The organism is Halomonas sp. GXIMD04776 (assembly GCF_049808615.1).
Lineage (GTDB): Bacteria > Pseudomonadota > Gammaproteobacteria > Pseudomonadales > Halomonadaceae > Modicisalibacter.
Map to the genome: position 1 here is coordinate 1 of NZ_JBNCAN010000029.1, position 49,825 is coordinate 49,825.

Consider the following 49,825-nt stretch of genomic DNA (forward strand, 5'->3'; position numbering starts at 1 on the left):
GACTATATTGAGGGCTTTTATAACAGCCAACGGCTGCACAGTGGCCTGGGCTATCGGACTCCGTTAGAGTTCGAAGAGATTAGCTGATGGAGCGTGTCCATTTTATTGGGGGAACTCCATGGTGGCAAGATAGAAATTGGCCGTGTTGATACGGCTTTGGGTCACCCAAACCAACAGCAGGCCCCCCACCCCCATCAATTCAAGCAACCCTAGCACGATGGAAGCTTCCGACAGACCATCGGTCGGGATCATGGAATCCAACAAGATGCCTACGACAGCGCTGAACAGAAAGGTCATGACATAGAACGGTATGCCGAAGGTGATGCGGGCATGAAAGGTGGCATCCCTTTCACGGCCAAACCGGGCGTAGTCGAAGGTAAACATCATCAATACCCAAACCCCCATATAGTAGGCAAAGGTATGTAACCAGCCCCAGGGTGACGCACCACCTTCAGGCACACGCGTCAACCAGCCCGAAGGGTAGCCAAACTCGGCAACCGCCATCCCCACCGCGATCAGCATCCCGATCACATACACCGGCAGAAGCACGCCGTTAAACTTGTCCAGCCAATGCTGCACACTGCCAAAGATCAATGCGACGCCAAAGATCACCACTATGGCCGTAGCCATCGCCATGGACAGGTTGCCACTCCACTCCGATAGGACCAGAGCCATTACATAGCCTTCAAAAACGGCATAATAAAGTGCGGTCGCGAAGAATATCAGCGTGGCGACAATGGCGCCGACATGGCCAAACAGCACCTTGGAGAAAAGTGCAACGGTCAATCCCGTTTTCATGGAGTAGCGACTGACAATACCGTTAATAATGCCATAGGCAACAACAGTTAAGGCAATGCCTACCAAGGCATTGACAGTGCCGTAGGCACGCGCCATGGCGGCGGCAACCACCATATAGAATATCGCGCTACAGACGGCCCACCAGGCCATCATCAGGTTAACTCGTGGCATTCGCCCTTCTGCTGGCACAGGGCGTTCGGAAAAATCGAGGTCTGACACCTCATTTTGATTATTGTCTTTCATTTTGTGCTCCGTTGTTATTGTTCAACTTTCATATAGTCACATAGAAAAACTCACTAAACATTGCTTGATAAATGCGCTCTCATGAGGAACTACCATTAATTTTTATTTTTCATCCGACCAGAGAAAGCGCCGGCACATACAAACAATAGGCAGTATGTGCGATAAGTGTTTGGCATAGGGTGCACTGTCAATTTGCATTACGTGCACTGCTTGCCTCTTAAATGCGAACGGTTCAGGGCATGCGGTAGCCTCGTGCTCATCCGCCAGTCGGATGCACTTACTCATGTTTTCTGTTATCGTGCATCGCGCGGCTCTTTCGTCCCTTCGCCGCGCGATCATCCTGCTTTACTTACCTTTTACGCATTGGCCCGGGACGCACGCCTTTTGACTGGTGAGCGGCAGGTGCGTTTGACCCGGAGATTATATGAGCTTTTCCGAACTCGGCCTGCGCGCCGAACTGTTACGTGCGGTCGAAGAACAAGGCTATACCACCCCTACCCCGATCCAGCTCAAGGCCATTCCCGCCGTACTCAAGGGCGGTGATTTGCTGGCCAGTGCCCAGACCGGCACCGGCAAGACCGCCGGTTTCACCCTGCCGCTGCTTCAGCGCCTGGCGGACGGGCCTCGCCCGCAGCCGCGTCAGATTCGCGCCCTGGTATTGACCCCCACCCGAGAACTGGCCGCCCAGGTCGGCGAGAACGTCGCCGATTACGGCCGTCACTTGAAGCTACGCTCCCATGTGATCTTTGGCGGTGTGGGTCAGCAGCCCCAGGTGGATGCCATTCGCCCCGGGCTCGATATCCTCGTCGCCACTCCCGGGCGACTGCTCGATCTGCATCAGCAGCGCCATGTGGATCTCTCCAAGATCGAGACCCTGGTGCTTGACGAAGCCGATCGCATGCTCGACATGGGCTTCATCCACGACATCAAGAAGCTGCTGCGTCTGCTGCCCGCCAAACGCCAGAATCTGCTGTTCTCGGCGACCTTTTCCGATGAGATCCAGCAGTTGGCCAACGGCCTGCTGGACAGCCCTACCTTCATCGAGGTTGCCCGGCGCAACACTGCCGCCGAAAGCATCGATCAAGCCATCTATCGTGTCGACCGCGAGAAGAAGCGTGATCTGTTGGCGCATCTGATCAAGCAGCATCAGTGGTACCAGGTACTGGTGTTCACCCGCACCAAGCACGGCGCCAACCGTCTCGCGGAACAGCTCGGCAAGCAGGACATTCCCTCCATGGCGATCCACGGCAACAAGAGTCAGTCGGCTCGCACTCGCGCCTTGGCAGCCTTCAAGGAGGGCAGCCTGCAGGTGCTGGTCGCGACGGATATCGCCGCCCGGGGTCTGGATATCAGCGAATTGCCGCATGTAGTGAATTTCGAACTGCCCAACGTGGCGGAAGACTATGTCCACCGCATCGGTCGCACCGGCCGTGCCGGCAGCGAAGGCCAGGCGGTCTCGCTGGTCTGCGTCGATGAGCACGGACTCTTGAAAGGTATCGAACGCCTGCTCAAGCGGGATCTGCCCAAGCATGTCGAGCCCGGCTTCGAACCCGACCCCAACGCCAAGCCCGAACTCATCGAGAATGGTCGTCGCGGCGGGCGCAACAATAATCGCGGCAACGGTGGAAATAACGGCGCGAAGACTCGCAACGCTAACAATCCAAGTCGCGGTGAAAACCGCAATAGCGAGAACAAGTCGGCACGACGTCGGCGTCCGCAGCGCAGCCGTCAGGCCTGATTGTCATCGCGGTAGCGATCGGCCGATATGAAATGGAAAGCGTGACCCTTGGGGTCGCGCTTTTTCATACGGATGTTGTTTAGACTTCTCCTGGCAGTGGAGCCTATCAACCAGGCAAATCGGCTCGACGTCAGGCGAAGAAATTACGGTCTTTTTTCTTGTTGGGAAATGCAGAAAGCACTCGACCGATATTACTGACGCGGTCGTCCTGAATATGCTGTTCCCGATATGTAGTGGCACAGTGAATTTGGCCACCTAACGCTCGGCTTTGCGGCGTGCCGGAGCGCAGCGCAGGCGCGTCCGACAACAGCCGCTTGTTAACCCCGGAGTTCGAGGTCTTCCCGGATGACCTCGGGATGGCGGGAAGCAATCTCGATGAGCGCTTTTGCTGGCCCAGAGGGTTTACGTCGACCTTGCTCCCATTCCTGCAAAGTACGCGCAGAAATATGCAATACCTCAGCAAACTCGATCTGGGTCAGACCAGTTTTACCCCGTGCTTCCGCCACCTCATTAGGTTCTACACGACTGGTTCGTGCGGCTTTACCCGCTTTCATTTCTTTGACGGACTGGAGTAGCTTGTTGCCAAGCTCCTCAGCACTCAGAATCTCGTTACTCATTTTCCAATACCTCACGAATCGACTTCAGGATATGCGCGGGTATGTTGCCCCTGACGGCCTTTTTGTAGATCACCAACAACCAGATCTCACCATTTGCCAGCTTGGTGAAGTAAATAACTCGCACCCCACCACGCTTCCCTGAACCCGCTACCGACCAACGAACCTTTCTACACCCTCCGCTACCTGAGATGGGGTCGCCAATTTCTGGACTGGCTGCCAGCCAAGCAAAGAAAGCGCTTCGCTCTTCCTCAGTCCAGATTTTTCTGGCGTCCGCTTCAAATGTAGGGGTTTCGATAATGGTAAGCATGACAACCAATATACGTCATTGACGGAGTTTTGCAAGATTGGTGTCGAAAAGGGTTACGCTCGAAATCAGCGGCGCGGGTACCGCGTCCGCTGGATTGACTTGTTCGGCTGCATCTGCCTATTCCTCCTGGCGATTGGTTGCGTCGCGATCTCGTTCGTATCGTCTCGTGAGCGCGAATGAGGGCAACCAAGACTCGCGACGGACCGTCCAAAGTTCGTAGGTTGGCTGCATTTGGTTGGGCGCATCCAGAGAACCTAGATTCACTTCAATTTCGTCGCCAGAGCGTCCGAATACCGACGAGCCACAGTGGGGACAGAAGTACCTACCAGCATAGTCACGTGTTTCGCCCCCGATCGTCACGGCGTTTAATGGGAATATCGCCGAAGCGTGAAAAAGGGCACCATGGTGCTTGCGACAGTCTAGACAGTGACACAGGCCGACTCGGTATGGGTGCCCCAACGCCACGATACGAACGTTGCCGCAAAGGCACCCGCCTGTATATCGATCCATACTAACTCTCCTGCAAGACATGTGCGGCCGAACGCTGAAGGTAACCGGCACCGGAGCGCAGCGAAGGGAACCAAAAGCAGTAAGCTTTTGGTGTCCGGTTGACCGCCTTGTTAAATGATGCGGCCACTACGCTGGCACCTTGTTTATTAATATTGATTTTTTACCCTTATAATACTCTGTGTCGAATACCGTTTTATTGTTTTCATAAGCAGCAGCTTGGATCCAATCTCTTGCTTCACCGAGGGATACCTCTTTGTAGTCTGGGAGCAGAAGATAACCACCGGGATTTCTCTCTATAAGGTCGTCAAGAACATCCCAGCCTTGCAGCCATGTTTCTTCTTGCTCTATGTTGCTGAGCACCATTCCCAGTCCTTGATGACATTTAACGCAAAGCTAAGCGGCGGCCCGTCAGGGACGTCCGGTGGACGGCCGTCAGGCCGGGAACGAACTTGAGCGATTGGTTATGCATTTACGACAACTTCTTCCAGCTCACGGTAGTGCCAAAAGGCGGATAGATTGACATCGATTCCGATACTTCATACTTGCCGACCACGTTACCGTCAGCATCTACCTCATCATAGAAGTAGTAATCGGTATCCCTCCCCTTGCGCTGCTCCCATTTGGTATCTGTTTGAACAAGGTCGTGTGCGTCTGGGATACCTATTTTCTTTTTGTGTTCGTCGCTCATGAACAGATCCTCTTACTTTTTGACGTCTTCGATTCGGCGGGTTGAGAACGTAGCGGAGGTCATTTCAGTTCTTACAGTCGTACCGCAATATGGACAGATAACTGGCTCTCTCTCCTTGCCACCAGGAACACCGCCCCCAATCTTAGAGACGTAGAAATCCTTCTTGCAGCTTTCGTTTGTACACTTTTCCATGCTTGCCTCCCATAGGTGCATAACAGCAATTAGGCAGACAGCTTCGATATTGCGGAAATCTGACCGCTTCATGATTACGGTTTCTGATTCCCAAGAACGCCTACCTAAGATATTATAAAACAATAGCTTAGCCGACCACTCTGCTGGCTGCCGCGTAATCATTTGACTTCTGTGATTTGCTTACATAATAATACTGTATAAAAATATAGTTTTATGGGGTCTAGTCCATGCATGGGAAGCCGCTTCGGTTACGCGATCAGGTTCGTGCTGTCATTCGCGTCAATCATTACAGCATCCGCACGGAAAAAACCTACTGGTACTGGATTCGCTATTTTATCCGCTTCCAGCAAATGAAACACCCACGCTATATGGGACCACGAGAGGTTAACGAGTTTCTGACGTGGCTAGCTGTTCACCGGAATGTCGCGGCGGCTACTCAGGCCCAGGCGCTGAATGCGCTAGTGTTTTTGTACAACAAGGTACTCGACATACCTCTCGGGGAAATCGGCGAAGTTGTCCGCTCAAAAAAGCCACGGAGACTACCGGTGGTGCTCACTCACGACGAGGCTATGCGCATCATCAGTGAGCTACGCCACCCCGATCACTTGATCGCTTCACTCATGTACGGTTCGGGGCTTCGGGTGACAGAGGCGTGCAGGCTTCGCATTAAAGACTTGGATTTTAGCCAGCAAATAGTGACCGTTCGCGATGGCAAAGGCGCCAAAGACCGCACAACGCTGATGCCGGGAACACTCATTAGTGCATTACAGGATCATACCGATAGCATCTACAACGCTTGGAAACAAGAAGATCCCGAGTATCAACACCCTGTCAGTCTGCCCCATGCGCTATCGCGAAAATACCCCAACGCTGGCCACTCCCTGGAATGGCAATGGCTCTTCTCCTCACCTTCGTTGAGTACCGATAATCTCGGTAATGTCGCCCGCCATCACCGCCATATTACGTCGGTGCAGCGAGCTGTGCGTAATGCTGTAAAAGCAACGAGTATCGGCAAGCCCGCAGGCTGTCACACCTTCCGGCACTCTTTCGCCACGGAACTGCTAAAACACGGTAACGATATCCGCACGGTCCAGGATCTGCTCGGCCACGCAGACCTGCGAACCACCCAAATCTATACCCACGTCCTAGGGCAAGGCTTCGCTGGGGTTCGCAGTCCGCTGGGCTGAGAGTCGGTCAGTTAGCAACGATCTCTCGGGTTCCACGTAATTAATTACGCGCTTCCAAAATAGTTCAGGGCGTTCTTGCTGCCACTGCTTCATAGCCTCGATCGGTGTCCGATGATGCAAGGCCTTCTGGTGGATATGGTGATTGTACAGCCAGTTGTAACGTTTGAGTGTCATCTCCAAGTCGTCTCGCGAGTCGATCCGGTTACCGGACTGAACCATAGCATCACTGCCACCTCGGCCAACGTTACAGTTGTCACCATGACCGCCATCTTGTTCGGGACGAAGATAAGCGAGTATACGGCGATGCGGGGATACCCGGCATCTGGAAGCACCTTGACGAAGACAAGGATACCCCGGTCTCCCGGTGCTTTGTAGTTGCCAAATGCGGTACCTCCAAGAAAATGCAAGACAGCCCCAGGAAAACGCTGCTGCTGGCATTGAGAATGGCCAAGAACAGCATGCGCATCACAATCGAGCATTCGTTTCATGTCATCAAGAACCTCACTGCAGCGCGACAATGATACGGGCCCATGACGCCATTGATAATTGTTTGCATTGGTGGCATGGTGTGACCCGCTTCCTACCCACAACGCGACGGGAGATTCAGCGTGAAAACGACTCGCTTGCGAGGTCCGCTCGGTTTCGCGATCTGGTTGCTGTTGGCTGGCGTCACCCAGGCCCAGGAAGAATCACGCGATGCTTCCAATCAGACCCAACTTAGCCCGGCAGCGCAGCAGGCCAAGATCGATGCCGCAGACGACGAAACGCGCAAGCTGCTGACCGAGTTACGCCGCCTGGAAGGTAACACGCGCCGACTATCAGCCTACAACGACGAGCTCGAACAGATGGTGACCCATCAGGCTGACATCCTGGAGCAACGTTCTAAGGCTCTGGCATCAGCCAAGGTGATCGACGAATCGCTTCCCCCGCTGCTGCGCACGCTGGTGCAGCGTCTGGATAGCTGGGTCAACCACGACATGCCGTTCCTGCGCCAGGAACGCCAGGCACGGGTCGCCAACCTCGAGCAGATGCTGGTCAATCCCGAACTCGATGATGCCGAACGCCTGGACAGGGTGCTCTCCGCCTGGCGCACCGAACTGAGCTATGGCCGCGAGCTGGATGTTTGGCGAGGCATGCTCGATGAACAGCGCGAAGTCGACTTCCTGCGCCTGGGTCGGGTCGGGTTGTATTACCTGACCCCGGATGGTCGTACGGGAGGCGTATGGCGCTCCGGGAAAGGTGAATGGCAACCCTTGGGCGAGGATGCCCGCCGGGAAGTGCATAACGGCCTGCGCATCGCCCGGGACCAGCGCGCCCCGGAACTACTCGACCTGCCTGTTTCTCGCTCCGTGCGCAACGCCAGCGATCAAGAGGCAGACACATGATCCAACGAAGAAGCATGCTTCGCCGCTGCATCGTACTGTTACTGCTCGCGCCATCGTTCGCCGGGGCTCAACAAAACGCCCCCGAAACCTCCTTGAGCGCTCAGCGAGAAGCTACCGAGGCCCAGGATACGGCGCGCCTGGCCGCGCTGGTCGACGATCGCGAGGCCTTGCAAGAGGCATTGAAAACCGCTCGGGAACGTCAGACCACGGAGAATGAACGTCGCGACGCGCTGGAAGCCCGACAAACCGAACAGCGTAAGCGCCTGGATGAGCTTGCAGCAAAGCGCGATGCGCTCGGCGACAATGATCAGGATGGCGTTGATGTACAGGCCGTGGCAGCAGTTCTCGACCGCCATGTCGGCGAACTGCGGGATGAACTGGCGGACAGCTGGCTGACCCTGGGCGAGCTCGCACTTCCTGCCAGAGGCTCCCCAGAGGCGCCATTGACCCCGCAACGTCTCGAAAAGGTGGCCGATGCGCTCATGGCGCTGACCAGGGAATCCGGGCGCATTGAGCATCTCACGACTCCGGTGGCCGATGCCGAGGGCCAGGTGACAGATCAGGAAGTCGTGCGTCTGGGTGACATGGCTGCGTTCAGCAACAATCATTGGCTTCGCCAGGGAAAAGGCGATATGCCCCCGGCGGTTATCGAGCACACTCCAACCGCTGCGCAGGAGAATCTCAAGGCCTTCGCCAGCGAAGAGGGCGAGGGTCTGCTGCTCGATCCAACCCGCGGGAAGGTCCTCGACGCCCTGGCCCAGCATCCGTCCTTGCTCGAACGCTTTCATCAGGGCGGCGCGGTAGGCTATGTGGTGGTGGCGCTGGGTGCCCTCGGCCTGCTGGTGGCCCTGATCCAGTATGGCTATTTGCTGAGTGTCACCGCTCGCTTGCGGCGCCAGCTCAAGCACCTGGATCGGTTACGCCATGACAACCCCTTGGGTCGCATACTCGCCAAATTCCAGGCCGTGCGCCAGGGGCTTGCCTCGGAAGCCCTGGAGGCGCGTCTCGACGAAGCGCTGCTCGCCGAACAACCGCGACTCGAGCGGGGCCAGGCCCTGGTCAAGCTACTGGCCGCCATTGCGCCGCTACTCGGGCTTTTGGGCACCGTGACCGGCATGATCGTCACCTTTCAAGCCATCACCGTGTTCGGTACCGGCGATCCGCAACTGATGGCCGGCGGCATCAGCCAGGCGCTGGTGACGACGGTGCTGGGCCTGATTACTGCGGTACCGCTATTGTTCGCCCATACCGCTCTCACGAGTCGCAGCCGTCGACTCATTGGCGTGCTGGAAGGTCAGGCAAGTGCCGTGCTGGCAGAACATCTCGAAGCCCAGCCGATGGCCGTCGACAATCGTCATGGGGTTGAGCATGCCTCACCCTTGGCTTGAGGTTTTCACCGCGCCACTCGAATCCTTCACTCGACTGATCGAAGCGGGGGGTACGGTGCTGGTGGCCATTCTCGGCGTGGCAATCCTGCTGTTCTCCCTGGGCCTGGAGCGCTGGTGGTATTTTCGCTTCACTTGGCGTCGTGAACGGCGCGCCTTGGTGAATCGGTGGAGGGCCCGGCAGGATCATGTCAGTTGGAGTGCCTTGACCTTGCGCGAGATATGGACACGCGACCTGATTGCGCGGCTGCGTCGCCCCCTGCCCTGGCTCAAGCTGCTGGTCATGCTATGCCCACTTCTGGGCCTGCTGGGTACCGTGACCGGCATGATCGCCGTCTTCGATGGGCTGGCCGCCCAGGATACTAGCCAGGCGCGGGCGATGGCCGATGGCGTCGCTCGGGCAACGCTTCCGACGCTGGCCGGCATGGCCGTGGCGGTCATGGGGCTGCTTTTCACTACCCGACTGGAATTCATCATCCGGCGCGAAGACCAGCGGCTGCATGACCGCCTGGCCCGCGCCGCGGAGACCCCTCATGCGTAGACGCCGCCTGCAGGCCAATAACGGCGAGGCCAGCGAGATCAATCTGACCCCCATGCTGGATGTCGTCTTCATCATGCTCATCTTCTTCATCGTCACCACCAGCTTCATCAAGGAGAGTGGCGTGGAGATCGAACGCCCCGAATCGAGCGACGCCAGTCCGCAACCGGATGCCCAGGTGATGGTGGCGCTGACCTCCGAGGGTGCCGTCTGGGTCGACGGCCAGCCGGTGGATGCCCACCGGGTCGGCACCGAGGTGGCGGCACTGGTCAGCGACCAAGGCAGCGTGGTGATCCAGGCGGATCGGGCTTCGACCACGGGGCTGCTGGTGGAAGTGATGGACCGTTTACGCGAGGCAGGCGTCGAGGACGTGGCGGTGGCCGCGACGCGCAGAGGCTCATGATCAGGGCGCCCTTATCGGCCCTGGGCGGAGCAGCCCTGGCCCTGGTGCTGTTCTGGCTGCTGTCGCTGTTGGTGGCACCGCCAGAAGCGCCTATCGAAATGAAGCAGGAAACCATGCCTCTGAGCATGGTCGATGCTCCCCAGGCGCCCATGCCGGCATCGAATGCCAGTGCTGCAACAGAATCGTCGTCAGCGCCACTGCCAACCCCACCTGCCCAGATACCGCCGCAGCTTTCGAAGCCTGTATCGGCGCCCGAAGCCGCGCCTGTATCGGCACCGGAAGCCGATAGCAATATGGCAGTTCCTGAGCAGGAGTCATCAAAGCCTGAAACAGAACCTCAGCCAGCGCCGGAACCCGAGCCCCGGCCGGCTCCTGAACCTGAGCCTCAGTCAGCGCCTGAACCAGCGCCACAGCCGTCTCAGGACGCGAGCGCCGGGAGCTTCTCCGGCATGGCGCCGGACGCCAATCAGCCCCAGACATCTGGTGGCGGCAATGCGGATTCGGCGCCTAAGGACGTCGGTCAGGCGTCACCGATCAGTCAAGTGCCCCCGGAATACCCGGCCCGGGCTCAGCGGCGCAACCTGGAAGGCCATGTCGTGATGACCTTTCTGATCCGCCCGGATGGTAGCGTGGATCGCTCCTCGATCAAGGTGACAGACGCCCGGCCCCGCAACGTTTTCGAAAGGGCCGCTCGGCGAGCGGTAGCGCAATGGCGATTCGAATCGACCGGCGAGCTGCGGCGTGCCCAGCAGCGCCTGGAGTTCAGGCTACGATAATCTAGTTATTTTTGATAACAATTCGCATTTGATTTATCATCCCTTATTATCGAACCCATAGCCTGTACCCAGCAAAGAGTTCCACCCCATGTTCAAGGTCGATGCCGCCAGCGTCACGGTCGGCGACAAATGTCTACTGCAACCGACCGAGCTGGCTTTTGCCGAAGGCCAGGTATATGGCCTGATCGGTCACAATGGCTCCGGCAAATCGACACTCTTGAAGCTGCTTGCCCGGCAACAGCCAGCCAGTCGGGGCGAAATTCGTCTCGACGATCGCCCTTTGGCGGTCTGGGGCAGCCGCGAGTTTGCTCGCCAGGTAGCTTATCTGGCCCAGCACCTGCCCAGCGCCGACAACCTCACCGCCCGAGAGTTGATCGGCTTCGGCCGCTACCCCTGGCACGGTCTGTTGGGTCGGTTCGGTCGCGAGGATCATCGGCAGGTCGAACGCGCCATTGCCCTGACCCAGACCCAGGACTTTGCCGAGCGGCTGGTCGACACCCTCTCCGGCGGCGAGCGTCAGCGCGTGTGGCTGGCAATGCTGCTGGCCCAAGGCAGCCGCTACCTGTTGCTCGATGAGCCATTGTCGGCGTTGGATATCGCCCATCAGGTCGAAGTGCTGGCCCTGGTGCGTAAGCTGTGCCGCGAACTGAAGCTGGGCGTGGTCATCGTGCTGCATGACATCAACATGGCCGCACGCTATTGCGACCGGCTGATTGCCCTGCATAGCGGTCGCCTGTTGGCCCAGGGCACACCCGGCGAGATGATGTGCGACACCACCCTGGAAGCCATCTACGGCATTCCCATGCGCGTGATGCCCCACCCAGCCGGCGAGTCTCCCATTGCCGTGCTTCACTGATTTTCCATCCTGCGGATCGCTATCACCGATGCATTTCAGAACGTTTCCGGCGCGCCCCGCCTTTGTCCTCGCCCGGTACAGACCCTTCGCTGGGTTTCGGAGAGTGATCGGAACCACATTGTTATCTCTGGCGACCATTTTTCCCGCTCAGGCGGCGGATTCTCGTATCGTCACCCTCGACTGGACGGTTGCAGAGACCCTGCTGGCCCTGGACGTCGTGCCCCAGGGCGTGGCACAGATCGATGCCTATCGTGACTGGGTCGGCACCCCGGCTCTACCGCCATCGGTGATGGATCTCGGTCTGCGCGCTCAACCCAACCTGGAGCTGCTGGCCAGTCTCGATCCGGCACACATCCTGATCACGCCGCTATTTGCCGCACTCGAATCGCGACTGTCGCGTATCGCCCCGGTGACCACGCTTGGCATCTACGCCTCCGGCGACGATCCCTGGTCCGGCATGCTCGCTGCCACCCGCGAGTTGGGTGAATTGGTCGATCGCCCCGAGGCCGCCGAACGACTCATAAAGACGACCAATGCGCACCTGGCCAAGGCGAAGCGGCACTTACCCGAGAACCTGCCGCCACTTTTGCTGGTGCAGTTCATGGATGCCCGTCACGTTCGCGTCTTCGGTGACCGCAGTCTCTATCAAGGCGTACTCGCACATCTGGGACTCGACAATGCCTGGAAGAGACCCACCAACGCCTATGGATTTTCGTTGGTCGGACTCGAGGCTCTGGCGAATCTAGACGCCCATTTGGTGGTGGTCGAGCCACTGCCGGTAGGCGTCGAGACGCAATTGAACGAAAACGGCTTATGGCAAAACCTGAGCGCCGTTCGTGAGCAACGGGTGAGCACTCTGCCACCGGTATGGAGCTTCGGCGGCCTTCCCTCCGCGAGACGCTTCGCCACACTGTTGGTCGAGGCGCTGACACGGACCGAGCGCGCCGCCGATGCCTGATACCACCGCTCGGCTAACGCCCCCCCGCCTCTGTGGAGTGTTGGGCATCCTCATTCTGGGACTCGCCTGGCTGGCGCTTGAAGCCAAGCTTGATCCCACGAATGCATTGAGCGCCTTGTTCGCGCCGCAGCTCGACGATATCGATCAGATAGTCACGCATTACAGTTGGTGGCCACGCTTGAGCATTGCCCTGCTCGCCGGCGGTGGGCTGGGGCTGGCCGGGGTGTTGATGCAGCAGGTGCTGCGCAACCCGCTCGCGGCACCGACCACTCTGGGAGTGGCCAGCGGTGCCAATCTGGCCTTGCTGGTGACGACCTTGATCGCCCCGGGACTACTGGCCTTCGGCCGTGAGTGGGTGGCCCTGATCGGCGGCGGGCTGGCCATGGCGCTGGTGTTCCTGCTCGCCTGGCGTCGCGGGTTGGCGCCCATGGTCGTGGTGCTCGCGGGACTCGTGATCAATCTCTATTTCGGCGCGCTCGGCACGCTGCTACTGCTGTTTCATCAGGAAGAACTCAAGGGCTTGATGATCTGGGGCGCTGGCTCGCTGGCCCAGAACAATTGGGACGGCGTGATGTTCCTGGGGCCGCGACTAGCCCTAAGTCTCGGGCTCGCCCTGCTGCTGCTCAAACCCTTGGCGATACTCGAACTCGACGATGCCAATGCGCATAGCCTGGGCGTGTCGCTCAAATATCTGCGCCTGGCTAGTCTATCGCTGGCGGTATTCGCCACCGCCTGTGTGGTCAGCGTCGTGGGTGTGATCGGTTTCATCGGCCTCGCCGCCCCCGCCATCGTGCGCCTGGTGGGTGCCCGGCGTCTGGGTCAGCGCTTGATCTGGTCGACCCTCCTGGGCGCCCTGCTGCTGGCCGCCACGGACCTGCTATTGCAACGCCTCTCGGGAGCCTTGCCCACGCTGATTCCCACCGGCGCCACCACCGCGGCATTGGGCGCGCCACTCTTGCTCTGGTTGATTCCGCGCTTCAAATTGAAGACGGGCCAGCCGTCAGCACAGAGTACCGGCCTTGGGCAGCGTCGATCAGCCCCTGCCCCCTGGATCGCGGGGTTAGCGTTAGCACTCGTGAGTGCCGTAGTCATTGCCCTGGGTATCGGCCAAGGGGCCGACGGCTGGCACTGGCAGTTGCCCTTCATGGACGACGCGATGACCGAGTGGCGTCTACCGCGCATGCTGGCAGCGGGGGGCGCAGGGATCATGCTGGCCGTGGCCGGCACCCTGATTCAACGCATGACCGGCAACCCCATGGCCAGCCCAGAGGTGTTGGGCATCAGCGCCGGCACCGCGATCGCCCTGATCGGCGCGCTCCTGTTCATGCCGGGAGCCGGCCAGATGACCCTGATCGGTATCGGCACGCTGGGAGCGCTCGTCACGCTAGGGATACTGATCGCGCTCAATCAGCGCAGTGGGTTCCTGCCCGAACGGCTGTTGCTGAGCGGCGTGGCAATCACCTCACTGTTCGAGGCCGTGCGCAGCTTCGTGCTCGCGGGCGGCGATCCCCGCGGACAGCAGATCATCGCCTGGATGGCCGGCTCGACCTATTACGTCGATCTGCCTACGGCGCTGGTTGTCGCCAGCTTAGCTATTCTGCTGGCCGGGGTCGCGCGTCCATTTGCGCGCTGGCTTGATCTATTGCCGCTAGGCGCCTCTACCGCCAGCGCCCTGGGGGTTGCCGTGCTCCGTTCGCGCCTGACCCTGCTGGGGCTGGTGGCACTGCTCACGGCCAGCGCCACCCTGGTCGTCGGGCCATTGAGCTTCGTGGGTCTGTTGGCGCCTCACATGGCTCGCCTGGCCGGTCTCACTCGAGCCCGGGAGCATCTACTGGGTGCGGCGATGATGGGCGCCTTGCTGATGATTCTAGCCGACTGGTTGGGCCGCCAATGGTTGTTTCCTAACGAAATTCCCGCCGGGCTGGTGGCATCGCTATTGGGCGCCGCCTATTTCCTGTGGGGCTTGCGTCGGCTGTAATCGTACCGATGGGAATGCTCACCATCAGGCTAACTATTGAATACGAACAATTATCATTGATATTTTGTTTAGCCCTGATACTCTTTCGTTTCTCGAACGATTTTTCTCTTCTCTCGAACTCCGCTACAAGGAACAACCGCATGAAAACGCGCATGACCGTCGGCCTTGCCATGGTGGCAAGCTCCGCCTCGATGAACCTGTACGCTCAAGGCTCTCAAGGCGCTGAGGGCTATCAAGGCGCTGAGGGCTCTCAAGACACCCAGGACACCATGGTCGTCGTCGGTTCGCGCACTCCCAGTCAGATCAGCCAGATTCCTGGCGCGGTGTGGGTCATCGATGACGAGCAACTGAATCAGCAGCTCGATACCGGCGTCGATCTCAAGACCGCCCTGGGCCGGTTGGTGCCAGGGTTCGATCTGGCGCCCCAGGGACGCACCAACTTCGGTCAGAATCTGCGTGGGCGCAGCGCTCAGGTATTGATCGACGGTGTCTCGCTCAACAGCTCCCGGGGCCTGTCACGACAGTTCGATTCCATCGATCCGTTCAACATCGAACGCGTCGAGGTGCTTTCCGGCGCCAGCAGTCTTTATGGTGGTGGCGCCACCGGAGGCATCATCAACATCATTACTCGCAAAGGCGATCCGTCGGAAAAGCCTAATTGGCGCACACAAGCCCGGCTCAAATCCGGTTTTCAGGACAGCGACGATCTCGACAAGCGCATCGCCCAATCCGTCAGCGGCGGCAATGAGCGCGTTCAGGGCTATCTGGGCACGGCTTATGAAGACAATGGCCGCGCCTACGACGGTGATGGCAACGAGATATTTCCGGACATCACCCAGACCGACCTGCAGGACAATCGCGGCATCGACGTGCTGGGCAATCTGAACGTCAACCTGACCCAGGAGCAGAGTCTGCAGCTTACCGGCCAGATCTATCGCTCGGGCTACGAGGGCGACCGGGGACTCTATTTTCCCAACGTCGATGCGCTGCCGGCGGGCAATCTCGAAGACGCCGAGATTCGCGATGGCTATGAGTCGGATCGCGATCCGGCGACGGATCGCAAGTTGGTCAACGCCCAGTATCATCATGAGAACCTGCTCAACCAGAACTTCTATCTGCAGGCTTATCACCGCGAGGAGGAAGCAAGCTTCAATGCTTTCCCCTACCCTCGCCCCCTGCCCAGCGAGCGGCGCTTCGCGACCGAATTCGCCACCTCCAAACAGAATACCGATCTGAGCGGCATCAAGGCGTTGTTCGATGCGGATCTGAGCGACAGCATCGGCCTCACCTATGGCCTGGATTACAGCCGTGAATCCTTCGATGCCAGCCAGATGTTCTTCGATGTGGCCACTACCGACGCCACCGGCGGTCTGGTGCAGAATGAATCCCGCACCGAGGAACGCTACCCGAGCTACGACGTCGATACCCTGGCGGGCTTTCTGCAGGGTGACTGGCAGGCCACGCAGCGCCTGAAGCTCTCCGCCGGGGTACGCCAGCAGCATACCGACGTCGAGGTCGATGATTTCAACAAGCGCGACTATGACCCCACCACCGGCGTGCGCCAGGGCGTTGCGATTCCCGGCGGCGACAATGACTACGACGCAACGCTATTCAATGCCAGCGCGCTGTATGACTTCGGCGATCATCAGAGCTGGCTGCGTTACAGCCAGGGCTTCGAACTGCCCGATCCGGCCAAATATTATGGCAAGAGCCCTGACATCAGCGTCGGCGAAAACCCGCTGGACGCGGTGGAAACGGATCAGGTGGAGCTGGGCTGGCGCTATGCCGGCGCCAATTGGTCGACCCAAGCTGCCATTTACTATGCCTGGTCGGACAAGGCGGTGGAAAACAACGACGACCTGAGCGTCTCCGTCATCGACGAAAAGAAACGCGACTACGGTTTCGAAGGTGCTGCGACGCGCTATTTCGACAACGGTTTCGAAGCCGGTGGCACCCTGCACCTGGTGCGCTCTGAACAGAAGATCGACGGCGACTGGGACAAGCGCGATGTGCGTTATGCTTCCACCTCCACCGCTACCGCCTTCATCGGCTGGTCGGATTTCGAGCGTTCGGCGCGGCTACAGGCCAACCATGTTATTGATCTCGAAGATGATCAGGACCAGGAAATCGACGGCTATACCACCCTGGATCTGCTGCTGGGCCAGAATACCCGCTTCGGGAAATTCAGCCTGGGGGTCGAGAACCTGCTCGACAAGCGCTATTCCACCGTGTGGGGGCAACGCGCCGCGCTGTTCTACTCGCCGAATTTCGGTCCGGAATATCTGTTCGACTATCAGGGGCGCGGACGCGCTTACAGCCTGAACTGGTCCATGGCTTATTGAGGAATATTGCAAAGGATGGTGTCGAGGGGCTCGTATGACAGCCAATGAAGGCGAGCAACAGGGCGACACGGTAGAGGCGTCATTAGCCGCGCTGTATAGCGGGGTATTGGCTGAGGCCAAGCCGCCGCGTTTCTCGATATCGCCACCGCCGGACGCCCTGCCGGCGGTGGATCTGTTCATACCGGGCACATTAGAGGAAGTGCTCGCGCGTTTCGGTGACCGCTACACCGCTGGCGACATAAGAGGCGTGGCATCGCAATGGTCGAAGTGGTACTTCACGGCGATTCTGGTACCGGCACTCATCGCCATACTTGTCCTGCGGCGAGAACTCCCCTTGGCGCTGGATCGGCTGTACGTGCTGATGTCGCTCGACGATCGCGTCGATCGCTTGTACTTGCAAGACACCGGACGCCCCTTATCCCAGGGAAGCGACGAGAAAGTGTTCAGCAGATTACTCGATGATCATCTGAGACCGATAGTCGATACACTGGCCGGCGTCTCCGGTGCATCGCCTCGAGTATTCTGGAGCAATGCAGGCAATACCTTCGAGCAGTGCCTGAACCAGATTGAGCAGCATCCCACCGCCTGGCCCGACATGACCGACGACGCACGGCACTTTCTCACGCAGCCTCGGCTGAAAGACGAACGACGCAATCCTTTCTATCTACCAGTGCGCTACCGGGAACGCCCGGACGGGAGCACCAAGCGAGTGCGTCGTCTGTGCTGCATCCGCTATCTGGTTCCCGAGCTGAGTTATTGCGGCAACTGCCCGCTCAAGAAGTAATCGTTTCAGGCATCCGCCAGCTTGACTCGTAGCCGTGCGACGGCCTGGCTATGCAACTGACAGACCCGGGATTCGCTGACCCCCAGCACGGCGCCGATCTCCTTGAGGTTGAGCTCTTCCTGATAGTAAAGACCCAGCAGCAGTTTTTCCCGTTGGGGGAGCTGATCGATCGCCGCGACCAGGCGCTCTCTCTGCTCACCACTGACCAGTGCATCGAAAGGCGACTTGGGCCCGCCAATGCCTGCGTCGGGCTCATCGCCTTCGGCAAACACATCCTCGTAACCCAGCAATTGCCCATTGTTGGTATCCAGCAGACGCTGGCGATACTCCTCCATACTCAGCGACAGAGCGTCGGCGATCTCGCGCTCCTCTGCCGGCCGCCCTAGCTCCTGCTCCAGCCGACGCAGGGTTTCGTCCACTTCCCGAGCATTGCGCCGCACGCTGCGCGGCACCCAGTCACGGCTACGCAATTCGTCGATCATTGCCCCGCGGATACGCTGGCTGGCATAGGTGGTAAAGCTGGCACCCTGGGCCGAATCGTAACGGCTCAGGCAGTCCAGCAGTCCTACCATGCCTGCCTGAATCAGATCGTCGAGTTCGACGCTGGCCGGAAGCTTGACCTGCAGCGACAGCGCCTGGCGTCGCACGATAGGTAGGTACTGATCGAGTATTGCGCGTTGATCGATTTTGCCTTGTGCCGTATACATCCCACATGCCTCGTGCTGTCGAAGGACGACAGCACCATGACGTCATTGGGGTGCTGTCCATGATGGTAGTATTACGCTGTTTTCGTCTCCACCAAGCGACAAATACCCACGGAAGCTGCGAGCTATTCAGGCTTTAGGGAATCGACCGGTAGTCGACGATGACCCGCAGTCCCTGAACACGAAACGGCTTGGACGCACGAGCGTCCTCCGGAAGGCGAAAAACGAAAAACAACGCCTGGTTGGCGTCCAGCCCAGCCAATGCCTGACTGGTGCCACGGGCCATGGAGAGAGAAAAACAGCGCTTGTGCTGACACAGCCAGGCCTCAAGCCGGGGCTGATCGACAGGTGGTGCAAAGCGCCAGCTTATGCTGCGGATACGGGCATCGGAAGATAACGGGGAAGACGGCGTGATAGAGACGGACTGCACCGGGCGTCCGGGGGTGAACAAGCGCACGCTCGGCGCAGTGCCTACCCAACTGCCGGGTGTCGCCTGCGCGCTGGGCGTCACCATCAACAGCAAGTACAAAAGACCCGCTATCCAACCAACGCGGAGAACGTGTGGCCTCACGGTTAGATCTGCCGTAATCGCGGCGGCGTAATCACCAACAGCTGAATACCTAGAAACTGCGCGGCAACCTGCTGCAGGTTGTTGAGCAGGCCCGCCCGGGAAGGCAAAGGAGGGTGCACCAACAGCAAGCGCCGGGGCCCTCCTTGTTGCGCCAGACGCTTGAGCATCGCATAGGCACGCCGAAATCCATCCAGATCGTCGCCTACCCACAATGCCCAGCGTGATTGTTGCGTCACCAATGCCGAAAAATGCGGGCTGTTCATGGAGAGCGGCACGATACGCCAGGTGGCGGGATCGCCCACCCAGCGCTGCCCCTGAGCGTGCCAGCGTGTCAGGGCCTCGGCCACCGGGGTTACATCCGCCTCGGCCCCCTTGGGAAGTCCCAGGGTCACCAGCACTCGGGTTGGTGTGCTCGTCTCGGATTGCTGCTCTGCCAACGATGTTTGTGCCTCAGGTTGCGACTCTATCAAAGGCGTTTGTGTCTCGGCCCAGCGCCGCAGCCCAGCCGCTTGATCGATCTGGCTCACCGGGATACCTCAGCGTTCAATCCAGCGCCACCCACCATGACGAAGACATCCCGAGCGGTGAGCAGATGCAGCAGCGCATCCATCAACATCTGGGACGAACGCCCACGACGCCCGCCCAGCAAGCCCATCAACTGGGCTCTGACATCCATCGCCCAATCGCTACGCTCCTGATCGAGCCGACCGGCCACTGCCGCCAGCCCCGTTGCCACCAGCAAACGCAGTTCGGGGTCGGTCGTCTGATCGGTCTCTTCGAGACGCTGCCAGGCACGGCGGGTCAACAGCGGCAAATCGTCGTGCACCAACTGCGCGACCATCACCTCGGCAAAGGATTGATCCGGTGTTCCGTCCCGTGGCGCCAACCAATAGCGCTGCGCCAACTGTCGATGGTTTTCGGCCTCGCTCAAGGTGCCGAACCAGGCCGTCAGCGGTTCCCCGTCCGGCAGGGCAATGGCCAGGCGCGACAGGGTCAGATGCGCATCTCGGCCACGATAACGACAGGTGAGCTCGGTCCAGGCATCGGCGACAGATGCGAGCTGGCTCAATCGATGCCGCCCGCCATCGAAGGCGACCCGTGAACTGGCCTTGGCCGTGGCCAGCCAGGTCGAGCCGCTCTCGGCCAAACATTCGCGCGTCACAGCACCGGGACACCGGGATAACAGCTGCCAACGAATGCCAAGCTGCGTCCTGGCCCACTCGAAACGTGCCTCTTCGCCAGTCGGCAAGCGATGGATCAGCCAGGGCAATGCCTGTATCTGCCCTGCACCGTTCAAGGACAGCGCCGGCATCGTCCAATCGACACCGCTTGCGGATTTGGCTCCTGTCCAAAGCATGGCCTGAGCCGGCTCGACACTATCGAGATGACGCCGACGCATTACCACATCGAATAGATCGGCAAGATGGGCCTGTTGCTGCTCGAGCGGATAACCCAGCAGTGGCCAGGCGCGTTCGAGTAGCGCGAAGCCGGCAACCTCCTCCCTCAGCGTGGTCAGCGTCGATACCAGCGCCCTGCCCTGGCCCAATAATCCTCTGGATAACGCCTGCATGCGCTGTGAAGATGACGAGCGCGGCGCTTGCGGTGCTTCGGCGGCGAAGGAAGAGTCCCCCGCAACGCTCAACGCCTGATCCAGCAATGCGCTTCTCTCTGCCAGACTCAAGTCCTCGGGCACCTGCTGACCGTGGGAGACATAATGCAGTCGCAAGCCGTGGCGAATGGCGATATCCAGCACTGCCCCCAGGCGAGGCGCCTCGTCGACCTTGGTCAGAATTGCCCCGAACAGGGGCGCGCCCGCTGCCCGGGAGGCGCGCTGATACGTCTCGACCACTTCATCCAGGGTATCGCCATGACTGGCGGCGTTGAGCAACAGCAAACGCCGTATCGGACGCGATGATGCCTGTCCCGACGTCTGCCCCGAAGAATCGCCGAGCATCGCAATCTGGCCAGGCAGACGCTGATCACGCTGACTCATGCCTACGGTATCGATGATGACCAGGCGCTTATGGGTCAGTCGGGAGAGTAAATCACCCAAGGGCGCATCCGCTTCCAGGGCATGCACTTCCACTCCCAGCAGTCTGGCGTATATACGAAGTTGCTCATGAGCGCCGATGCGATAACTGTCCGTGGTCACCAGCGCCACTCCGGCGGCGCCGTGGCGCATCACATAGCGGGCAGCGAGTTTGGCGGTGGTCGTAGTCTTGCCGATGCCGGTCGGGCCGATCAGGGCAAAGACACCGCCGCGATCCAGCAAAGCCGCTTCGTCATCGAGTATGAGTAGGCGCGACGCCAGTTGACGCTTGGCCCAGGCCAGCGCCAGATCGTCCGACGCATGCACCAGTTCTACCGGCGGTGTCTCGAGGAGTTCCGCGACCAGCCGTGCGCCGAACCCGGCTCCCAGCAAGCGCCGCCTAAGGCGTGCCAGAGTGCCGTCCCCGGCGGCTTGCGACGCACTGGGCACGCTTTGCGCCTGACCCGTCAAGAGGGTGCGCAGATCCTGCATTTCACCCAGGACGCGTTCGCTGAAGGCAGCGAAATCAATCTCCGCCGCTGATCCTTGCTGAGCGCGCTCCGCGATCCTCGATGCCGTTGGAGCACTGGGTCTCATCGCACTGACGGTCGTCGCCAGTGCGGGAGCCCTCCGTGCAGGTGGTACAGGCGCTGGCGACGCAGGCTGAGCGATCATCTGGTCATGGGCGTCCTCCGCCAGGGCCAGTATCTCCACCCCCTCCGCCACATTGCGATTGGAGAGAATCAGCGCATCGTCGCCCAGGGCGGCGCGTACCTGGCGCATGGCGTCGCGGCTATTGGCCCCGACAAATCGTTTGACGCTCATTACTGACCTCCAATCAGAGTGGTAACACGCAGGGTCCGATCATCGGGAATCTCGGCCTGGGACAGCACCGCCAAATGCGGCATGCGGCGGCGCAGAAAGCGGGAAAGCAACGGACGCAAGCCATGCTGAACCACCAGCACCGCGGGTTCGCCACTGGTTTCCTGGCGCGCCACACCGGCTTCCGCTTCCCGCATCAGGGTATCCGCAAGCCCCGGCTCGAGCGCACCACCGCCGTTCATCGCCTGACTCAACACCTGCTCCAGATTGGCATCCAGACCAATCACATGCAGTTCCTCCTGGCCGGGGAAGCAGTGCTGGGTAATGGCTCTACCCAACGCCATCCGCACGACAGCGGTGAGCTCATGGGCATCGCTCTGGGGCGTGGCGTGCTCCGCCAGGGTATCCAGGATGGTGCGAAGATCGCGGATCGAAACATCCTCTTCGAGCAGGTTGTGCAGTAGCCGCTGTAGCGTGGTAAGCGACACCAGCTTGGGCACCACATCCTCGACCAGCGCCTTGTTCTCGTCGCCCAATTTGTCGAGCAGCTGCTGCACTTCGTGACGCCCGAGCATCTCGCCGGCGTGGTGATGCAGCAAATGATTGAGATGGGTAGCCACCACGGTGCCCGCATCCACCACGGTGTAGCCGTATACCTGAGCATGTTCGCGCTGAGAGGCGTCGATCCACACCGCCGGAAGCCCGAAGGCGGGATCCGTGGTGGTGGTGCCCTCGAGACGACCCGACACCTGACCCGGATCGATGGCCAGCCACTTGCCGGGATAGGCCTCGGCACGCCCCACCTCGACGCCCTTGAGGGTGATCACATAGGTATTGGGCCCCAGCTCCAGGTTGTCGCGGATGTGCACCACCGGCGGCAGGAAACCGACTTCCTGGGCGAATTTCTTGCGCACGCTCTTGATGCGCCCGAGCAGTTCGCCATCCTGGCGATGATCGACCAGCGGAATCAGCCGATGCCCCACTTCCAGACCGAGGGTGTCGACCAGTTGCACATCGTCCCAGCTCGCCTCCGGGGCTTCCTGGGAGGGCGGCGGTGCGGCGGCGTTGATGGTGTCCTCGGCGAGCTTGTCCTGATTGCGGCGCATCAGCCACCAGGCCAGGCTGCCCAGCATCACGCTGAACAGCAGGAACACCAGGTTAGGCATGCCCGGTACCAGGCCCAGCAGCCCCATGACACAGGCGGCCAGGATCAGCACCTGGGGATTGGTGAACAGCTGCCCCATCATCTGCTGACCGACATCCTGGTCGGTATTGACACGGGACACGGTGACACCGGCGGCGGTGGAGATGACCAGGGCGGGAATCTGTGCGACCAGGCCATCACCGATGGTCAGCAAGGTATAGGTACGTGCCGCACTGGCGAAGCTCATGTCATGCTGCAGAACGCCGATCAGCAGCCCACCGATGAGGTTGACCACCATGATGATCAGACCGGCCACCGCATCGCCGCGCACGAACTTGCTGGCACCGTCCATGGAGCCGTAGAAATCGGATTCCTGGGAGATTTCGGCGCGACGCTTCTTGGCGTCTTCTTCCCCGATCAGGCCCGCATTCAAATCCGCATCGATGGCCATCTGCTTGCCGGGCATGGAGTCGAGCATGAAGCGCGCCCCCACCTCGGCGATTCGCCCGGCCCCCTTGGTGATGACCATGAAATTGATGATGACCAGGATCAAAAACACCACCAGTCCCACGGCGAAGTTACCGCCGATCAGGAATTCACCGAAGGCCTGGATGACCTTGCCTGCCGCATCGCCGCCTTCGTTGCCGTTCATCAGCACCACTCGGGTCGAGGCGACGTTGAGCGACAGCCTGAGCAAGGTAGTGAACAGCAGCACCGCGGGGAAGGCGGCGAAATCCAGCGGTTTCTGGGTGAACATGCTGACCAGCAGCACCATGATGCCCAGGGCGATATTGAAGGTGAAGAACAGATCCAGCGCAAACGGCGGCAAGGGCAGGATCATCATCGATAGAATCATGATGATCAGAATTGGCCCTGCCAGAATCTTCATGCGGGCATCGCCCAGAAAGTTCTGTCGGCCCAAGGTAGCAAACAGGTTCATCGTGAATCCTCGGAGGATGAAGCAGGCCGGTTGGCATCGTCCAGCTCGGCGGGTACAGGCAGATCGCGAGGAGTCGCCGGCATGTCACCGCCCTCTCGCCGCACCTGCTTGAGTCGAAACGCCCAGGCCAGCACTTCGGCCACGGCGGTATAGAGGGTTGCGGGTATTTCGCGATCCAGATCCACATGGCGGTAAAGCGCTCTCGCCAGCGGCGGCGCTTCGAGCCGGGGAATACCGTGTTCTTCACCAACTTCGCGAATGCGCGCGGCGACCGCATCGGCACCCTTGGCGACGACTCGCGGCGCTCCCATATCATCGTGATAGCTCAAGGCAACGGCATAGTGGGTCGGGTTGGTGACGATGACATCCGCCTCCGGCACCTTGCTCATCATGCGCCCCCGGGCCATGGCCTGCTGCTGCTGGCGAATACGGCCCTTGACCTGGGGATCTCCCTCGGACTCCTTGTGTTCTTTCTTGATCTCATCCTTGGTCATGCGCAGCTTCTTGTTGTGACTCCAGAGCTGATAAGGCACATCGATGAGGATGACCACCACTAGAGACAGCACGATCAAACCGCAACATATCGCTGCCAGCTTGAGGGCATGAAACAAGGCTATTTGCAGTGGCTGATCCATCAAGGCCATCAGTTCGCCGCGCTTGAGCCATAAAAAACCGACGGCCACGCTGCCGGTAAGAATCGATTTGGAGATTGCCTTGGCCAGCTCCGCCAGCGCCTGGCTGGAGAACATGCGCTTCAGACCCTTGAACGGGTTGAGCTTGGAGACCTGCGGCTTGAGCGATTTGGCGGAGATCAACCAACCGCCAAGCAAGGCCGGGGCCACCAGCGCAACCACCGTCAGTAACAGGAAAAGCGGCGCCAGCGCCAGTAGTGTATTCGTGCCAAGCGTCCATAGCTTCGCCAGCATCCGGGTGCTGTCGAAGGCGATGCTGCGATCGAACAGGAACGCCTGCTCCATCACCAGACCCAGTTGACCATAAAGTAACGTTCCCGTGGTCCACAGACCGGCCACGCCGGCCATCAACATCATGAAGGTGGAAAGTTCTCGCGAACGGGCAACCTGGCCTTCCTCCCGCGCCTTTTCGAGGCGTCGCGGCGTCGGCTCTTCGGTCTTATCGTCGTCGCTACTATCGTCGGCCATGGCCACCACGCAAAAGAACAGCGGTAAAGAATGAGTAAACGCTGGCTATTCTGAGCGGCAAAGGAGAGAAGCGATCACGCAAAAAGCGCGACGAATCGGGCGTTAATCCACGATTGTCGCGCGAGAAGGAGTCACACGAGGATAAAAAGCGCTACGAGGGGCTGTGTCTGAAATCGCTAAAAAAGCAGGTGCAAACCAGGCCGACTTTTCAAAACCCTAGGGAATCCAGCAAATCATCCACTTGATCCTGGTTATTGACCACATCCGGGGCATCAGGATTGACTTGTGGGCCGTTGGTCAAGGAATTCTGGCGCTCGTGATCCATGGCCTTGCGCAGTTCCTTGCGATCCTGATCGCTGGGAACGCTATCCAGCAGCACCTGAACCAACTGATTCTCGATCTGCTTGATCACATCCATCATTTTCTTGATGACCTGGCCGGTCAGATCCTGGAAATCCTGAGCCATCATGATTTCCAGTAACTCGGCATTGGTCGCTTGGGTCTGGTCCGGCACGGAGGCGAGATACTCCCGCGTGTCGGTGACCAGCACCTTGGCCTCGTCCAACTCCTTGGGCTCTGCGAACCACTGGGCCCAGCGTGCATCGAGTTCGTTGGCGCGCGCTTCCAATCCTTCCTGGATCGGCTGTGCCCGGTCGATGGCGTTAAGGGCGCGTTCGGCGGCCTGCTCGGTCATCGTTGCCACATAGCTCAAGCGATCTCTCGCATCGGGAATGGCCTCGGCGGCTTTTTCGATCTCCTTGTCAAGACCCAACTCCCGCATGTTGTCCCTAAGCATGCGAGTCAATTGTCCGATCCTCAGAATGAGGTCGTCGGACTGAAACTGTGCGGGCTGCTGTGCATCAGCGCTCATGGTTTATCCTCCTCATTGCTTATTCTTCTCAAGACTCATTTACCCAGTTTCTCGAAGATCTTGTTGAGTTTTTCTTCGAGGGTCGCCGCCGTGAAGGGCTTGACCACATAGCCGTTGGCACCGGCTTGAGCAGCCGCGATAATGTTCTCTTTCTTGGCTTCCGCCGTGACCATCAACACCGGCAACGCCTTCAAGGCATCGTCGGCACGAATCTGCTTGAGCATCTCCAGGCCGTCGAGGTTGGGCATGTTCCAATCCGAGACGACGAACTCGAAGCCGCCGCCGCGCAGCTTGTTCAAGCCTTCCTGTCCATCTTCGGCCTCATCGACGTTGGTGTAGCCCAACTCCTTGAGCAGACTGCGCACGATGCGGCGCATGGTGGGAAAGTCATCCACGACAAGGATGCTCATATTTTTATCGGCCATTTTCTTTCCTCGTTATCTATTAATTGAGTGTTACTGCGATGATCCGTTTTGGTGATTCGTCATACTCGTTGCGCACGTCCCGAAGCGGCCACGCAGTGCATGATCTGACTCGCCATCTGATCGATATCGACGATCTCCATGGCTCCACCCAGGGTCACCGCCTCTCGGGGCATGCCATAGACCACACAGCTGGCCTCGCTTTGCGCCAGCGTATGGGCGCCGGCATGGCGCATCTCGAGCAAGCCCGATGCACCATCCTTGCCCATGCCGGTGAGAATGACGCCGATGGCGTTACGTCCCGCATACTGCGCCGCGGAATGAAACAGCACGTCCACGGAGGGGCGATGTCGATTCACCGGCGGCCCATCGTCCAGTCGCGCCACATAGTTGGCACCGCTACGGGCCAGCTTCAGATGCGTGTCCCCCGGGGCGATGTAGGCATGGCCCGGCAGAATGCGCTCGCCCTCCTCCGCCTCCTTGACGGTAATTCGGCACAGCCGATTCAGGCGATCGGCGAAGGAACGAGTGAAACCGCCGGGCATGTGCTGGGTAATGAGAATCGCTGGACTATTGGCCGGTAGCGGTTCGAGCACGGTGCGTATGGCTTCGGTGCCTCCCGTCGAAGCCCCGATGATGATCAGCTTCTCGCTCGAGATCAGTGGCGCCTTGATCGCCGCCGGCGGTGCTTCATCCTTGCGACGGGCGGTACGCGGCCGTGATCGCGCGGCAGCACGCAGCTTGTCCGCGATCATGCTGGCGTAATCGAGCATGCCGCTGCGGATGCCCATTTGGGGCTTGGCGATGAAGTCCACCGCACCCAGCTCCAGGGCACGCAACGTAATCTCGGAGCCAGCCTGGGTCAGCGATGACACCATCAGCACAGGCATGGGGCGCAGGCGCATCAGACGATCGAGAAAATCCAGCCCGTCCATACGTGGCATCTCGACATCCAGCGTCAATACGTCGGGATTGGTGCGTTTGATGAGATCGCGCGCCACCAGCGGATCCGGGGCCGTAGCCACCACTTCCATATCTGGTTGCGAATTGATGATTTCGCTCATCAGGTCACGAATCAATGCCGAATCGTCGACACACAGCACCTTGATCTTGGGTGAGCTCAAGAGCCCTCTCCTTTTCATCACCTGTCTCGAAGAGGCAGGTATAGTAACTGTCATTAATATGTTTATCGGCCGAATGACGACTGTCTTGAGGCTATATTGGCCAGTTCGTAAACCGTTTGACCGCGCAGACGAAACGCTTGGCTGATAAAGGAAAAGTTCTCGGAATGACCGGCAAAGAGAAGGCCATCGGATTTGAGAAAAGGTACGAATCCCTCGAGTATTTTCGACTGGGTAACCTTGTCGAAATAGATCATGACATTGCGGCAGAAAATCGCATCGAAGGGGCCTTCTATCGGCCATTTTGGTGCCAATAGATTGAGTGGTTTGAATTCCACCATGGCGGCTATTTCCGGACGAATCCTGGCCTGACCGGAGCGTGCACCGCTGCCACGCAGAAAGAATTGCTTGCGTCTTGCCTCATCGAGCTTGGCTACCTGATCGATTGGGTAGACCGCCTCCCGGGCCTTGGCCAGGGCATCGGTATCGATATCCGTGGCAAGGATCCGAGCATCCTTGGCCCTCGATCCCAGGGTTTCACTCAACTGCATGGCGATGGAGTAAGGTTCTTCCCCGGTCGAGGCTGCCGCGCACCAGATGCGTATGGGTCCGCTACGCTTGGCCACATGACTGGCAAGCAGTGGAAAATGATGCGCTTCACGAAAGAAGGCGGTGAGGTTGGTGGTCAATGCATTGGTGAAGGATTCCCACTCCTGGGAATCCGACTTGTTCTCCAGACGTGCCAAATAGTCGGCAAAGCGAGTCAAATGATGCTGGCGCAAACGACGCGCCAGCCGACTGTAGACCATCTCCCGCTTATGTTCCGCCAGCACGATGCCGGCACGCTGATAGATCAACTTGCGCACACGCTCGAAATCGGCATCGGTCATTTCCAGATCGCGCTCGAGGCTACTTACCCAGGTGCCCTGTCGACTCGCTTCATTTGCGGCGACGGCGCTCCCGGCGATGGACCGATGAATTGTCATGCTTAGAAAGTCTCCCATTCACTATTCGAGGGCACATGGCGTTCACCCTGTGCCGTTGAGGCGGTTTTTGTGTTGCTTGACTGACCCTCACGCCTGGCCGCCGCCGCTTTGAAACGAGTGTCGCGGGTCACTGCTTCCTGACCGCTACCACTCAACCGCAGCACTGCAATCGCATTGGCCAGTAGCGTCACCTGCTCATCCAGACTGCTGGATGCCCGCGCCGTCGATTGCACGCGCTCGGCATTCTGTTGAGTGACCTCATCCATCTGGGCGATCGCCTGATTGACCTGCTCGATACCCTGAGTCTGCTCATCAGAGGCCATGGAAATATCCTTCATGATGTCGTTGACCTTGAGTACCGCCGTGACGACCTGCTCGATGGACGCCTCCGCCTGCTTAACTAATTCGGCCCCACCGTTGATTTCTTTAGCGGAATCGTCGATCAAGGTGCGAATTTCACTCGCGGCATCTGCCGAGCGCCCGGCCAGGTTGCGTACTTCTCCGGCAACCACGGCAAAGCCCCGGCCCTGCTCGCCGGCCCGGGCGGCTTCGACGGAGGCATTGAGCGCAAGGATATTGGTCTGGAAAGCGATGGAATCGATGACGCCGATGATCTCGGTCATCTTCTTCGAACTGGCGGTGATGTTGTCCATGGTGCCGACCATCTGCTTCATGACGGCACCACTTTCGTTCACGGCATCGCTGGCACTATTGGCCAAACCACTGGCCTGACCCGCATTGGCCGCGTTCTGGCGCACCGTGGCGGTCATCTCATCCATGCTCGACGCAGTCTCTTCCAGCGAGGCGGCCTGCTGTTCGGTGCGGGTCGACAGATCCTCGTTGCCCTTGGTGATATCCCGGGAGGCGGGACGCACCACACCGACGCTGTGGTTGACGTCCTTGACGATGCTGCTCAGGCTCTTGCGCATGGCATCGAGGGTTTGCATCAACTGGCCGAGCTCATCATCGCGCTGGCTAGGCAGAGTGGCGCCCAGGTTGCCGGCGGCAATCTGCTGAGCGAAATGCATCGATTCTCGAATCGGCCGCCGAATGGCGCGAATGGTGATCACCCCCATCACACACAGACAAAGCAGCCCCATCATCAGAAGCCCTGCCTGAAAGAGCAGCATGTTGCGCTGCTGAGCCTGGGCCTGTTGCGCCATCACCTGTGCGGAAGCCTGTTTGCTTTCGACCAGGGTCGAGATCATCTGGGAAATTTCGCCACCACTGGCTTGCAGCTTGGGGATGAGCTCTTTGCTCGCGGTAAACGCCTTGAACTGATCGTCGCCGCCTAAAACCTCCGCGGTCGTCAACAAGCCATCTTGTACATAGCCTTCTAAACGTTTGCCGAATTCGGCGGCCATCGTCGTTTGATTGACGGCGCGGCCGGTATAATCAGCCCATTGACTCTCCAGATTACCGGCTAAGCTCGTGAGTTCCTCGGCATGCTGTTGACGGTCGTTCAAGAGCTCCAAAGGTTCTGGCCGTGACAAGCTTTGATGCCCATGCGTGACAAGCTGATCGATACGCTGCAAGCGCGCCACGTCTTCCAGGCCATCCTGATTGAGTGCCGCCAGTCGTTGTCCAGCCGACTCGAGCGACACCATGCCAAGCCCACCACTGGCCAGTAGCAACACCAGCGCCAGCACCACCATGGTCACCATGCGGCCCTGCACGGAGCGCAGCTGTGCGCGTTTTAACCAACCGCGCAGGCCTGTGCTTTCAATGTGGCCATGATTCAAACGCACGCCACGGACACGGCCTTCATGCATCTGTGTGTAGATACGCTCGGCATACGCGCAAGCTTCAGGCGTGGCTTTCACCCGCAATGAAGCGTATCCCTGCACCTGGCCACTTTCCATGATGGGCAATACATTGGCCTGCACCCAGTAATGATCGCCGTTCTTGCGTCGGTTCTTGACCAGGCCGCTCCAGGTCTCTCCTGCCTCGAGGGTCTGCCAGAGATTGGCGAATACGGCTTCGGGCATGTCGGGATGACGGATGATGCTGTGCGGTGCACCGATCAATTCGTCATGGCTGTAGCCACTGACCTCGATAAACGCCGGGTTGGCATAGGTGATGCGGCCTTTCATGTCGGTCCGCGAGATCAGATAGTGATCGTCCGAGAGCACATACTCGCGCTGGGTAACGGGTTGATTGTTACGCATAAGACTTTTCCCCTGCTTTTATGAACCCCTTTTAGGGCCGTAGTTATCGTCTTTTTTGGTGGTTCTCTTATTTAAAACTCTTCCCATTCCTGTTCCGCCTGATGCGCTTTAGCAGGCGCTCGAACGGGTGTCACAGCGCTCGTCCGCGGAGACGGCACTGGCGATTCGACGGGGGTTGAATTCGTTGTTGCGTGCACCGCTTGACGGTCGTTGTGGCTATCGGCGAGACGGAACAACATGACGGCTTCACGCAGCGCTTCGGCCTCTTGCGCCAATGCCTGTGCCGAGGAGGCCGCCCGTTGAACCAACCCAGCATTCTGCTGAGTGACCTGATCCATCTGGCTGATGGCCTCATTGACCTGACCAATGCCGTTGCTTTGCTCCTGGGAAGCAGAGGCGATCTCATCCATGATGTCGTTGACCCGCTGTACCGCAGCGACGATATCGCTCATGGTGCTACCCGCCTGATCGACCAGCTTCGACCCCGTGTCCACCCGGGCGACGGAGGCTTCAATCAGGCCGCGGATCTCCTTCGAAGCATCAGAAGAGCGTCCCGCCAGGTTACGCACCTCCTCGGCTACCACGGCGAAGCCACGCCCCTGTTCTCCGGCGCGCGCCGCTTCCACGGACGCGTTGAGGGCGAGAATATTGGTCTGGAAGGCGATGGAATCGATCACATCGATGATGTCCACGACCTTGTGAGAGCTGCTGCTGATGTCACGCATGGTGTCCACCACCTGACCGACCACCTCGCCGCCTTGCGTCGCGGTCCGGGAGGCTTCCTGCGCCAGTTGGCTGGCTTGCCGCGCGTTATCCGTATTATGAGAAACCGTGGAGGTCAGTTGCTCCATACTTGAGGCAGTTTCTTCAAGAGAAGCCGCCTGCTGTTCGGTACGCGAGGAAAGATCGCCATTGCCATGGGCAATGCTCTGCGCCCCGGAATGAATACGCTGGCTGCCGTGGCGCACTTTATCTACGGTGTTCGACAGGCTTTCCTGCATCCGTGACAACGCTGCAAACAACTTGCCGATCTCATTGCTGCCATGTCGTTCGATACGTGCTGAGAGATCACCCTGGGCAATCCGCTCGAAATGCTCGACCATTCGCTTCAAGGGACGAATTACATTGACGGTAATGCCGCGCAATATAACGAGAATCATGATCAACGATACGCCCAGGGCCACACCAATAGCGACTTTCAACATCGTTGCGATAGAGAGAAAATCGGTATAAAGCGCATCCCCTTTGACGTCGACGGCAACAAGAAAACTATCGACACTGGTTTGAAATGCGTCGTTGAGCGGCTGGGTCGAAGCGATATTTTCTCTGTAAGTCGTCAGATCCAGATCTATCAACGCATCAATCTGAGGCGCCAAGGCCTCGTCTATCAGACGGTGATAATCCTCTTCGACCTGGGCAACCAGTGTGGCATGCTCAGGGAGTACCGGGATTTCGCTGAAGCGTGCAAATGTTTGGCTTATATCTTCGAGAACGCCCGGAAGACTATCTATCTTCGGCTCCTGAGTACCCCATGTTGTTCCGTTGAAACGACCGTACTCTTCCACGATCGCCAGACGCAGATTCAACAACTGACTGTTGATGCGATTGAGCGCTGACTTCTGTTCGACATTGACCTGATTGAGCTCCCTTAAAGCCTGTTCGCTGTATTGCACCGCGTAGCCACCCAAGGCACTCAACCCCACTATCAACCCAGTGAATACCAACAAGACTAGCATCCAGCTGGTTTTTACCGTCATATTTCTTAATCGATTCATAATCCCCCCTATAACGTATCGACTATATTGCGCACTATATTTATTTTATTTAATTCATAAATAAGCACTCAGAAGTTGGCTAATAGCGTTGCTATACCTCACTATTACCAGCTAAGGCCATTTGAAAACTCTATCGGCGGAATAAAGACAATTCTTTACGTTTGATTGGTGAATCAATAGAATAAAGGCAAACTTTGAAAATCTTATTTCATAAAAATAAATATTCTCTTCGCGGAAGATGACGTTCATCCTGTAATAAAAAAGGGCAAAGGTATGGCACCTTCGCCCTTTATATTTAATGAATGGTCCCGTTACTGAGTCGTATGTTCGACCAGGGCCATTTCTTCGCTGGTCAGCAGACTGTCGATATCGACCAGCACCAGCATCCGATCCTCCAGGCTACCCAGGCCACTGAGGTAGTCCGAGGACATGGCGACCCCGAACTCCGGCGCCGGCTTGATTTGATCCGGGGTGAGTGTCATGACGTCGGAAACACCATCGACGACGATGCCGACCACACGTTCGCCGACATTGACCACGATGACCACGGTCTGGCCGCCGTATTCGACGTTGTCGAGATGAAACTTGATGCGCAGATCGACGATCGGCACGATGACGCCGCGCAGGTTGGTCACTCCCTTGATGAAGTCCGGGGCATTCGCGATACGCGTGACATTCTCATAGCCGCGAATTTCCTGCACCTTGAGAATATCGACGGCATACTCCTCCTCGCCCAGCGAGAACACCAGGAACTCACGGCTATGGGCATCGAGATTGGCAGCATTGGCTTGTTGAAGCTGAGTATTAGCTTGAGATACAGCGGTCATGACGTAAGCACCTCCTGAGCGGGCTTGATTGATTTATGTGTGGAATGCGCGGACTTGCGCCGGCTTAGACGATGCAGATCGGCGATATCCAAGATCAGCGCCACGCTGCCATCGCCAAGAATGGTTGCCGCGGAAATTCCCGGCACCTTGCGATAGTTGGTTTCCAGGTTCTTGACCACCACCTGCTGCTGACCGATCAGATCATCGACCATCAAGGCATAGCGGCGCCCTTCTCCCTGCACGATGACCACGATGCATTCGGTGAGCTCGGTGCGGGCGTTATCGATATCGAGCGCTTTATGCAGGGCGATGACCGGCAGATATTCATCACGGACCTTGAGCAGTTGATCGTTGCCCGCCATGGTGTAGAGATCGTCTCGGCTGGGCTGTAGCGACTCGAGTACGGCACCCAGGGGCAGAATGAACACTTCTTCACCGACCTTGATTGACATGCCATCGAGGATCGCCAGGGTCAACGGCAAGACGATACGCGTCGTGGTGCCTTGCCCTTCCCGGGAGAGAATCTCGACATGCCCGCCCATGGCCTGGATGTTGCGCTTGACCACGTCCATGCCGACGCCCCGGCCGGAAACATCGCTGACCTGCTCCGCAGTGGAGAAGCCTGGCGCAAAGATCAGCTGCCAGACATCGTCGTCGCTCATGTTGTCGGAGACCGCCAGGCCATTCGACTCGGCCTTGGCCAATAGCTTCTGGCGATTGAGGCCGGCACCGTCATCGATCACCTCGATGAGAATGTTGCCACCCTGATGCTGTGCCGAAAGCGTCAGCTTGCCGCCACGGGGCTTGCCCTTGGCCTCACGCTCATCCGGCAATTCGATACCATGATCGAGACTGTTGCGCACCAGATGGGTCAACGGATCGATGATGCGTTCGATCAGGCTCTTGTCGAGTTCCGTGGATTTGCCTTCGGTGACCAGCTCCACATCCTTGTTCAGTTTGGCTGCCAGGTCGCGCACCAGGCGCGGGAAGCGGCTGAACACATAATCCATGGGCATCATGCGGATCGACATGACCGCTTCCTGCAGATCCCGGGCATTGCGCTGCAACAGGTTGAGACCATTATGCAGGGCGCTATGGGTCACGCCATCGATCTCGTTGGCGGTCTGGTCCAGCATCGATTGGGTGATGATCAACTCGCCGACCAGGTTGATGATCTGATCGACCTTGTCGACGGGCACACGCAGGGAGGATTCGCCACTGGCCTTGGCCTTGCCGCCCTGGGGCTTACCTTGAGGCTTGTCTGCTGGCTTAGCAGCCTTTGCCGGCGCAGACGCTTCAGGCGTCACTGGCGCGTCGGCTTTGACCACCGCTTCGCTCTCCGGCGCCACCTTTTCGGTAGGTCCAGAGGCCTTATTGGGCTCGTCCGGCGACTTGCCAGCGGATGAAGCATCCGATGCCTGGTTCGAGGCGCTAGCGGCAGTGATCTCGAGCTGCTCTGCATCGATGATGAAACACATCACCGCCTCGATGTCCTCGCCGCTCTCAGCGGTCTCGAGGGTCACTTCATAGCGCTTGTCGTCACCATGCTGTTCGACCACGTTGCCCAGTTGCGCCAACTCTTCGACGAGTAAGCCACGATCCTTCTCGGCAACGTTGAGCAGCGCCACGCACAATGTCGCTGTCTGTTCCGTGTCGTCGCTCTCATCATTCTCCGCATCATTCCCCGAGGCTACGGGCTCGCTGGCCCGCTCAGGTGCCGAGGCGGTTTCAGACTTTGCCTTGGTAGCAGGCGACTCGGCACCCATGGATTTACCCAGCTCGTCCAGCGCCATCTGCTTGAGCGTCTTGCAGATACGCTCGAAGGCCTCCGGATCAGGCTCGGTACCGTTACGATAGGCATTCAACTGATCGTGCAGCATGTCCTTGGCTTCCAGAAAGGTGTCGACGATGTCGCGCCGCAAGGCGAGTTCGCCGCGTCGTGTATGGTCGAGTAGGTTCTCGAGAATATGGGTGGTTTCCTGAAGCACCAGGAAGCCGAAGGTTCCCGCGCCTCCCTTGATGGAGTGAGCTGCGCGAAAAATCGCGTTGAGCTCCTCAGGATCCGGTTCATCTACATCCAACTCCAGAAGAAGGCGCTCCATGTCGCCCAGAAGTTCCTCGGCTTCTTCGAAGAAGGTGTCATAGAAATCTGTGATATCCATGCGCTAGTCCAGTTGGGTCTCAAAGGGTATCGCTGACGACGGGCGCCGGTGATACCGAACTCGGTAAAACATCTATTGCTTCCACTTGCGGCGTCGTCATCGTGGTGTTGGGTTGCGGCCAGCTCCGCATGCTCTGACGCTCGATCTGCTCGGCAGCGCGTTTATCCAACACCACGATACTGATACGCCGATTGGCGGCATCATTGGCCTCGGTCTCGTTGAGCGGCACCCGCGAGCCCATGCCCGCTACCCGCAACAACCGATCCGAATCGAGGCCGCCAGCCACCAGTTCACGCCGGGATGCGTTGGCACGATCCGCCGACAACTCCCAGTTGCTGTAGCCTTTTTCACCATTGACGTAAGGCACGCTATCGCTATGACCGCTCAGGCTGATGCGATTGGGCAGCTCATTGAGCACCGGCGCAATGGCTCGCAGGATGTCGCTCATATAGGGGGCGACACGATCGCTGCCACGCTCGAACATCGGGCGCCGATCGGAGTCGACGAGCTGGATTCTGAGCCCTTCCGAGGTCAGCGACATGCGCATCTGAGGACGCATGTCCCGCAGGTTCGGCCTGCTCTCGATGACGGCTTCGATGCGACGCTCGAGATTGATCAAGCGCTGCTGCTCGTCGCTGGGACGGGTTTCCTGGCGGCGATCGACCCGCTGCTCCTCACCATTGATATGGGCAGGGTCCGGCCCACCTCCGGGAATGACGCTGGTACTGGCGGTATTCTTGTCGCCACCGGCCATGGCCACGGGTAAAGGCGTGCGGAAATACTCGGCGATGGTCTTGAGTTCCGACTCATCGGCCTGGGCCAGAATCCACAGCACCAGAAACAGGGCCATCAACGCAGTCATGAAATCGGCATAGGCAATCTTCCAGGCGCCTCCATGGTGGCCGCCCTTCGCCACCTTCTTGCGCTTGACGATGATGGGTCGATGAGCACCACTCATGAGCCACCCGCCGTATTCTTGGCCGAACGTACATGCTCCTCGAGCTCATCGAAGGTCGGACGCTCGGCGGTGTACAACGCCTTGCGGCCGAACTCCACCGCCAACTGTGGGGCATAGCCATTGAGACTCGCCATCAGGGTGACGCGAATGCACTGCAGCATCTTCACCGCTTCCGCCACCTGATGCAGGATGCGTGCGGCCACTGGGTTGACGAAACCATAGGCCATCAGAATCCCCAGAAAGGTACCGACCAATGCGTGGGCGATCAGAATGCCCATCTCCGCGGCGCCCTGATCCGCAGAGCCCAGGGCATGCACGACCCCCATGACCGCCGCGACGATTCCGAACGCCGGCAAACCATCGCCCACGGATTGCAGTGAGTGAGCAGGCACCTCGGCTTCGTGCTGGAAGGTCTCGATCTCGTGCTCCATGAGCGCATCGATCTCGAAGGGGTCCATGTTCCCACTGACCATCAAGCGCAGATAATCGGTGAGAAACCCCATGATCATTGGATCGCTTAACAGCGTGGGATATTCGGCGAACAGTGCGCTGTTCTGCGGGTCGTCGATATCGCGCTCGATGGCCAGCATGCCGTCACGCCGCGCCTTGGCCAGCAGCTTGTATTGCAGGGCCATGAGTTCCATGTACATGGCCTTGTTGTACTTATTGGTACGCTTGAGCTTCGAAAACGTGCGCAGAGTGGCCTTGATCGCCTTGCCATTATTCGAGGCAATGAAGGCACCCACCGCCGCGCCGGCGATCATGATTATTTCGGCGGGCTGATAAAGCGCACCAAGATGGCCACCGATCAGCATGTAACCGCCGAATACCGACCCAAGGACAACCAGATAACCGATAAAAATTAGCACGTGAAAACATCCTTGCCGTGAACGATTGGACCTGTAACCAGTTATCGGCAGAGGACGATCCAGCTTGAGACGGCTGATTGAAAACTTGTCTGATAGGCAGGTGACAAACAACAAAAAAGCCGCAGTGTGTTGACACTGCGGCTGGTGGGATCACGTCGATAGAATCGTCAGGGGGCGACGAGATCTAGGCGCGGCGCTTGACCAAAAGCTGACTGGTACGCTTGTCGATCGCCGTCTTGGGCACCGGCTGCGCTTCTTCTTCACGACGCTTGCGGGTCTTGCCGGCCCTGGATGGGGGCTGACAGATACCGCAGACAAAATCGCGGGACGGAGTATGAGCATGCACGACATAGTGACCCGAACAGGTCGTGCATTGACACAACTCGAGAAGATTGCTCTCAAAAAAGCGCACCAGCGTCCAGGCCCGGGTCAGACCGAGAACCGGCTCTGCCTCTTCCAGCGTCAATTGCTCCAGATAAAGCTTGTAGGCGCGCACAAAGGCATCCATGCGCTCACAACCATGATCCTCCACCAGCCGCTGATAGATGTTATAGAACAGCGACGAATGTATGTTGGGCAGCCAGGTAATGAACCAGTCCGTAGAGAATGGCAGCATGCCCTTGGGGGGAGACATACCACGAACCTCTTTGTAGAGCTTGATCAGACGCGCTCGACTCAGGTCGGTTTCGGTCTCCAGCACCTGCAGACGGGCGCCGAGTTCGATCAACTCGATGGCCATCCGCACCTGGTGCATCTCGGTGACCAGGCTTTTCTGGGTCATGGTTCAGCCCCTCGCCTGTGCAAATGAAGCCGTTGGCACGGAGGCCATCAGCAGCGCGGCATGGGTCTGACCCAGCCCCTGCTCTCGTGGGTCGTTGGTCAGCTTGAGCAGTTGCTCCGGATTGTCGAAGCACAGACGGCACAAAAGCTGATTGGTGCGGGAGAGCTGACCCAACTGCTTTATGGACAAGGAGGCAAGCAGATCGGCCATGGATTCGCTCAGCTTGAGACGAAACATTGCCGTGGCACGATCCTCGTTCAACAAGCGCTGCACGAGCAGCAGATACGAGAGGTTGATGTCCTGGATGTCTTCTAGAAGGCTATCGATATTCATTTTGTATTCCCTGCGTTTGTGTAGTTTTGCTTAATTGTGGATGACTCTATCGGTCATTTTTTATTGAACCCGTGCCACATTTGACTGAGTTCTAATGCTTAAGAACAAGCGTATTTTGAGACGTTTTTATGAGCCATTGCAATAGGAGTGTCGCAAAAAAATGACTTTAGCGTTACTGAAATGTAAACAACAGCGTTTTTTTACTCTATATAATTGATTTTAAATAGTATTTAATGGTGTCGCTGATTCGAGACGAATACTGCGGATAGAATCGATGGGTTAAAACGGGCGTTTTCGTTGATTTTGCGAAGTCGCTTTCAACGCAAAAACACTGGGAAACCTAGAAGGAGGGTCGTTCAGAAGGAGTTTTCAGTGAAAGGACAACAATGAAAGATCTTAACGAGAGCCGGCGTCGATCTCGGCTACCCAAGCCAGCAGCTCGGCTATGACCTGGTACAAGGCAGGGGGAATTTGGGCATCCAGGTCAACCTGCATCAGCAGGCTGACGAGTTCCGGCGAGTCGTGCACGTAAAGGCCCTGGCGCCGAGCCTCGGCGGCGATGCGTTCCGCGAGTTCACCATAGCCCTTGGCCAGCACTCTCGGTGCGCGTCCATCATCACCGTAAGCCAATGCCACGGCTTGACGACGACCTTTTCGAGGCGGTTGCGATTGAGTCATGAGGATCGATCGCCTGATGAATCAGCATTCGACTTATTGACTCTTGTCAGTACGCTGACCTGCACATCCGAAAAACCGCAGCGCTGCAGACGTTCACTCAAGGCATTACGCTCATCATTGAGCAAACCGGTGCAGGCCGCACTTTCACTTTGTAGCACTAGACGCAATGAAGTGTCGCGTAGATGCAACTGCACCTCCAGCTCGCCCAGCCGGGGTAGCTCGAGTCTAAGCTGGCTGTGCCATACCGCCTCCTGATCCTTCTCGTCTTGGCCCTGATCCTTTTCTTGCTCGGCATGCTTCCCTAATTGCTCGGGCACCTGTATGACCAGGGCCATGAAGACGCCGGACCAGAGATCGCCTTCCCAACGCAGCGTGGGCGTCACCAGCAGTTCGAGTTGATGCCTCAGGATACCCTGCAGGGACTCATCGAAGGCATCCATAACGCCAACCTGCGTCCGATACACTGCATCGACGGGCAACTCGCCTCGCTGAACGAATGGCTGGGCGTTTTCTTGAGACGCCAAAAACGCTCCCGCCGCTTGGACGGGGGACAAAGGCGTCAACAATGAGGGCGAAGAGGTCCCACTTGGCAGCGGCGTCAGTGTCCAGCGCTCACCCGCCATTCCGGCGAGGGCGACTCGTCTATCAGTGAGCACCTGCCCAGCCGATACGGCGCCTCCGGGCTGGCCGGATTTTGCCCATGGAGCGTTGCCGATAGCATCGCTCGACGAAAGCAGCTGCATTTGCGGCTCTCGCATCAGCGCCCCGCGAGAAAGGTCACCGCGATACCAACGCGCCAGATGGGATTCGTAGAACAGGCCGCTGGATTCGATACTCCCCTGCAAACGGCTCGCCAGTGCGGGTGCATTGATGACACCCCGGCCTATATCGCCGGTCAACAGTGGCGCGGAAGGTTTGATCACGGAGGGAGGCGCGGGGAATTTGAACAGAATATCGGCGATGCTGCGCGCCGCCGGACTAAAATGAGTGGTCGTCGAGGCGGACACAGATGGAGAAGATGCTGGCGACGCCTTCTCCCCCGAACTGCCTACCTCCGCCCCTGTGAAGGCCACCGCGCTACGCTCGGCGTGCAGGCGTGAATCGCTATGCAGTGCGCGCGGAGCCTGCCCCGGTGAGAGCGGTTTGACTGGCTCAAGAAGCTCTCTCGACGCCAAGGTATCGACACGCTTGCCCAGCACCTGATGCAGTAGCGTGTCGAGTAGCGGCGTGATGACTCCGCTCATTGAAGTCCTTGACGACCAGAAGCACCATCGATGCCAGCGGTCTGATAAGCTCGGGAGAGATCCCGACGACGACGACTGTCGTCCATCAAGTCGCCGATTTCGGTACGATGTTTCTCAAGATGCCGTCGGGTTTCCGCATCCTGTTCGAGGATACGCTCGAGCAGACCGGCCTTGCGTCGCAAGCTGTTCTTGTCGTACTCCTCGGGCGTCCCCAACCCTTTGAGCGCTTCGACCTCCACTGCGTAAGCGGATTCTTCCTCGGCCAATCGGGACCATTCCTCTTTTCGAGCGAAGGCCAACATACGCGTGGAATGCGCGAGAAGCTTTTCGTAAGCCGCGAACACTTTATTGGTCGGCATCATCGGACATCTATTCCTTGCTCACGTGCACTTGACGTTCAGGGGGCAATTTCACGCCAGGCGGAGGCGATGTTCTCAAGCAATTGCGACGCCTCCTCGAGAGGCTGCTCGTCATTCTTCAGATTGGCCTTGAGCAACAAGCTGACAATGTATTCATAGAGCGACCCCAGGCGTTCGGCGATCTCGCCACCGCGCTCACGATCCAGCCCTGCCGCCAGGCCATTGTTGACGATATCGATCGCCTTGGATAGCGACTTGCCCTTTTCCATGACGTTGCCCTGCTGCATGTGCAGGCGCGCGGCCCGCATGGCCGCCAGGGCGCCATCGAACAGCATGACAATCAATTGATGGGGGGAGGCGGACATCACCCCGGTTTCCACGCCCACCCGGGCGTAGGCATTGGCACCGCGCATTGCACTCATCGAGAGCTCCACTGTTATTTACGACCCAACTGGGCATTCATGGCATCGAACTGCTGACCCAGATAACTCATGGTGGAGTTCATCTGAGCGACCAGGGTGTCCATCTGCGCGAACTGTTTACGATAGCGCGCAACCGTTGCATCAATGCGCTCCTCGGTACGGGAATAACGGTCACCCAATCCCTCGATGCGCTTCTCCAGACCGCTGGTGGCGTTACTCAACAGGCCACCCTCGTCGAGCATGGTCTTGACCGTGGTCTCGAGAATGTCCGAGAAGCCGTCCTGGGTATCGTTACCGCCAAAGAAGCGGCTCAGACTTTCCGGGCTCTCGGCGACCAGTGCTTCGAGCTTTTCGCTATCGACCTCCAGCTTGCCATCGAGCTTGAGCTCGATACCGACATCGAATAATCGCTTGAGACCGTCTCCGTCTAAAGGATTGCCCATGACATTGCGCAGCCGTGACTCCACTCCGCGCATGGTGCTGTCACCCAGAAGCTGCCCCGCCACACCGCTCTTCTTGTCATAGGAGGTCAGGCCATCCATGGTCTTCTGCAGGGTGTTGTAGGCGTCGACGAAATCCTGAACGTTCTTGGTGATCGCCTCACTGTCCTGGGAAACCGTCAATCGTTCCTTTTCGCCAGTGCCGGTGACCTTGTCGAGATTGAGAGTGACGCCTTGAATGGCCTCCTCGACCCGATTGGATTGGCTGGTAATCGCGATACCGTTGACCGTCAGCGCAGCGTTCTTGGGAGCAACCGTCTGCTCCATGGTGCTGTTGCTCTCATTGTGGATCAGCAATGCTTCCAGTCGTGGATTACCACTGGCAGCAACCGTCATCTTCGAGTCGACACCCGTGTTCTTTGAGGTCAACACCAGGCGATAAGGTTCACTTCCTCCATCATTGATGATCGAGGCGGTCACTCCCCCTTCCTTGGCATTGATGGCATCACGAATCGAGGCAAGAGAGCTTTTGCCCTCACTGATATCGATATCAATCTTCTCGTCGCCGACCTGGATGCTCAGATTGCCGGCTCCTAGCTTCTCGGTCTTGTCGCTGACGCCACTGCTTGCCAGAGAGTGCGCCTGAGCCAGCTCCGTGACGGCAATATCATAGGTGCCTGCAACCGCCTTGGTACCCACGGTGGCGGTCATTGCATCACCGCTCATGTTGCTTTTCACGCTGCGAAAGGAGTCCGCATCGTTGAGTGTGGCCGCCGCTTGCTGGAACTTGTCCAATGCCGACTCGAGCCGACCGAAGGCCGAAATCTGGGCCTGATAGCTTTTTTGCTGCTGGACGATCGGCGTCAACTGCTGACGTTCGGCGGACTCGAGCTGATCGACCAGCCCGTTGAGATCCATGCCAGAACCGATACCTAATGAAGAAATACTCGCCATGATGACCCTCTTTTATCTATGACCTTTTTACCAGTCCAACAACGGATTCACCGCTGGAATAGAGTGGCGATAGGTGTTCAATTCGACGTATCGGCAAACTGCGCGGGAACTTGAGGGCCATCGCTGGCATGAGATCGACAGGTAAGCCATCATAGTCTGCCTCTGAATAGGTGCTTTCCTCGTACTATCGGCTGCACTGTCATTTTTCTTGATCTCCAAGGACATCGTCATGGATTCGACCGGACTCTTTAACGACTATCACCGCTGGCAACGCTTCAACCGCCAGGACCAGTTGAGCCGGGAGCATAATGCCGCCCTGCGCAAGTTGGCGGAGTCCCACGCCATGGCCTCCCGGGTGACCGAAGGCTATCGCAGCATGGCGGACAAAGGGGCCAAGGAAGGCGCTTGTTATCGCACCTTGTTCCTGCGCCGCCGAGACAAGGCTGAAGCGTTGGCCTGCGAGGGGTGGCTGCTCGTGCGTCGGGTGCTCGCCGAGGGCGGCACCACCCGCGTGCGCGCCACTCTGCTGGAAAGCTTCACTCTCGAAGATGGCAGCATCGAACCGGGCACCAAACCCGCCTGCAAGATCAGCCTGGATATCTACGACGAGATTCTGGTCAAGCGCAGTATGTCGCTGGGCTGTCGTGTCGATCGTCACGATGACGATCATGACACTCGCTTCGTGACCTTCCTCGACAGCGTGCGCGGCGATTTGAAAAAACACCTGCAATAGCACCACATGACATCGCTACCGTCGCGGCCTCGCCCGCTGCTCTTCGTTGCCCTGATGATTCTCGTGGCGCTCAATCTGCGCCCTGCATTATCGTCGATGGCACCCTTGTTGATACGCATTCAGCAGGATCTCGGCCTTTCCGCCTCCGCCATCGGCGCGCTGACCACCCTACCGGTGCTGTGTCTGGGATTGTTCGCACCCTTGGCCCTTCGACTATCGAGGCAATTGGGCGCAGAGCGCGCCTTGAGCCTGGGCTTGCTGTTGCTGGCATTCGCCTTGGTATTGCGCGCCAGCAGCAACATTCCCTTGCTCTATCTAGGTACCTTGATGGCCGGTGCCGCCATTGGCATCGCCGGCACCCTGCTGCCCGGCTTGGTCAAGCGTGAACTCCCCCAGGGCGCCGATGTGGTGACCGGCGTCTATACCATGGCGCTGTGTCTGGGCGGGGCATTGGGCGCTGGACTCACGGTGCCGCTGTCGAATTGGCTGGGTGATTGGCGCTTCGGCCTGGGCAGCTGGGCGCTTCTTGCCTTGCTGGCACTGACGGCCTGGCGCTTGAGTATGCCGCACCCCCGCTCCGGCACCGGGGTGCACACTCGAGTGCAACATCCCAAACCGCGCTTGATGCGTTCGGTGCTGGCCTGGCAGGTCACCGGATACATGGGCTGTCAGTCATCGCTTGCCTATATCGTCTTTGGCTGGCTGCCGGTACTGTTACAGCACCGCGGGCTCGACGAGAGCGAGGCCGGCTGGCTATTGGCCACCTCGATCACTTGCCAGCTGGCTACTGCCCTGGGCGCGCCCTGGCTTGCACGCCTGGGCCGCGACCAACGTCCCACCATCCTTCTGCTGATGAGCCTGACCGCCGCAGGTATCGCCCTGCTGCTCCTGGCGCCACTGGACTGGCGCTGGCTGGGAGCACTTCTTCTGGGAATGGGACAAGGGGGCTGCTTCAGCATGGCACTGACACTGATCGTGCTACGCACCGGCACGTCAGCACTCGCGAGCCAGTTGTCGAGCATGGCTCAGGGGTTTGGCTATGTATTGGCCGCCACCGGGCCATTGATGGTCGGTACCCTGCTGGAATATACCCAGGACATGGCGCTGCTGGCTTCGGTGTTATTGACCTATGTCGCGCTGGCCACCACCTTCGCGCTGCTGGCGGGGCGTCAGCGCAGGCTCGAACTCGATGCTCAAGGCCAATTGGTGACCGTCGGTCATTGATTGTTGCGCGACTCGTCAATCGGTCCGAAAGAAGCGCAGAAAGCGTCGATACTCTTGGTGAGCCTCACTCAACGCCTGGGCCTTTAAATAAACCTCATGCCCAGGTAGGCACTGCGCCAGTCGCGCGCAAGAAAGCGGCGTCAAGGCCCCCAAACGCGGGTAGCCACCAATGGTCTGACGGTCGTTGAGTAGCACGATCGGTTGACCATCCGGCGGCACCTGAACGGCGCCAAGCCCGATACCCTCGGAAATCATGCTGGATATGCCACATTTCAATAAAGGCCCCGTGAGACGCACGCCCATGCGATCGGCGCGATCGTCGACTTGCCAGGGGCGGTTGAACGCCGCGAAGAGACTACTGCCTTCAAAGTCGGTGATCTGGGCGCCGGGCACCAGCGCCAGTCTCGCTGGCCGTGAATAGTCCGGTCGTTCGCCGGCGGACGGTGCATCGGGCAGATCACGACCCTCACGATAGTCTTCCTGAAAGACCAGGGTATCGTCCTTTTGCAATTTGCCGCCCTGACCATCGTGGCCGCCCAGGCCTTCCCGAACCACGCCGGCAATGCTACCCAGCACCGGTTCGGCAAGAAAACCGCCCGGTACGGCCAGATAGGCACGCAACCCGTTTTTCGGCGAACCAAAACGCAGACGCTGGCCCGCCTGTATCGTAAAACGCGACCAGGGCTCGATAGGTTCATCGTCCAGGGTGGCCTCAAGATTCGCCCCGGCTAGTGCAAGCTGGGCCTCGCCTTCGGCGATCAGGCTCAAACCGCCGAAAGTAATCTCGAGTGTTGCCGCGCCCCATTGATTACCCAAGAGATGATTGGCCCAGACCCAGGCATGGATATCCACCGGGCCGCCTTGGGTCACCCCAAGACGCCGCATGCCGAAGCGTCCGGCATCCTGCAACAGCGCCAGCGGCCCGGCCTGCTCCACGCGCAACTGAACTCTGCTCCCGCCACTAGCGCCCCTACCGCCGGCTGTGCTCATGAATTTTTCCTGCTTGCGTCCGCTCCGCACTCCTCGACAGGCGTCGTGTCACCGCCGGCCTTCTCGAAACGATCGCGGTCGACCGCCAGAAAGCGCACCCGATCGCCCACGCGCAACAGGCTGAAGCCATCCCGCTCTCGATCGAACAGCCGTGCGCTGGTGCGGCCAATCAAATTCCAGCCTCCAGGAGAGATACGCGGGTAGGCCGACGTCTGGCGATTGGCCACCGCCACGCTGCCTGCCGGCACGCGCTTGCGCGGCGTGTCCAGACGCGGCAGCACCAACTCTTTCGGCAAACTGCCCATGAAGGCAAATCCCGGCGCAAACCCCAGAGCAAAGACATGGTATTCCTGCCCACTGTGCGCCTCGATGATCGCCTCCCGCGATAAGCCGCTACGCTCCTGCAATAGCTCAAGCTCCGGCCCTACGCTGTCGTCGTACCAGACCTGTAATTCCTTGGCTTTTCCTGAAGAGCCTTCATCGCGTGCGCCGTCTTCGTCCGGTTCGAGATCGGCGAGCAGCGTCGCCAAACGCGAACGCGCCTCGACCGGGGTAAGCAACAAGGGATCGTAATGCACCAGCAAGGTGGTATAGGACGGCACCAGATCGATCAACGCCTTGCCAAAACTCTCCTCGCACCGGCGCAGCAAGGCCATGATCCAGGGCATGTTAGCATCGTCGATGCGGTCGAATAGCCGCACCAGCCAGGCATCGATCCCCGCCACTTCCAGACGCGGCAGCTGCATTAAATAGGCCTCTTTGTTCATGAGAGCAATTTTCAAGGTTCTGTAGACAGACTGGACCTCGGGGACAAGGTAAAAGCAAGGGTCTTTTGCCATGGATGGCAAAAGTAGCGCCCAAGGACGGGTTTACAGCGCCCTTGCGATACCTTGTCCCCGAGCCCGTCATGTTGAAAAATTCAGAAATAGCTTCTAAGTCTGCTCATGCTTCTATCTGGGCACTCATCCCGCTGTCCGCGAGGGCCCGACGAATCGCCCTGACCGCGGCGATGGATTCCGGATTGTCCCCATGCACACACAGCGTTTGCGCCTCCAGCACCAGCTCGCTGCCGTCGCTGGTGGTAAGTGGCTGCCCCTTGGCGATGCGCAGTGCCTGATCGACGATCGTCTCGCGATCATGATGCACCGCACCGGGTTTACGCCGTGATACCAATCGGCCTTCACCGTCATAGGCACGGTCCGCGAAGGCCTCGAACCATAGAGTGATAAGATGGCCATCGGCCAACTCCTGTGCTGGCGCGGGATCGCGGGTGGCCATGACCATCAGCGGCAAGGCCGCATCGAAGGCGGCTACCGCCCGCATCACCGCGGCGAGCTTGACGCTGTCGCGCATCATGTCGTTATAGAGCGCGCCATGGGGTTTGACGTAGCGCAGCCGGGTGCCTTCCGCCTCGCACATCGCCGACAGCGCACCGATCTGATAGAGCACCAGGTTCTCGATCTCCTCCGCCGAGCAGGCCATGGAGCGACGCCCAAACCCCACCAGGTCGGGATAGGCGGGGTGCGCACCTACCGCGACCTTGTTCGCCGCCGCTAAACGGACGGTGCGTCGCAGGGTGTCCGGATCGGAAGCATGAAAACCACAGGCCACGTTGGCCAGATCGATGTAGGGCATGACCTCTTCATCGCACCCCATCGTCCAGGCACCAAAGCTTTCGCCCACATCCGCGTTGAGTAGCAAGGTTGGCATGATGTCCTCCCTTATTGGCCGTTGCTCATGTCGTTCGCCTTGATTTCCGCCCAATCAATCTGCGGTTTCTGCAAGCCATGTCCTCCTTTATAGGGAGCGGGCTCCGGGGGTGACCAGCCCTCGAGCAGATCACTCTTCACAGCATAGACCTCCACGCCCAAGGGGTGACAGGTCTGAAGCGGATCCGCGGCCTCCGGGCCCCAAAGATCCACGGAGAGATCGCCCCCGGGGCAGCAGGACATGGCGCAGAGCAGATCGATCTCGGCGAAGAACTCCAGGTAGTCACCCTTTCTCGCAGGGCAGGCCTTCATGAAGTACTGGTCGTCGTCATTCAGGCCGGTGCATTGAAAGACGTTGAGTACGTCATGGACGTCCCGTTCATCGAGACCATAGGGAAGCACTGCCCGCACCAGGTTGGAGTGGCAGTGAAAATCGAAATCCTCACCGCTGAGCAGCCGGTTCACGTAAGGGTCGCAGCGGGTACCGAGCAGATCGTGTACCCGCCCGCCTTCATCGTCCATGCCGTAATCCGCCAGGCTGTCATCGATGATGGTCGCCATGGGGCGTAGATAGGGCAGCGTCGACCAGAGCCGATCGAAGGTGGAAACATGGGCGCGCTGCAGTTGGCGGGTGCGGGAGGCCCAGAAGCGCTCTCGAGGATTGTGTAAGCTCCAGAGATTGAGATCGCCGACCTGAGGGCCTTCGATCACCTTGAGGCGAAAGACGTGCCCCGCCGGCACCTTCCAGGCGAGGCCGTCGCGGATGGGCACCGTGTGGTGCGTGATCAGTTTGCGATCATCCTGCTCTTGCGCAAGCCGACGATAGAAGTCACGGTCGATATCGAGAATCGAGCCTTCTGTAGCGCGATAGGCGGCGGCAACATTGGACATGGGAACCCCTACAATGGACGGTCTCGGTACGTTTCACCCAGGTTCTGTTCTATGCTCATTGAAGCTGTAACCGTCCTGAGCGACAAGCTCTGTTTGGGTAGGAGCCCGGTTTACCGGGCGATGCTGATACTCAGGACACAGCACATTTTTCGACAACAAGAAGGAATCGCACATGCCTCTTTACAGATTCGGTCATAAACTCGGCCGCAGGTTCGTCAGTCTGTCTTTAGTCGCCACCGGGCTCGCCATCGCCTTGAGCACGACCGCTCAGGCAGCCACCGAGTGGGATATGCCCACGCCCTACGGTGACCGCACCTTCCATACCGTCAATATTCGCGAATTCGCCGACGATGTGCGCGAGAAGACCAACGGCGAGCTGGACATCACCGTGCACGCCAACGGCTCGCTGATCGCCCACCCGGAGATCAAGAACTCGGTACGTCGCGGCATCGTGCCTCTCGGCGAGGTGATCATGTCACGCCTGGCCAATGAAAACGCGATCTTCGAGGTGGATTCAGTGCCTTATCTGGCCTCGAGCTACGAGCAGGCCCGCACCCTCTGGGAAGCCTCCAAAGAGACCATCGGCGAGGAGCTCGCCAAGCAGCAGCTACGCCTGTTGTTCACCGTGCCCTGGCCGCCTCAAGGCATCTATACCCAGGACAAGATCGAGACCATCGACGATCTCGAGAACCTCAAAATGCGGGCCTACAACAAGTCCAGCGAGCGTCTGGCCCAACTGGCCGGCGCAGTGCCCACCCAGATCGAGGTGCCGGACATTCCCACCGCCTTCAGCACCGGTCGCGTGGATGCCATGGTCACCTCCCCGGCCACCGGCGCTGACACCAAGGCCTGGGACTATCTCAACCACTTCAATCATGCCCAGCTATGGTTGCCCAAGAACATGGTCATCGTCAGTGAACGCGCCTTTGGCCACCTGGACGATGAAACCCAGCAGGCGGTACTGGACGCAGCAGAGAAAGCACAGGAACGCGGCTGGGAGATGAGCCGCCAGGAGACCGAGGAAGCGCTCAAGGTACTGCGCGACAACGGCATCACCGTCAGCGAGCCTAGCGAGGAACTGGCTGCATCCCTCGAGGAGATCGGCAACACCATGACCGAGGAGTGGAGCGAGCGTGCCGGTGAACAGGGCCAGCAGATCCTGGATAACTACGAGCAGCTTCAGCAGTAGCATTCATTAATAACAAGCCGGGATTGTCCATGCATTTTCGACTTCGCGCACTTTATACCCTGGGCGGCTACGCGGCAGCGGTCTGTCTATGCGTCATCTGCGCCATGATCGCCTTTCAGGTGATCGGCCGCCTGCTCGACAAGCTATTGACGGCGGTCGGTACCGGGAGTCTGAACCTCACGATTCCAGGGCTTGCGGAAATCTCCGGCTTCCTGCTGGTCGGCGCCAGCTTTCTGGGGCTGGCCTATACCTTCGTGCATGGCGGCCATATCCGCGTGACGCTGGTGACCGGGCAATTGCCGCCCAAAGTACGCGTCTTCGTCGAGCTGTGGTGCCTGAGCATCGCCCTGGGCCTGTGCGGTTATCTCGCCTGGTACACCGGCGTGCTGATGCTCGACAGCATCGAATTCAATGAGGTCTCCTACGGCATGGTACCGGTGCCGCTGTGGATTCCACAGAGCGTCATGCTGTTGGGAATCCTGCTGCTGACCCTGGCCCTGACCGAAGCCTGGCTCACCACCGCCGTGATCGCCGCCACCAAACCCGGCGAGTTTCATATCGACGACGCCAGTCCAGATGAATGACCTAGGAAAACCGTGATGCTGACGCTTGTTCTGACATTGCTCGTCGCCCTGCTTATATTGCTGGGCAGTGGCGTCTGGGT

Annotated in this window: 50 protein-coding genes and 2 pseudogenes; 18 read left to right on the forward strand and 34 right to left on the reverse strand. The window is 58.9% G+C overall.

The annotated features are described in order from the left end of the window. Positions 1 to 6 precede the first annotated feature (6 nt). On the forward strand, positions 7 to 87 hold the full coding sequence (locus ACPF7Z_RS16965; RefSeq protein ID WP_425193029.1) for a hypothetical protein: 81 nt from the start codon (positions 7 to 9) through the stop codon (positions 85 to 87). 15 nt (positions 88 to 102) lie between these two features. On the opposite strand, the gene ACPF7Z_RS16970 is transcribed toward ACPF7Z_RS16965, so the two are convergent. Continuing rightward, positions 103 to 1,041 carry a hypothetical protein gene (locus ACPF7Z_RS16970; RefSeq protein ID WP_425194443.1) on the reverse strand — a complete coding sequence of 313 codons (939 nt, stop codon included), beginning with the start codon at positions 1,039 to 1,041 and terminating at the stop codon, positions 103 to 105. A 424-nt stretch (positions 1,042 to 1,465) separates the two neighbouring features. Between ACPF7Z_RS16970 and ACPF7Z_RS16975 the strand changes: the two genes are divergently transcribed. Further along, complete coding sequence (locus ACPF7Z_RS16975; protein ID WP_425194444.1) at positions 1,466 to 2,779, forward strand: DEAD/DEAH box helicase; 1,314 nt, start codon at positions 1,466 to 1,468, stop codon at positions 2,777 to 2,779. A 317-nt stretch (positions 2,780 to 3,096) separates the two neighbouring features. Here ACPF7Z_RS16975 and ACPF7Z_RS16980 read toward each other — a convergent pair whose 3' ends face one another. The 5 genes from ACPF7Z_RS16980 to ACPF7Z_RS17000 form a co-directional block, all read right to left on the reverse strand. Then, entirely contained in the window at positions 3,097 to 3,396 is a 300-nt protein-coding gene (locus ACPF7Z_RS16980; protein ID WP_425194445.1) for a helix-turn-helix domain-containing protein, read from the reverse strand. Then, the gene (locus tag ACPF7Z_RS16985) at positions 3,389 to 3,703 is read right to left on the reverse strand and encodes a transcriptional regulator (RefSeq protein ID WP_425194446.1); all 315 of its coding nucleotides are present in this window, start codon (positions 3,701 to 3,703) and stop codon (positions 3,389 to 3,391) included. The genes ACPF7Z_RS16980 and ACPF7Z_RS16985 overlap by 8 nt, the downstream gene beginning before the upstream one ends. A gap of 117 nt (positions 3,704 to 3,820) precedes the next feature. Further along, a complete protein-coding gene (locus ACPF7Z_RS16990; protein WP_425194490.1) occupies positions 3,821 to 4,234 on the reverse strand; it encodes a GFA family protein in 414 nt (137 codons plus the stop codon). Between the two features lie 105 nt (positions 4,235 to 4,339). Further along, the gene (locus ACPF7Z_RS16995) at positions 4,340 to 4,576 is read right to left on the reverse strand and encodes a hypothetical protein (protein WP_425194447.1); all 237 of its coding nucleotides are present in this window, start codon (positions 4,574 to 4,576) and stop codon (positions 4,340 to 4,342) included. A gap of 106 nt (positions 4,577 to 4,682) precedes the next feature. After that, positions 4,683 to 4,901: a hypothetical protein gene (locus ACPF7Z_RS17000; protein WP_425194448.1), complete on the reverse strand. Its 219-nt coding sequence runs from the start codon at positions 4,899 to 4,901 to the stop codon at positions 4,683 to 4,685. Between the two features lie 419 nt (positions 4,902 to 5,320). On the opposite strand from ACPF7Z_RS17000, the gene ACPF7Z_RS17005 reads away from it, so the two are divergent. Next, positions 5,321 to 6,280, forward strand: coding sequence for an integron integrase (locus ACPF7Z_RS17005; protein ID WP_425194449.1), 960 nt, complete (start codon positions 5,321 to 5,323; stop codon positions 6,278 to 6,280). Here ACPF7Z_RS17005 and ACPF7Z_RS17010 read toward each other — a convergent pair. Further along, a pseudogene (locus ACPF7Z_RS17010) lies at positions 6,239 to 6,466 on the reverse strand (hypothetical protein); the annotation flags it as partial. The gene ACPF7Z_RS17005 and the pseudogene ACPF7Z_RS17010 sit on opposite strands and share 42 nt — an antisense overlap. A 6-nt stretch (positions 6,467 to 6,472) precedes the next feature. On the opposite strand from ACPF7Z_RS17010, the pseudogene ACPF7Z_RS17015 reads away from it, so the two are divergent. The 11 genes and pseudogenes from ACPF7Z_RS17015 to fhuF form a co-directional block, all read left to right on the forward strand. Then, positions 6,473 to 6,798: pseudogene (locus tag ACPF7Z_RS17015) on the forward strand (IS5/IS1182 family transposase); the annotation flags it as partial. Between the two features lie 90 nt (positions 6,799 to 6,888). After that, a complete protein-coding gene (locus tag ACPF7Z_RS17020; protein ID WP_425194450.1) occupies positions 6,889 to 7,665 on the forward strand; it encodes a DUF3450 domain-containing protein in 777 nt (258 codons plus the stop codon). Further along, a complete protein-coding gene (locus ACPF7Z_RS17025) occupies positions 7,662 to 9,053 on the forward strand; it encodes a MotA/TolQ/ExbB proton channel family protein (protein ID WP_425194451.1) in 1,392 nt (463 codons plus the stop codon). The genes ACPF7Z_RS17020 and ACPF7Z_RS17025 overlap by 4 nt, the downstream gene beginning before the upstream one ends. Beyond that, positions 9,034 to 9,591, forward strand: coding sequence for a MotA/TolQ/ExbB proton channel family protein (locus ACPF7Z_RS17030; RefSeq protein ID WP_425194452.1), 558 nt, complete (start codon positions 9,034 to 9,036; stop codon positions 9,589 to 9,591). The genes ACPF7Z_RS17025 and ACPF7Z_RS17030 overlap by 20 nt, the downstream gene beginning before the upstream one ends. Beyond that, positions 9,584 to 9,991, forward strand: coding sequence for an ExbD/TolR family protein (locus ACPF7Z_RS17035; protein WP_425194453.1), 408 nt, complete (start codon positions 9,584 to 9,586; stop codon positions 9,989 to 9,991). Before ACPF7Z_RS17030 ends, ACPF7Z_RS17035 begins: the two co-directional genes overlap by 8 nt. After that, positions 9,988 to 10,767 (forward strand): TonB family protein, encoded by a 780-nt coding sequence (locus ACPF7Z_RS17040; RefSeq protein ID WP_425194454.1) that lies wholly within the window; start codon positions 9,988 to 9,990, stop codon positions 10,765 to 10,767. The genes ACPF7Z_RS17035 and ACPF7Z_RS17040 overlap by 4 nt, the downstream gene beginning before the upstream one ends. Positions 10,768 to 10,855: 88 nt before the next feature. After that, positions 10,856 to 11,623, forward strand: a complete 768-nt coding sequence (locus ACPF7Z_RS17045) for an ATP-binding cassette domain-containing protein (RefSeq protein ID WP_425194455.1) — start codon at positions 10,856 to 10,858, stop codon at positions 11,621 to 11,623. A gap of 103 nt (positions 11,624 to 11,726) precedes the next feature. Then, on the forward strand, positions 11,727 to 12,581 hold the full coding sequence (locus ACPF7Z_RS17050; RefSeq protein ID WP_425194456.1) for an ABC transporter substrate-binding protein: 855 nt from the start codon (positions 11,727 to 11,729) through the stop codon (positions 12,579 to 12,581). Further along, positions 12,574 to 14,559: a Fe(3+)-hydroxamate ABC transporter permease FhuB gene (gene fhuB / locus ACPF7Z_RS17055; protein WP_425194457.1), complete on the forward strand. Its 1,986-nt coding sequence runs from the start codon at positions 12,574 to 12,576 to the stop codon at positions 14,557 to 14,559. Before ACPF7Z_RS17050 ends, fhuB begins: the two co-directional genes overlap by 8 nt. Before the next feature lie 140 nt (positions 14,560 to 14,699). Further along, the gene (locus tag ACPF7Z_RS17060; protein ID WP_425194458.1) at positions 14,700 to 16,901 is read left to right on the forward strand and encodes a TonB-dependent receptor; all 2,202 of its coding nucleotides are present in this window, start codon (positions 14,700 to 14,702) and stop codon (positions 16,899 to 16,901) included. Between the two features lie 34 nt (positions 16,902 to 16,935). Continuing rightward, positions 16,936 to 17,685 (forward strand): siderophore-iron reductase FhuF, encoded by a 750-nt coding sequence (fhuF, locus tag ACPF7Z_RS17065; RefSeq protein WP_425194459.1) that lies wholly within the window; start codon positions 16,936 to 16,938, stop codon positions 17,683 to 17,685. A 5-nt stretch (positions 17,686 to 17,690) separates the two neighbouring features. Here fhuF and ACPF7Z_RS17070 read toward each other — a convergent pair whose 3' ends face one another. From ACPF7Z_RS17070 to fliD, 23 genes are all read right to left on the reverse strand, one after another. Continuing rightward, complete coding sequence (locus ACPF7Z_RS17070) at positions 17,691 to 18,392, reverse strand: RNA polymerase sigma factor FliA (RefSeq protein WP_425194460.1); 702 nt, start codon at positions 18,390 to 18,392, stop codon at positions 17,691 to 17,693. Between the two features lie 133 nt (positions 18,393 to 18,525). Beyond that, a complete protein-coding gene (locus ACPF7Z_RS17075; protein WP_425194461.1) occupies positions 18,526 to 18,918 on the reverse strand; it encodes a flagellar protein FlhE in 393 nt (130 codons plus the stop codon). A gap of 44 nt (positions 18,919 to 18,962) precedes the next feature. Next, on the reverse strand, positions 18,963 to 19,487 hold the full coding sequence (locus ACPF7Z_RS17080) for a hypothetical protein (RefSeq protein WP_425194462.1): 525 nt from the start codon (positions 19,485 to 19,487) through the stop codon (positions 18,963 to 18,965). Beyond that, positions 19,484 to 21,814, reverse strand: coding sequence for a flagellar biosynthesis protein FlhF (gene flhF / locus ACPF7Z_RS17085; RefSeq protein WP_425194463.1), 2,331 nt, complete (start codon positions 21,812 to 21,814; stop codon positions 19,484 to 19,486). The genes ACPF7Z_RS17080 and flhF overlap by 4 nt, the downstream gene beginning before the upstream one ends. Further along, positions 21,814 to 23,895 (reverse strand): flagellar biosynthesis protein FlhA, encoded by a 2,082-nt coding sequence (gene flhA, locus ACPF7Z_RS17090; protein ID WP_425194464.1) that lies wholly within the window; start codon positions 23,893 to 23,895, stop codon positions 21,814 to 21,816. Before flhA ends, flhF begins: the two co-directional genes overlap by 1 nt. Beyond that, positions 23,892 to 25,055: a flagellar biosynthesis protein FlhB gene (gene flhB, locus ACPF7Z_RS17095; protein ID WP_425194465.1), complete on the reverse strand. Its 1,164-nt coding sequence runs from the start codon at positions 25,053 to 25,055 to the stop codon at positions 23,892 to 23,894. The genes flhA and flhB overlap by 4 nt, the downstream gene beginning before the upstream one ends. A gap of 208 nt (positions 25,056 to 25,263) precedes the next feature. Next, positions 25,264 to 25,926, reverse strand: a complete 663-nt coding sequence (gene cheZ / locus ACPF7Z_RS17100; protein ID WP_425194466.1) for a protein phosphatase CheZ — start codon at positions 25,924 to 25,926, stop codon at positions 25,264 to 25,266. Positions 25,927 to 25,961: 35 nt separating this feature from the next. After that, positions 25,962 to 26,351, reverse strand: a complete 390-nt coding sequence (gene cheY, locus ACPF7Z_RS17105; protein ID WP_425194467.1) for a chemotaxis response regulator CheY — start codon at positions 26,349 to 26,351, stop codon at positions 25,962 to 25,964. Between the two features lie 59 nt (positions 26,352 to 26,410). Then, entirely contained in the window at positions 26,411 to 27,472 is a 1,062-nt protein-coding gene (locus tag ACPF7Z_RS17110; RefSeq protein WP_425194468.1) for a protein-glutamate methylesterase/protein-glutamine glutaminase, read from the reverse strand. Positions 27,473 to 27,534: 62 nt separating this feature from the next. Then, positions 27,535 to 28,359: a CheR family methyltransferase gene (locus tag ACPF7Z_RS17115; RefSeq protein ID WP_425194491.1), complete on the reverse strand. Its 825-nt coding sequence runs from the start codon at positions 28,357 to 28,359 to the stop codon at positions 27,535 to 27,537. Positions 28,360 to 28,457: 98 nt separating this feature from the next. After that, on the reverse strand, positions 28,458 to 30,623 hold the full coding sequence (locus tag ACPF7Z_RS17120; RefSeq protein ID WP_425194469.1) for a methyl-accepting chemotaxis protein: 2,166 nt from the start codon (positions 30,621 to 30,623) through the stop codon (positions 28,458 to 28,460). Between the two features lie 71 nt (positions 30,624 to 30,694). After that, entirely contained in the window at positions 30,695 to 32,398 is a 1,704-nt protein-coding gene (locus ACPF7Z_RS17125; RefSeq protein ID WP_425194470.1) for a methyl-accepting chemotaxis protein, read from the reverse strand. Positions 32,399 to 32,709: 311 nt separating this feature from the next. Continuing rightward, entirely contained in the window at positions 32,710 to 33,225 is a 516-nt protein-coding gene (locus tag ACPF7Z_RS17130) for a chemotaxis protein CheW (protein ID WP_425194471.1), read from the reverse strand. After that, positions 33,222 to 35,387: a chemotaxis protein CheA gene (cheA, locus tag ACPF7Z_RS17135; protein ID WP_425194472.1), complete on the reverse strand. Its 2,166-nt coding sequence runs from the start codon at positions 35,385 to 35,387 to the stop codon at positions 33,222 to 33,224. The genes ACPF7Z_RS17130 and cheA overlap by 4 nt, the downstream gene beginning before the upstream one ends. A gap of 19 nt (positions 35,388 to 35,406) precedes the next feature. After that, entirely contained in the window at positions 35,407 to 36,345 is a 939-nt protein-coding gene (motB, locus tag ACPF7Z_RS17140; RefSeq protein WP_425194473.1) for a flagellar motor protein MotB, read from the reverse strand. Then, complete coding sequence (gene motA / locus ACPF7Z_RS17145) at positions 36,342 to 37,214, reverse strand: flagellar motor stator protein MotA (protein ID WP_425194474.1); 873 nt, start codon at positions 37,212 to 37,214, stop codon at positions 36,342 to 36,344. Before motA ends, motB begins: the two co-directional genes overlap by 4 nt. 184 nt (positions 37,215 to 37,398) lie before the next feature. After that, positions 37,399 to 37,995: a flagellar transcriptional regulator FlhC gene (flhC, locus tag ACPF7Z_RS17150; RefSeq protein WP_425194475.1), complete on the reverse strand. Its 597-nt coding sequence runs from the start codon at positions 37,993 to 37,995 to the stop codon at positions 37,399 to 37,401. A 3-nt stretch (positions 37,996 to 37,998) separates the two neighbouring features. Beyond that, the gene (gene flhD / locus ACPF7Z_RS17155; RefSeq protein WP_425194476.1) at positions 37,999 to 38,328 is read right to left on the reverse strand and encodes a flagellar transcriptional regulator FlhD; all 330 of its coding nucleotides are present in this window, start codon (positions 38,326 to 38,328) and stop codon (positions 37,999 to 38,001) included. A 396-nt stretch (positions 38,329 to 38,724) separates the two neighbouring features. Beyond that, a complete protein-coding gene (locus tag ACPF7Z_RS17160) occupies positions 38,725 to 39,006 on the reverse strand; it encodes an EscU/YscU/HrcU family type III secretion system export apparatus switch protein (protein WP_425194477.1) in 282 nt (93 codons plus the stop codon). Then, the gene (locus ACPF7Z_RS17165; protein WP_425194478.1) at positions 39,003 to 40,250 is read right to left on the reverse strand and encodes a flagellar hook-length control protein FliK; all 1,248 of its coding nucleotides are present in this window, start codon (positions 40,248 to 40,250) and stop codon (positions 39,003 to 39,005) included. The genes ACPF7Z_RS17160 and ACPF7Z_RS17165 overlap by 4 nt, the downstream gene beginning before the upstream one ends. Beyond that, positions 40,247 to 40,612 (reverse strand): flagellar protein FliT, encoded by a 366-nt coding sequence (locus ACPF7Z_RS17170; protein WP_425194479.1) that lies wholly within the window; start codon positions 40,610 to 40,612, stop codon positions 40,247 to 40,249. The genes ACPF7Z_RS17165 and ACPF7Z_RS17170 overlap by 4 nt, the downstream gene beginning before the upstream one ends. Before the next feature lie 35 nt (positions 40,613 to 40,647). After that, positions 40,648 to 41,031: a flagellar export chaperone FliS gene (gene fliS / locus ACPF7Z_RS17175; protein WP_425194480.1), complete on the reverse strand. Its 384-nt coding sequence runs from the start codon at positions 41,029 to 41,031 to the stop codon at positions 40,648 to 40,650. Positions 41,032 to 41,045: 14 nt separating this feature from the next. After that, complete coding sequence (gene fliD, locus ACPF7Z_RS17180) at positions 41,046 to 42,425, reverse strand: flagellar filament capping protein FliD (protein WP_425194481.1); 1,380 nt, start codon at positions 42,423 to 42,425, stop codon at positions 41,046 to 41,048. Positions 42,426 to 42,654: 229 nt separating this feature from the next. Here fliD and ACPF7Z_RS17185 point away from each other — a divergent pair, with 229 nt between their 5' ends. Both ACPF7Z_RS17185 and ACPF7Z_RS17190 read left to right on the forward strand, forming a co-directional pair. Next, entirely contained in the window at positions 42,655 to 43,158 is a 504-nt protein-coding gene (locus ACPF7Z_RS17185) for a hypothetical protein (RefSeq protein WP_425194482.1), read from the forward strand. Positions 43,159 to 43,164: 6 nt separating this feature from the next. Beyond that, positions 43,165 to 44,382 (forward strand): MFS transporter, encoded by a 1,218-nt coding sequence (locus tag ACPF7Z_RS17190; RefSeq protein ID WP_425194483.1) that lies wholly within the window; start codon positions 43,165 to 43,167, stop codon positions 44,380 to 44,382. A gap of 15 nt (positions 44,383 to 44,397) precedes the next feature. Here the strand turns inward: ACPF7Z_RS17190 and ACPF7Z_RS17195 are convergent, their stop codons facing one another. The 4 genes from ACPF7Z_RS17195 to ACPF7Z_RS17210 all read right to left on the reverse strand — a co-directional run bounded on the left by ACPF7Z_RS17195 (position 44,398) and on the right by ACPF7Z_RS17210 (position 47,972). Further along, positions 44,398 to 45,372 (reverse strand): biotin-dependent carboxyltransferase family protein, encoded by a 975-nt coding sequence (locus ACPF7Z_RS17195; protein WP_425194484.1) that lies wholly within the window; start codon positions 45,370 to 45,372, stop codon positions 44,398 to 44,400. Next, the gene (locus ACPF7Z_RS17200; RefSeq protein WP_425194485.1) at positions 45,369 to 46,118 is read right to left on the reverse strand and encodes a 5-oxoprolinase subunit B family protein; all 750 of its coding nucleotides are present in this window, start codon (positions 46,116 to 46,118) and stop codon (positions 45,369 to 45,371) included. The genes ACPF7Z_RS17195 and ACPF7Z_RS17200 overlap by 4 nt, the downstream gene beginning before the upstream one ends. 196 nt (positions 46,119 to 46,314) lie before the next feature. After that, positions 46,315 to 47,082, reverse strand: coding sequence for a 5-oxoprolinase subunit PxpA (locus tag ACPF7Z_RS17205; protein WP_425194486.1), 768 nt, complete (start codon positions 47,080 to 47,082; stop codon positions 46,315 to 46,317). Positions 47,083 to 47,093: 11 nt separating this feature from the next. Continuing rightward, positions 47,094 to 47,972 (reverse strand): urea carboxylase-associated family protein, encoded by an 879-nt coding sequence (locus ACPF7Z_RS17210; protein WP_425194487.1) that lies wholly within the window; start codon positions 47,970 to 47,972, stop codon positions 47,094 to 47,096. Positions 47,973 to 48,144: 172 nt separating this feature from the next. On the opposite strand from ACPF7Z_RS17210, the gene ACPF7Z_RS17215 reads away from it, so the two are divergent. Together ACPF7Z_RS17215 and ACPF7Z_RS17220 are read left to right on the forward strand one after the other, a co-directional pair. Beyond that, complete coding sequence (locus ACPF7Z_RS17215) at positions 48,145 to 49,161, forward strand: TRAP transporter substrate-binding protein (protein WP_425194488.1); 1,017 nt, start codon at positions 48,145 to 48,147, stop codon at positions 49,159 to 49,161. Positions 49,162 to 49,190: 29 nt separating this feature from the next. Further along, positions 49,191 to 49,745 carry a TRAP transporter small permease gene (locus tag ACPF7Z_RS17220; RefSeq protein ID WP_425194489.1) on the forward strand — a complete coding sequence of 185 codons (555 nt, stop codon included), beginning with the start codon at positions 49,191 to 49,193 and terminating at the stop codon, positions 49,743 to 49,745. The last annotated feature ends 80 nt before the right edge of the window (positions 49,746 to 49,825 follow it).

Bases quoted from the DNA above. Each gene is read 5' to 3' on its own strand.
- fliD (WP_425194481.1), bottom strand. From the start codon at position 42,425: ATGGCGAGTATTTCTTCATTAGGTATCGGTTCTGGCATGGATCTCAAC.
- ACPF7Z_RS17005 (WP_425194449.1), top strand. From the start codon at position 5,321: ATGCATGGGAAGCCGCTTCGGTTACGCGATCAGGTTCGTGCTGTCATT.
- flhF (WP_425194463.1), bottom strand. From the start codon at position 21,814: ATGAGCGTCAAACGATTTGTCGGGGCCAATAGCCGCGACGCCATGCGC.
- ACPF7Z_RS17030 (WP_425194452.1), top strand. From the start codon at position 9,034: ATGCCTCACCCTTGGCTTGAGGTTTTCACCGCGCCACTCGAATCCTTC.
- cheA (WP_425194472.1), bottom strand. From the start codon at position 35,387: ATGGATATCACAGATTTCTATGACACCTTCTTCGAAGAAGCCGAGGAA.
- ACPF7Z_RS17170 (WP_425194479.1), bottom strand. From the start codon at position 40,612: ATGATGCCGACCAATAAAGTGTTCGCGGCTTACGAAAAGCTTCTCGCG.
- ACPF7Z_RS17040 (WP_425194454.1), top strand. From the start codon at position 9,988: ATGATCAGGGCGCCCTTATCGGCCCTGGGCGGAGCAGCCCTGGCCCTG.
- ACPF7Z_RS16970 (WP_425194443.1), bottom strand. From the start codon at position 1,041: ATGAAAGACAATAATCAAAATGAGGTGTCAGACCTCGATTTTTCCGAA.
- ACPF7Z_RS16975 (WP_425194444.1), top strand. From the start codon at position 1,466: ATGAGCTTTTCCGAACTCGGCCTGCGCGCCGAACTGTTACGTGCGGTC.
- flhC (WP_425194475.1), bottom strand. From the start codon at position 37,995: ATGACCCAGAAAAGCCTGGTCACCGAGATGCACCAGGTGCGGATGGCC.
- ACPF7Z_RS17070 (WP_425194460.1), bottom strand. From the start codon at position 18,392: ATGTATACGGCACAAGGCAAAATCGATCAACGCGCAATACTCGATCAG.
- ACPF7Z_RS17190 (WP_425194483.1), top strand. From the start codon at position 43,165: ATGACATCGCTACCGTCGCGGCCTCGCCCGCTGCTCTTCGTTGCCCTG.
- ACPF7Z_RS17060 (WP_425194458.1), top strand. From the start codon at position 14,700: ATGAAAACGCGCATGACCGTCGGCCTTGCCATGGTGGCAAGCTCCGCC.
- flhD (WP_425194476.1), bottom strand. From the start codon at position 38,328: ATGAATATCGATAGCCTTCTAGAAGACATCCAGGACATCAACCTCTCG.
- fhuB (WP_425194457.1), top strand. From the start codon at position 12,574: ATGCCTGATACCACCGCTCGGCTAACGCCCCCCCGCCTCTGTGGAGTG.
- ACPF7Z_RS17125 (WP_425194470.1), bottom strand. From the start codon at position 32,398: ATGAATCGATTAAGAAATATGACGGTAAAAACCAGCTGGATGCTAGTC.
- ACPF7Z_RS17210 (WP_425194487.1), bottom strand. From the start codon at position 47,972: ATGTCCAATGTTGCCGCCGCCTATCGCGCTACAGAAGGCTCGATTCTC.
- cheY (WP_425194467.1), bottom strand. From the start codon at position 26,351: ATGGCCGATAAAAATATGAGCATCCTTGTCGTGGATGACTTTCCCACC.
- ACPF7Z_RS17165 (WP_425194478.1), bottom strand. From the start codon at position 40,250: ATGAGCGGAGTCATCACGCCGCTACTCGACACGCTACTGCATCAGGTG.
- ACPF7Z_RS17185 (WP_425194482.1), top strand. From the start codon at position 42,655: ATGGATTCGACCGGACTCTTTAACGACTATCACCGCTGGCAACGCTTC.
- ACPF7Z_RS16990 (WP_425194490.1), bottom strand. From the start codon at position 4,234: ATGTCTTGCAGGAGAGTTAGTATGGATCGATATACAGGCGGGTGCCTT.
- ACPF7Z_RS16995 (WP_425194447.1), bottom strand. From the start codon at position 4,576: ATGGTGCTCAGCAACATAGAGCAAGAAGAAACATGGCTGCAAGGCTGG.
- cheZ (WP_425194466.1), bottom strand. From the start codon at position 25,926: ATGAGCGCTGATGCACAGCAGCCCGCACAGTTTCAGTCCGACGACCTC.
- ACPF7Z_RS17000 (WP_425194448.1), bottom strand. From the start codon at position 4,901: ATGAGCGACGAACACAAAAAGAAAATAGGTATCCCAGACGCACACGAC.
- flhB (WP_425194465.1), bottom strand. From the start codon at position 25,055: ATGGCCGACGATAGTAGCGACGACGATAAGACCGAAGAGCCGACGCCG.
- ACPF7Z_RS17115 (WP_425194491.1), bottom strand. From the start codon at position 28,359: ATGACCGATGCCGATTTCGAGCGTGTGCGCAAGTTGATCTATCAGCGT.
- ACPF7Z_RS17195 (WP_425194484.1), bottom strand. From the start codon at position 45,372: ATGAGCACAGCCGGCGGTAGGGGCGCTAGTGGCGGGAGCAGAGTTCAG.
- ACPF7Z_RS17120 (WP_425194469.1), bottom strand. From the start codon at position 30,623: ATGCGTAACAATCAACCCGTTACCCAGCGCGAGTATGTGCTCTCGGAC.
- ACPF7Z_RS17205 (WP_425194486.1), bottom strand. From the start codon at position 47,082: ATGCCAACCTTGCTACTCAACGCGGATGTGGGCGAAAGCTTTGGTGCC.
- ACPF7Z_RS17025 (WP_425194451.1), top strand. From the start codon at position 7,662: ATGATCCAACGAAGAAGCATGCTTCGCCGCTGCATCGTACTGTTACTG.
- ACPF7Z_RS17200 (WP_425194485.1), bottom strand. From the start codon at position 46,118: ATGCAGCTGCCGCGTCTGGAAGTGGCGGGGATCGATGCCTGGCTGGTG.
- fhuF (WP_425194459.1), top strand. From the start codon at position 16,936: ATGACAGCCAATGAAGGCGAGCAACAGGGCGACACGGTAGAGGCGTCA.
- ACPF7Z_RS17035 (WP_425194453.1), top strand. From the start codon at position 9,584: ATGCGTAGACGCCGCCTGCAGGCCAATAACGGCGAGGCCAGCGAGATC.
- ACPF7Z_RS16985 (WP_425194446.1), bottom strand. From the start codon at position 3,703: ATGCTTACCATTATCGAAACCCCTACATTTGAAGCGGACGCCAGAAAA.
- ACPF7Z_RS17130 (WP_425194471.1), bottom strand. From the start codon at position 33,225: ATGACCGCTGTATCTCAAGCTAATACTCAGCTTCAACAAGCCAATGCT.
- ACPF7Z_RS17220 (WP_425194489.1), top strand. From the start codon at position 49,191: ATGCATTTTCGACTTCGCGCACTTTATACCCTGGGCGGCTACGCGGCA.
- ACPF7Z_RS17045 (WP_425194455.1), top strand. From the start codon at position 10,856: ATGTTCAAGGTCGATGCCGCCAGCGTCACGGTCGGCGACAAATGTCTA.
- ACPF7Z_RS16980 (WP_425194445.1), bottom strand. From the start codon at position 3,396: ATGAGTAACGAGATTCTGAGTGCTGAGGAGCTTGGCAACAAGCTACTC.
- fliS (WP_425194480.1), bottom strand. From the start codon at position 41,031: ATGAGTGCAATGCGCGGTGCCAATGCCTACGCCCGGGTGGGCGTGGAA.
- motB (WP_425194473.1), bottom strand. From the start codon at position 36,345: ATGAGTGGTGCTCATCGACCCATCATCGTCAAGCGCAAGAAGGTGGCG.
- flhA (WP_425194464.1), bottom strand. From the start codon at position 23,895: ATGAACCTGTTTGCTACCTTGGGCCGACAGAACTTTCTGGGCGATGCC.
- ACPF7Z_RS17160 (WP_425194477.1), bottom strand. From the start codon at position 39,006: ATGACTCAATCGCAACCGCCTCGAAAAGGTCGTCGTCAAGCCGTGGCA.
- ACPF7Z_RS17215 (WP_425194488.1), top strand. From the start codon at position 48,145: ATGCCTCTTTACAGATTCGGTCATAAACTCGGCCGCAGGTTCGTCAGT.